Annotated in this window: 49 protein-coding genes and 4 pseudogenes (2 of these 53 cut by a window edge); 22 read left to right on the top strand and 31 right to left on the bottom strand. The window is 72.0% G+C overall.

Annotated features, from left to right (window positions below; translation table 11 throughout):
* Together OG598_RS31090 and OG598_RS31085 are read right to left on the bottom strand one after the other, a co-directional pair.
* Positions 1–532 carry the 5' portion of a response regulator gene (locus OG598_RS31090; RefSeq protein WP_030337843.1) on the bottom strand. Its footprint begins 155 nt before the window's first position, so the window shows 532 of its 687 coding nt (coding positions 1–532); the start codon lies at positions 530–532; its stop codon lies beyond the left edge, outside the window.
* Positions 533–534: 2 nt separating this feature from the next.
* Positions 535–1,800, bottom strand: a complete 1,266-nt coding sequence (locus OG598_RS31085; RefSeq protein WP_238687763.1) for an ATP-binding protein — start codon at positions 1,798–1,800, stop codon at positions 535–537.
* A 155-nt stretch (positions 1,801–1,955) separates the two neighbouring features.
* Between OG598_RS31085 and OG598_RS31080 the strand changes: the two genes are divergently transcribed.
* The 3 genes and pseudogenes from OG598_RS31080 to OG598_RS31070 all read left to right on the top strand — a co-directional run bounded on the left by OG598_RS31080 (position 1,956) and on the right by OG598_RS31070 (position 5,843).
* Entirely contained in the window at positions 1,956–3,749 is a 1,794-nt protein-coding gene (locus tag OG598_RS31080) for a PspC domain-containing protein (RefSeq protein WP_328652167.1), read from the top strand.
* Positions 3,746–3,994: pseudogene (locus OG598_RS31075) on the top strand (hypothetical protein); the annotation flags it as partial. The gene OG598_RS31080 and the pseudogene OG598_RS31075, both read left to right, overlap by 4 nt.
* A gap of 595 nt (positions 3,995–4,589) precedes the next feature.
* Positions 4,590–5,843: a phosphatidylserine decarboxylase gene (locus OG598_RS31070; RefSeq protein ID WP_328652166.1), complete on the top strand. Its 1,254-nt coding sequence runs from the start codon at positions 4,590–4,592 to the stop codon at positions 5,841–5,843.
* Positions 5,844–5,900: 57 nt separating this feature from the next.
* Here OG598_RS31070 and OG598_RS31065 read toward each other — a convergent pair whose 3' ends face one another.
* From OG598_RS31065 to OG598_RS31050, 4 genes and pseudogenes are all read right to left on the bottom strand, one after another.
* Positions 5,901–6,851: a CDP-alcohol phosphatidyltransferase family protein gene (locus OG598_RS31065; protein ID WP_328652165.1), complete on the bottom strand. Its 951-nt coding sequence runs from the start codon at positions 6,849–6,851 to the stop codon at positions 5,901–5,903.
* A gap of 345 nt (positions 6,852–7,196) precedes the next feature.
* Positions 7,197–7,823: pseudogene (locus OG598_RS31060) on the bottom strand (NUDIX hydrolase); the annotation flags it as partial.
* A 365-nt stretch (positions 7,824–8,188) separates the two neighbouring features.
* Positions 8,189–8,401: pseudogene (locus OG598_RS33600) on the bottom strand (NUDIX hydrolase); the annotation flags it as partial.
* Positions 8,402–9,222: 821 nt separating this feature from the next.
* Complete coding sequence (locus tag OG598_RS31050) at positions 9,223–10,173, bottom strand: NUDIX domain-containing protein (RefSeq protein WP_328652164.1); 951 nt, start codon at positions 10,171–10,173, stop codon at positions 9,223–9,225.
* Positions 10,174–10,316: 143 nt separating this feature from the next.
* Between OG598_RS31050 and OG598_RS31045 the strand changes: the two are divergent.
* Positions 10,317–10,625 (top strand): annotated as a pseudogene (locus OG598_RS31045) (PspC domain-containing protein); the annotation flags it as partial.
* 109 nt (positions 10,626–10,734) lie between these two features.
* Here OG598_RS31045 and guaA read toward each other — a convergent pair.
* Together guaA and OG598_RS31035 are read right to left on the bottom strand one after the other, a co-directional pair.
* Positions 10,735–12,291: a glutamine-hydrolyzing GMP synthase gene (gene guaA / locus OG598_RS31040; RefSeq protein WP_124856346.1), complete on the bottom strand. Its 1,557-nt coding sequence runs from the start codon at positions 12,289–12,291 to the stop codon at positions 10,735–10,737.
* A gap of 66 nt (positions 12,292–12,357) precedes the next feature.
* Positions 12,358–14,055, bottom strand: coding sequence for a GMC family oxidoreductase (locus OG598_RS31035; protein WP_328652162.1), 1,698 nt, complete (start codon positions 14,053–14,055; stop codon positions 12,358–12,360).
* Positions 14,056–14,200: 145 nt separating this feature from the next.
* Here OG598_RS31035 and OG598_RS31030 point away from each other — a divergent pair, with 145 nt between their 5' ends.
* A complete protein-coding gene (locus tag OG598_RS31030; RefSeq protein ID WP_328652161.1) occupies positions 14,201–15,319 on the top strand; it encodes an LCP family protein in 1,119 nt (372 codons plus the stop codon).
* 7 nt (positions 15,320–15,326) lie between these two features.
* On the opposite strand, the gene OG598_RS31025 is transcribed toward OG598_RS31030, so the two are convergent.
* On the bottom strand, positions 15,327–16,784 hold the full coding sequence (locus OG598_RS31025; protein ID WP_328652160.1) for a M1 family metallopeptidase: 1,458 nt from the start codon (positions 16,782–16,784) through the stop codon (positions 15,327–15,329).
* Between the two features lie 110 nt (positions 16,785–16,894).
* A complete protein-coding gene (locus OG598_RS31020; protein ID WP_328652159.1) occupies positions 16,895–18,298 on the bottom strand; it encodes a M1 family metallopeptidase in 1,404 nt (467 codons plus the stop codon).
* A gap of 238 nt (positions 18,299–18,536) precedes the next feature.
* Between OG598_RS31020 and OG598_RS31015 the strand changes: the two genes are divergently transcribed.
* The gene (locus tag OG598_RS31015; RefSeq protein WP_328652158.1) at positions 18,537–19,652 is read left to right on the top strand and encodes a sugar phosphate isomerase/epimerase family protein; all 1,116 of its coding nucleotides are present in this window, start codon (positions 18,537–18,539) and stop codon (positions 19,650–19,652) included.
* A gap of 71 nt (positions 19,653–19,723) precedes the next feature.
* On the opposite strand, the gene OG598_RS31010 is transcribed toward OG598_RS31015, so the two are convergent.
* Together OG598_RS31010 and guaB are read right to left on the bottom strand one after the other, a co-directional pair.
* Positions 19,724–20,842: a GuaB3 family IMP dehydrogenase-related protein gene (locus OG598_RS31010; protein WP_091406427.1), complete on the bottom strand. Its 1,119-nt coding sequence runs from the start codon at positions 20,840–20,842 to the stop codon at positions 19,724–19,726.
* Between the two features lie 30 nt (positions 20,843–20,872).
* Complete coding sequence (guaB, locus tag OG598_RS31005) at positions 20,873–22,435, bottom strand: IMP dehydrogenase (protein ID WP_328652157.1); 1,563 nt, start codon at positions 22,433–22,435, stop codon at positions 20,873–20,875.
* Positions 22,436–22,621: 186 nt separating this feature from the next.
* Here guaB and OG598_RS31000 point away from each other — a divergent pair, with 186 nt between their 5' ends.
* Positions 22,622–23,041, top strand: a complete 420-nt coding sequence (locus OG598_RS31000) for a DUF5319 domain-containing protein (protein ID WP_328652156.1) — start codon at positions 22,622–22,624, stop codon at positions 23,039–23,041.
* A gap of 251 nt (positions 23,042–23,292) precedes the next feature.
* Here the strand turns inward: OG598_RS31000 and OG598_RS30995 are convergent, their stop codons facing one another.
* Positions 23,293–24,108 (bottom strand): helix-turn-helix transcriptional regulator, encoded by an 816-nt coding sequence (locus OG598_RS30995; RefSeq protein WP_112638563.1) that lies wholly within the window; start codon positions 24,106–24,108, stop codon positions 23,293–23,295.
* A 253-nt stretch (positions 24,109–24,361) separates the two neighbouring features.
* Between OG598_RS30995 and OG598_RS30990 the strand changes: the two genes are divergently transcribed.
* Together OG598_RS30990 and OG598_RS30985 are read left to right on the top strand one after the other, a co-directional pair.
* Positions 24,362–24,745, top strand: coding sequence for a WhiB family transcriptional regulator (locus tag OG598_RS30990; protein ID WP_091406539.1), 384 nt, complete (start codon positions 24,362–24,364; stop codon positions 24,743–24,745).
* Positions 24,746–25,559: 814 nt separating this feature from the next.
* Entirely contained in the window at positions 25,560–26,120 is a 561-nt protein-coding gene (locus OG598_RS30985; RefSeq protein ID WP_328652155.1) for a hypothetical protein, read from the top strand.
* 511 nt (positions 26,121–26,631) lie between these two features.
* On the opposite strand, the gene OG598_RS30980 is transcribed toward OG598_RS30985, so the two are convergent.
* The 3 genes from OG598_RS30980 to groES form a co-directional block, all read right to left on the bottom strand.
* Positions 26,632–28,335 carry a molybdopterin-dependent oxidoreductase gene (locus tag OG598_RS30980; RefSeq protein WP_328652154.1) on the bottom strand — a complete coding sequence of 568 codons (1,704 nt, stop codon included), beginning with the start codon at positions 28,333–28,335 and terminating at the stop codon, positions 26,632–26,634.
* Between the two features lie 134 nt (positions 28,336–28,469).
* On the bottom strand, positions 28,470–30,110 hold the full coding sequence (gene groL, locus OG598_RS30975) for a chaperonin GroEL (protein WP_210783328.1): 1,641 nt from the start codon (positions 30,108–30,110) through the stop codon (positions 28,470–28,472).
* A gap of 70 nt (positions 30,111–30,180) precedes the next feature.
* On the bottom strand, positions 30,181–30,495 hold the full coding sequence (groES, locus tag OG598_RS30970; protein ID WP_030330046.1) for a co-chaperone GroES: 315 nt from the start codon (positions 30,493–30,495) through the stop codon (positions 30,181–30,183).
* 259 nt (positions 30,496–30,754) lie between these two features.
* Between groES and OG598_RS30965 the strand changes: the two genes are divergently transcribed.
* The 8 genes from OG598_RS30965 (at position 30,755) to OG598_RS30930 (ending at position 38,287) form a co-directional block, all read left to right on the top strand.
* Positions 30,755–31,951 carry a THUMP-like domain-containing protein gene (locus tag OG598_RS30965; protein ID WP_328652153.1) on the top strand — a complete coding sequence of 399 codons (1,197 nt, stop codon included), beginning with the start codon at positions 30,755–30,757 and terminating at the stop codon, positions 31,949–31,951.
* A 10-nt stretch (positions 31,952–31,961) separates the two neighbouring features.
* On the top strand, positions 31,962–32,441 hold the full coding sequence (gene ybaK, locus OG598_RS30960; protein ID WP_328652152.1) for a Cys-tRNA(Pro) deacylase: 480 nt from the start codon (positions 31,962–31,964) through the stop codon (positions 32,439–32,441).
* Between the two features lie 178 nt (positions 32,442–32,619).
* Positions 32,620–33,708, top strand: coding sequence for a sugar ABC transporter substrate-binding protein (locus tag OG598_RS30955; protein ID WP_091402277.1), 1,089 nt, complete (start codon positions 32,620–32,622; stop codon positions 33,706–33,708).
* Positions 33,709–33,823: 115 nt separating this feature from the next.
* Complete coding sequence (locus tag OG598_RS30950; RefSeq protein ID WP_088950175.1) at positions 33,824–34,642, top strand: ATP-binding cassette domain-containing protein; 819 nt, start codon at positions 33,824–33,826, stop codon at positions 34,640–34,642.
* Positions 34,639–35,901 (top strand): sugar ABC transporter permease, encoded by a 1,263-nt coding sequence (locus OG598_RS30945; RefSeq protein WP_112726143.1) that lies wholly within the window; start codon positions 34,639–34,641, stop codon positions 35,899–35,901. The genes OG598_RS30950 and OG598_RS30945 overlap by 4 nt, the downstream gene beginning before the upstream one ends.
* Positions 35,902–35,923: 22 nt before the next feature.
* The gene (locus OG598_RS30940) at positions 35,924–37,105 is read left to right on the top strand and encodes an ROK family protein (protein WP_328652151.1); all 1,182 of its coding nucleotides are present in this window, start codon (positions 35,924–35,926) and stop codon (positions 37,103–37,105) included.
* Between the two features lie 19 nt (positions 37,106–37,124).
* Positions 37,125–37,421, top strand: coding sequence for a DUF1707 SHOCT-like domain-containing protein (locus OG598_RS30935; RefSeq protein WP_328652150.1), 297 nt, complete (start codon positions 37,125–37,127; stop codon positions 37,419–37,421).
* A 125-nt stretch (positions 37,422–37,546) separates the two neighbouring features.
* Complete coding sequence (locus OG598_RS30930) at positions 37,547–38,287, top strand: DUF4142 domain-containing protein (RefSeq protein ID WP_328652149.1); 741 nt, start codon at positions 37,547–37,549, stop codon at positions 38,285–38,287.
* Between the two features lie 33 nt (positions 38,288–38,320).
* Here OG598_RS30930 and OG598_RS30925 read toward each other — a convergent pair whose 3' ends face one another.
* The 4 genes from OG598_RS30925 to tsaB are packed head-to-tail and all read right to left on the bottom strand — an operon-like array spanning position 38,321 to position 40,785.
* A complete protein-coding gene (locus OG598_RS30925) occupies positions 38,321–38,575 on the bottom strand; it encodes a hypothetical protein (RefSeq protein WP_124821702.1) in 255 nt (84 codons plus the stop codon).
* A gap of 14 nt (positions 38,576–38,589) precedes the next feature.
* Positions 38,590–39,636: a tRNA (adenosine(37)-N6)-threonylcarbamoyltransferase complex transferase subunit TsaD gene (gene tsaD, locus OG598_RS30920; RefSeq protein WP_196919765.1), complete on the bottom strand. Its 1,047-nt coding sequence runs from the start codon at positions 39,634–39,636 to the stop codon at positions 38,590–38,592.
* Positions 39,629–40,111, bottom strand: coding sequence for a ribosomal protein S18-alanine N-acetyltransferase (rimI, locus tag OG598_RS30915; protein ID WP_328652148.1), 483 nt, complete (start codon positions 40,109–40,111; stop codon positions 39,629–39,631). Before rimI ends, tsaD begins: the two co-directional genes overlap by 8 nt.
* Positions 40,108–40,785 carry a tRNA (adenosine(37)-N6)-threonylcarbamoyltransferase complex dimerization subunit type 1 TsaB gene (gene tsaB / locus OG598_RS30910; protein WP_238679451.1) on the bottom strand — a complete coding sequence of 226 codons (678 nt, stop codon included), beginning with the start codon at positions 40,783–40,785 and terminating at the stop codon, positions 40,108–40,110. The genes rimI and tsaB overlap by 4 nt, the downstream gene beginning before the upstream one ends.
* A gap of 395 nt (positions 40,786–41,180) precedes the next feature.
* Between tsaB and OG598_RS30905 the strand changes: the two genes are divergently transcribed.
* Complete coding sequence (locus OG598_RS30905; protein ID WP_328652147.1) at positions 41,181–41,885, top strand: helix-turn-helix domain-containing protein; 705 nt, start codon at positions 41,181–41,183, stop codon at positions 41,883–41,885.
* Positions 41,886–41,928: 43 nt separating this feature from the next.
* Here OG598_RS30905 and ung read toward each other — a convergent pair whose 3' ends face one another.
* The 6 genes from ung to OG598_RS30875 all read right to left on the bottom strand — a co-directional run bounded on the left by ung (position 41,929) and on the right by OG598_RS30875 (position 47,377).
* Positions 41,929–42,630, bottom strand: coding sequence for a uracil-DNA glycosylase (gene ung / locus OG598_RS30900; RefSeq protein ID WP_328652146.1), 702 nt, complete (start codon positions 42,628–42,630; stop codon positions 41,929–41,931).
* 65 nt (positions 42,631–42,695) lie between these two features.
* A complete protein-coding gene (tsaE, locus tag OG598_RS30895; RefSeq protein WP_328652145.1) occupies positions 42,696–43,178 on the bottom strand; it encodes a tRNA (adenosine(37)-N6)-threonylcarbamoyltransferase complex ATPase subunit type 1 TsaE in 483 nt (160 codons plus the stop codon).
* Positions 43,175–44,278, bottom strand: coding sequence for an alpha/beta fold hydrolase (locus OG598_RS30890; RefSeq protein WP_328652144.1), 1,104 nt, complete (start codon positions 44,276–44,278; stop codon positions 43,175–43,177). Before OG598_RS30890 ends, tsaE begins: the two co-directional genes overlap by 4 nt.
* A complete protein-coding gene (gene alr, locus OG598_RS30885) occupies positions 44,275–45,393 on the bottom strand; it encodes an alanine racemase (protein ID WP_328652143.1) in 1,119 nt (372 codons plus the stop codon). The genes OG598_RS30890 and alr overlap by 4 nt, the downstream gene beginning before the upstream one ends.
* A gap of 90 nt (positions 45,394–45,483) precedes the next feature.
* On the bottom strand, positions 45,484–46,953 hold the full coding sequence (locus OG598_RS30880; RefSeq protein ID WP_328652142.1) for an NAD(P)H-hydrate dehydratase: 1,470 nt from the start codon (positions 46,951–46,953) through the stop codon (positions 45,484–45,486).
* 55 nt (positions 46,954–47,008) lie between these two features.
* Positions 47,009–47,377 carry a holo-ACP synthase gene (locus OG598_RS30875; protein ID WP_328652141.1) on the bottom strand — a complete coding sequence of 123 codons (369 nt, stop codon included), beginning with the start codon at positions 47,375–47,377 and terminating at the stop codon, positions 47,009–47,011.
* 174 nt (positions 47,378–47,551) lie between these two features.
* Between OG598_RS30875 and OG598_RS30870 the strand changes: the two genes are divergently transcribed.
* Entirely contained in the window at positions 47,552–47,848 is a 297-nt protein-coding gene (locus OG598_RS30870; protein ID WP_091402304.1) for a hypothetical protein, read from the top strand.
* Positions 47,845–49,437, top strand: coding sequence for an alpha/beta hydrolase (locus OG598_RS30865; protein ID WP_328652140.1), 1,593 nt, complete (start codon positions 47,845–47,847; stop codon positions 49,435–49,437). Before OG598_RS30870 ends, OG598_RS30865 begins: the two co-directional genes overlap by 4 nt.
* A 3-nt stretch (positions 49,438–49,440) precedes the next feature.
* Here OG598_RS30865 and glmS read toward each other — a convergent pair whose 3' ends face one another.
* Positions 49,441–51,354, bottom strand: coding sequence for a glutamine--fructose-6-phosphate transaminase (isomerizing) (gene glmS / locus OG598_RS30860; protein WP_328652139.1), 1,914 nt, complete (start codon positions 51,352–51,354; stop codon positions 49,441–49,443).
* Between the two features lie 560 nt (positions 51,355–51,914).
* Between glmS and OG598_RS30855 the strand changes: the two genes are divergently transcribed.
* Together OG598_RS30855 and OG598_RS30850 are read left to right on the top strand one after the other, a co-directional pair.
* The gene (locus tag OG598_RS30855) at positions 51,915–52,559 is read left to right on the top strand and encodes an MmpS family transport accessory protein (protein WP_328652138.1); all 645 of its coding nucleotides are present in this window, start codon (positions 51,915–51,917) and stop codon (positions 52,557–52,559) included.
* A gap of 40 nt (positions 52,560–52,599) precedes the next feature.
* Positions 52,600–53,796, top strand: coding sequence for a pyridoxal phosphate-dependent aminotransferase (locus OG598_RS30850; protein WP_328652137.1), 1,197 nt, complete (start codon positions 52,600–52,602; stop codon positions 53,794–53,796).
* 72 nt (positions 53,797–53,868) lie between these two features.
* On the opposite strand, the gene glmM is transcribed toward OG598_RS30850, so the two are convergent.
* The 4 genes from glmM to OG598_RS30830 all read right to left on the bottom strand — a co-directional run.
* Positions 53,869–55,224 carry a phosphoglucosamine mutase gene (gene glmM, locus OG598_RS30845; protein WP_328652136.1) on the bottom strand — a complete coding sequence of 452 codons (1,356 nt, stop codon included), beginning with the start codon at positions 55,222–55,224 and terminating at the stop codon, positions 53,869–53,871.
* A gap of 116 nt (positions 55,225–55,340) precedes the next feature.
* On the bottom strand, positions 55,341–55,823 hold the full coding sequence (rpsI, locus tag OG598_RS30840; RefSeq protein WP_112584876.1) for a 30S ribosomal protein S9: 483 nt from the start codon (positions 55,821–55,823) through the stop codon (positions 55,341–55,343).
* A gap of 20 nt (positions 55,824–55,843) precedes the next feature.
* A complete protein-coding gene (gene rplM / locus OG598_RS30835) occupies positions 55,844–56,287 on the bottom strand; it encodes a 50S ribosomal protein L13 (protein ID WP_053653864.1) in 444 nt (147 codons plus the stop codon).
* A gap of 209 nt (positions 56,288–56,496) precedes the next feature.
* Positions 56,497–57,671 carry the 3' portion of a nitrate/nitrite transporter gene (locus tag OG598_RS30830; protein ID WP_328652135.1) on the bottom strand. Its footprint extends 208 nt past the window's final position, so the window shows 1,175 of its 1,383 coding nt (coding positions 209–1,383); the start codon falls outside the window, past its right edge; it ends in the stop codon at positions 56,497–56,499.

The following is a 57,671-nucleotide window of genomic DNA, read 5'->3' as shown; positions in this document are numbered from 1 at the left end:
GCCGCAGCACCTCCCGCTCACGGTTGGTGAGCTGGTCCAGCTCCGGGTCGGCAACCGGCGCGTCCGGCCGGGCCGCGAAGGCATCCAGCACGAACCCGGCCAGCCGAGGGCTGAACACCGCGTCCCCGTCGGCCACGCGACGGATCGCGGCAGCCAACTCGTCCGGGGAGATGGTCTTGGTGACGTACCCGCGGGCACCGGCACGGATCAGCCCGATCACGTCCTCCGCCGCGTCGGAGACGCTCAACGCGAGGAACTTGACCTGCGGGTGCGTACGCCGCATCGCCTCCAGCACCGCGCGACCGCCGCCGTCGGGCATGTGCACGTCGAGCAGCACCACGTCCGGGCCGACGGCGGCGATCCGGGTGACCGCCTCGGCCACAGTGCTCGCCTCGCCCACCACCTCGACGTGGGCACCCAACTCCGCGCGCACCCCGGCTCGGAACATGGCGTGGTCGTCCACCAGGAACACCCGCAGCCGCTCGGGGCGGGCATCCGCCGGGTCGAGGTGCTCGGTCGACTGCTCGGCCATGGTCATCTGTTCCTCTCCGCTGCGGACGAGTCCCGGGAGATCGGCAGGATCAACCGGACCTCGGTCCCCTCCCCCGGGCCGGACCGTATTTCGGCCCGTCCGCCGTGCCGCTTCATCCGCCCGATGATCGAGCCGCGTACGCCGTGCCGGTGGTCCTCCACGGTATCCGGATCGAAGCCCTTCCCCCGGTCCCGGACGAAGACACTGACCTGATCCGGTTCCACCTCGGCGTAGAGCGACACGGTCTGCACGCCGGCGTGCCGGGCCGCGTTCACCAACGCCTCCCGCGCGGCAGCGACCAGCGCCCCGACCTTCTCGTCGGTCTCCCGGTCCCCCACCACCACCGTCTCCACGCTGATGGCGAAGGTGTCCTCGACCTCGGCCGCGGCCTGCTCCAGAGCGGCGGCGAAGCGCTCGCTCGGCGAAGCGGTCGGCTTGTAGAGCCAGTTGCGCAGCGAACGCTCCTGCCCTCGGGCCAGCCGCTGCACCGTCTTGACGTCGCCGGCGTTGCGCTGGATCAGGGCCAACGTGTGCAGCACCTGGTCGTGCACCATCGCGGCCAACTCGGCCCGCTCCTGCTCGCGGATGCGCCCCTCGCGCTCCGAGCGGAGCTGGCTGTACGTCCGCCAGAGCACCGGCGCGGCAACCACGCCGACGCCCGCCAGCCCGACCAACGCGAAGATCACGCCATTGATGACCGCGTCGAAGTTCTGTGCCGGCGAGTAGACGGCAGCGACGCCGATGATGCCGACCGCGACCAGCACTCCCCCGCCGATGAACCGCAGCACGAAGGCCCGCCGGTCGCTCTCCTCGACGACCGCGCCGAGCCAGGGCACCGGCATCGCTTCGCCCCACTGTCGCCGCCGCTCGGGCGCGGACTGGTGCCAGATGACCCCGGCGCCGACCGCGATGATGGCCACCAACCAACCGGCTGTGCCTGCCGCGCCGACCGAGTCGAAGACCATCACCTGGATCAACAGGACGCCGAGCCCGATCCCCACGAACGGCAGGAGTTGGGCGACGTCCCGCCGGGGCGGCACCGCGGTGTCACCGGGACGCAGCGGCACCACCGCCCAGAAGGCCGCGTAGAGCAGCAGGCCGAGCCCGCTCAGCCCGAGCAGGACCATGAACGCGACGCGCACCCGCAGCACCGAGATGCCGAGATGGTCGGCGATACCGGCGGCGACGCCGGCGGCCATCCGGTGCTCCGGGGCGCGGTAGAGGCGCGGGGGCGAGGTCACGGTGCTGATCGGAGGCTCCCTGGTCACTGTGGCGGACAGGTCGAGGTCGGTGACTCGATCGTCACACGCTGCGGCGTCCGCGACCACGGGGACGCCCCCGACATTCCGGCCGCCGGATCTCAGGGTGGGGTCAGGGTCGGGTCCTGAGGTCGTTCGGGTGGACCGGGCAGCAGGATCGAAGCATGACCGAGGAAGCTGCCCCGCCGCCCCGACCGGGGTCGGCACAGCCGGGCGGTTCAGCACCGCCCCCGCCCACCACCACGCCCGCCGAATGGACCGAGCCCAGCACGTTCGATCCGCACGCCGGCACCGACGCGACCGCCGGCACCGCGCCCAACGAGCCGGCCGACGGCTACGCGCCGCCCACGGCGGGCTACGGCCCAGGCCCGGGGTTCGCGGCGGGCACCGGCTACGGCCCGGGCGGCACGCCACCCGGGCCGGGTGGTCCCGGTCCGTCCGCGCCGCCACCGCCGCTGGGCGGCACCGGCTTCACCTCGCGGTACGGGCTGGTCCGGCCGCGCGAGGGGCGGTATCTGGCCGGTGTCTGCGCGGCGATCGGGCGGGCCACCAACACCGATCCGGTGCTTTGGCGGGTGCTGCTCGCGGTCCTCGGGTTCTTCGGGGGCATCGGCATCCTGGTGTACGTCGCCGCCTGGCTGATCATCCCGAACGAGGGCGACACCGCGTCCCCCGTCGAGTCCATGCTCGGTCGTGGTCGCTCCAGCATGTCCCCGGTGACGGTGATCGTCCTGGGCATCCTGGTCGCGGCCAGCTTCGCGTACATCGTCACCGACGCCTTCCGCGCGGTGCTGCTCGGCGCGGCCATCCTGGTCGCCGGCGCGCTCCTGCTCAACCGGGACGGCCGCAATCCACGGCCCGGCACGCCGGGTGGTCCGCCGCCCGCCGCACCGCCCGGGAATCCGGCCGGGCCGGTCGTCCCACCGGTGACCTGGCCCGCACCGTCCTACGGCGCGGCGCCGTCGACCGGCCCAGCGGCGACACCGCCGATGTTCGGCACCGCTCCGGGGTACGCCACCGCGACGACGGGGGCGACGCCCAGCGTCACCATCCCGGCGTACGACGCGCCTCCGACCAGGGCGACGCAGCCGGTGTCCGGGGCCGGCCCGGTGTCCGGGCAACCGGCCGGCACGACGGCTGCCCAGCCCGGCTGGCCGAGCACCGCGATGCCCAGCGCCGGCTGGCCGTCGCCACCGGTGAGCAGCGCACCCGCCGCCCCGGCCGGCTATCCGACCGCCCCGCCACCCTCCGGTTACCGCCCTCCGTTCGCGCCGCACGGCCCGTACGCTTCGCCGACACCGGCCCCGCCTCCTCCGCCCAAGCCCCCGAAGCCGCCGAAGCGCCCCAAGGAACGGTCGCCGCTCGGCGCGGTGACCTTCTCGCTGATCTTCCTGGTGCTCGGTCTGGTCGCCCTGCTCGACCTGCTGGACGTCTTCGCCATCAGCGCCTCGGCGTACTTCGCGGCCGCGCTGGCCACGATCGCGCTGGGCCTGCTGGTCGGCACGTGGTTCGGGCGGGCACGCTGGCTCATCGCGCTCGGTCTGGTGACCGCGGCGGCGCTGGGCACGGCGACCGTCGCCGAGTCCTACGACCGGATCCGGGGGGTCGACGGCGCGGTGACCTGGGCGCCCACCGACTACCGCGACCTGGCGGACCGGTACGAGAACAGCTTCGGTGACGCCGTGCTCGACCTGCGCGGGATCGACTTCGCGAAACGGGACAGCCAGGTGACGGTGGCCGTCAACTTCGGCAAGGCGACAGTGGTCGTGCCGCCGAACGTGGACGTCACCACGGTGGCCGACGTCAACGCCGGTGACGCCACCGTCTTCGGCAACCGCTCCGGCGGGCTGGACGGCCGCCTGCGGGAATCCACCGACGTCGGCGCGGACGGGCCCGGCGGCGGGACCCTGCGCCTCTACATCCATGTCAATGCCGGCAACCTGGAGGTGACCCGGTGAAGGCTCACCGCACGGATCTGGTGTCGTTCGCCTTCGGGCTCGTGTTCCTGGCGCTGTCCGCCTGGTGGCTGCTCGCCCAACTGCTCGGGCTCGCGCTGCCGCCGGTCGGCTGGTTCCTGGCCGGCGCCCTCATCCTGATCGGGGTCTTCGGGCTGGTCGGCGCGCTGCGCTCGGGCCGACCGAACCAGCCGGAGCCGCTTGCCGAGGCCGGGGCCGCCGAGTCGGTCGCCCCCGTCTCCGGCACGTCCGTCTCCGGCGCACCCGTCTCCAGCGCACTCGTCTCCAGCGCACCCGTCTCCGGCGCCGCCACGTCGACGTCCGGCACGGCCCTGCCGGTCTGGGAAGCCGAACGGTCCACCTGGGACACGCCTTCCTCGGACCCGACGCTCGTCTCGGACCGAACGTTGGAGACGCCGACCACTGAGGTGCGGGCGCAGGACGTGCCGGCCACCGACGTGATCCACCCGGCCTGGCTGGCACATGCGCCGTCGGAGTCGCCGACCGAGCCCATCTCCGGCAAACCCGGCAACGGAGACGACGAGCCGACCGTCGGAAACCTCGACCGCCCGGTCTCGTCGGACGGGCACGAGCCGACCCGATCCGACCAACCGGTCGAGGCCCTCGGCGACCAGCCGGGTGACGAGCGGGAGGGTCCGCGCAGGGAAGCCTGACCTCGGGCAGCTGTCCGCGTCGGTCCACCGCATCCCCACGGCGGTGCGGCCGGCGCGGACGGACGCATATGCTGGCTGGTGGAGATCTCGCCTCCGCCGGCCGGCCCGTCCCGCCCATGGCGGTCCCGCCGCGATTCCCGTCTCTACCCCCGTCAGGAGCCCGCCCGACATGACCCAGTCCCCCGCCGTGCGTACCACCGGCCGGTCCGGTCCGGTCCGCATCGGCGAGCGAGCCGCCCGTACCCTCGTCGCCGAGCTGGCCCGGATCAACGACCCCAAGGCCGCCCTGCTGGTCGGGGTGACCCCGGACTCCGCGGTGCTGGCCGCGGCGGTCGATGCGCTGCTCCCCGGTGACCGGCTCACCGTGGTGCCCGCCGAGCCGTTCGGCGCTGCGGCGCTGCTCGAGCACGTCACAGCCCAGGGCCGCTGGGTCGCCGACCGGGTGAGCGTCGTCGACTCGCTGGCCGAAGCCGAGGCCGCCGCTGTCGTCATCGCCGGTGAGGCGTTCACCGGCACCGCCGAGGCCACCCGCAGCGGCGTCGAGGGGTTGGCCAAGTACCTCACCGACGGGGCGGTGCTGAGCGTGGCGACCGTCGCCACGCCCGGCCGCACCGAGGGTGCCGCCGCCGAGCTGGCTCGACAGGACGCCCTCTACGGCGTCGGCGCCGATCTGGTGCTGCGTAACTCGCCACCGGTGCGGGTCTACCGACTGCGGTTCACCCCGGCCAGCCCGGCCACTGCCGACAGCCTGGCCCCCGCGTACCGGCCGTCGAGCGTGCCGGTGACCCGGGGCATGCACATCGACTCCAACGGCGTGGCCGCGGCGGGCATCGCGCTGGGCCTCGCGGCACTGGCCCGGGTGACGCGTCCGTCGTCCAAGTTGTGGCTGCTGCCGGCCCTGGCCGCCGGGCCGGTCGCCGCGTTCTTCCGGGATCCCGAACGGGACGTGCCGGAGGACCCGAGTGCCGTGGTCGCCAGCGCGGACGGAAAGGTCCTGTCGGTGCAGCGGCTGCACGACGAGCGCTTCGGCGACGGCGAGTGGCTGCGTATCGCCGTGTTCCTGTCGGTGCTGGACGTGCACGTCAACCGCACCCCGGTCGCCGGCAAGGTGGTGGACTACTTCGTCGCCGATGGCGGCTTCGTCAACGCGATGAAGCCGGACGCCGAGCACAACGTCGCCGCGTACACGGTGCTGGACACCGCTCGCGGCACGGTGGTGGTCGCGCAGCGGACCGGGCTGATCGCCCGCCGGATCGTGCAGCGCGCGCCGATCGGCGCGCTGCTGGCCAAGGGCGAGCGCTTCGGGCTGATCCGGTTCGGTTCCCGGACCGACGTCTACCTGCCCGCCGAGGCCGCGGACCCGCTGGTCGGGCCGGGCGACAAGGTGGTCGGCGGGTCCACTGTCATCGCCCGCTGGCGCTGACCCGCAAACGAGGAACGGGGCGCCGCTGTCCGCGGCGCCCCGTTCTTTCTGCTCACATCATGCGGTACGACGTTGCCGCAGCCAGAGAACCGGCCCGCTGACCAGGTAGCCCACCACGATCAGGGCGAACGTGAGCCGGATGTCGACCAGCGCGCCGATCACCGGGGCCAGCCAGAGCCACGGCGGCAACTTCACCAGGCGGGCGAGCTTGGCGTACGGGAAGCTCGAAACCATCGCGAAGGCCAGCAGCGCCACCCCGGCGACCAGCACGGCACCGGGCACCGGCAGACCGATCGCCACCGTCACGGCGAGCACCGCGGCCGCCATGGTGGTGGGCACCCCGCAGAAGAACCTGCCGTCCTTCGGCGAGACGTTGAAGCGGGCCAGTCGAATCGCGGCACACGCCGCGACCAGGGCGCACGCCACCGCCGCTGCCGCCGTGGAGACGGAGCCGGCGAGCGAGGCGTAGACCACTACCGGCGCGGCGAGACCGAACGAGCACATGTCGGCCAGGGAGTCCATCTGTGCGCCGAACGGGCTGGCCACCCCGAGCCGTCGGGCCAGCGCGCCGTCCAGACCGTCGAAGCCGACGCACGCGATCAGGCAGAGCGCCGCCATGCGCACCTCGCCCTGCATGGCCAGGAAGATGGCCAGCATGCCGAGCATCAGGCTGGCCAGCGTGCAGGCGTTGACCAGGGCGAACTTCATCCGGCGCGCCATGGTGCGCTCGCCGGGAAGCAGTGGGATCGAGTGGGCCTCGTCGGTCTGCGTCATTGGCGGCATCGCCGGACTGACCGGCATGACCGCGTCGACGTGGGCTCGGTCCAGGCCCAGTGTCGGGTCCACGCCCAATGTCGGCCGGCTGAGCCGGTCCAGGCCGTAGCGACGGCGCTGCCGATCGGCGTACCGGTGCTCGGTCGGGGCCAGGTCGGTCGGGTGCAGGTCGCCGTCGCGGCGACCGACCCGGACCAACAGCACCTGGCGGGCGAACGTGCTGCTGCGGCGCAACCGGCCCGCCCAGCGACGCCCTGCGGGGCGCGGACTGTCAGTAGTACGACGCCGGCGCCATGGGGCTCTCGGCACGTTTCCTCCATCACCGGATCTGCTGACCGCCAAGTGGCGGGTGTCCGGCTGTCTCGTGCCGGACCTTGCATGGCCCGGCAGCCGTTTTGCGGAGTACACCATCGCATAGGGGAACATGGCTTGGCGATAGCTGCCGGCGGTACTTATATCTGGCTTAAACCGCTCGAACCGCTCGCTTGTTCCCATCCCGGGCTTCATCGCCCGTTTCCTCCATCATTCCCGCCATTGACTGTACCGGAGGGTCACCAAGTCGGCTCATCGAGCGGGGTGCTATCGGCCACTCTGTCCGATTGCCACGGCAGCGATGTCGCTCAACGGCAGGTCAGTCGCCTCTTCGCGGGTGAACCACCCCGCCCTCGCCGTCGACCCTCCGGTGGACTCGGTGACCACCGCGTCGGTGGGTACGTCCACCAGCACCCGATAGATCACCCGTACGCCATGCCAGTCCAAAGGTCGGCCCTCCGGGCCCAGCGCGGCGGGATTGTGCAGATTGTTGACGCCGAGAAGCTCCACGACCCGGCCCACCTGCCCGCCCTCCTCGACCAGCTCCCGCAGCAACCCGGTGGCTGGCTGCTCGCCGTGATCAGTGCCACCACCGGGCAGATGCCACAGGCCGGCCCCCGGGTAGCCCTCCGCGATCTGGGTCAGCAAGATCCGCCCGGCAGGGTCGGTGACCAGCCCGTACGCCCCGAAGCGCAGCCGACGGTCGGGGTGCTGCGGCGGGAACAGGTCCCGCGAACGGTGCGCTGCCGGCGGCAGTGGGGTGACCGGCAGGCCGAGCGCCTCGGCGGTGAACGGGGGCAGCGGCAACTGCGCCACCTCCGCCAGCGACAGCCAGCAAGCTTGATCGACCAGTCCAGCCCCGACGCCCCGCGACCCGCCCCCGAGCCGCGCGCTCTCAGACCCCGCGGCCTCGGGCCCCGCGGCCTCGGGCCCCGCGGCCTCGGGCCCCGCGGCCTCGGGCCCCGCGCTCTCGGGCCCCGCGGCCTCGGGCCCCGCGGCCTCGGGCCCCGCGGCCTCGGGCCCCGCGGCCTCAGGCCCCGCGGTCTCAGGCCCCGCGCCGCTGGGAAGCGCGCCCTTGTGCGACGCCCCATCGGCCGGTGCGCCGTTGGAGAGATCGTCCTCGCGTGACCGCCGCGTGGACAGTGCGCTCTCAGACCCCGCACCGTCGGACAGCGCGTCGCGGGGAGCGCTGAGCTCGAACAGAAGCCGGTCGGTGTGCAGCGCGGCCCTGCCCTCCGGAGGTTGGCCACATCGGCGACCACCGCGAGTAGTCGCGTGACCGCGACCGTCAGCCCGGCCTGCTCGGCGACCTCGCGGACCACGGCGCGCTCCGGGTCTTCGGCATGCCCGACGGCGCCGCCGGGCAACCGCCAGGCCCCGGGAAACTCACCCTCCGCCCCGTCTCGAACCACCAAGACCCGGCCCGAGTCCCACAGAAGCCCGTAGGCCCCGACTCGCCGCGTGAATTGCACCTTTGCTCGCCCCCCGCTTCGCACCCACAACTATTGATCATGAAGTTATCGCCATCCATCTCGCGTTCCGACAATAACTTCATGATCAACGCGAGGCGGTTCACGGGGAACCCGCCGAGCTTGGCGAGCCGGCGCGTTCGAGCCGAGGTAGCCGGCCCTTGACGACGACCGATTAGCCCCTCAAGACCCCTTCAGCCTGCTTTGCGGCCAGCCCGCTTCATCCCATTAACCCTCATTGTGGAGTCCATTCGCGTCGCGGGAGTCGAGACCAACGCTTGATCAACTCGGGTTCAAGGAAGGCGCGGTATCCCGGGCGCCGGAATACCGCGCCTTCAAGGAACCCGAGTTGATCACGGGCTGAAGGCACCAACCTCACAGAAGCCCGATGACCCCTTGGGTGGCGCTCAGAACCCCCGCCCCGGGGGCCCGGGCGGAACCCTCAGCGGGGGGTGCTCCCGAGCTCAAGATCGCGCAACATCCAGGATGTAGCGGCATCGGCGCATCGGTGAGGCCACTACATCCTGGATGTTGCGCGATCTTGGCGCGAGGCGCGAGGCGCGAGGCGCGAGGCGCGAGGCGCGACGCGCGAGGCCCGGCGCCCGGCGCGCGGGGCGCGGGGCGCGGGGCGCGGGGCGCGGGGCGCGGGGCGCGGGGCCCGAGGCCCGAGGCCCGACGCCCGACGCCCGAGGCCCGAGGCCCGAGGCCCGACGCCCGAGGCGCGACGCCCAAGGCCCGAGGCCCGACGCGCGACGCCCGAGGCACGACGCCCGAGGCACGGCCGGCGGCGCGGTGCCCCGCTGGCCCTCGCGGACCGGTCGGGGTCAGGTGAGTTGGGCGGCTTGGACTGCTTCGGCGGTCACCTCGGTGAGGCGGTCGGTGGGGAGGGCGCCCAACTCCTCGCGGCCGAACCAGCGGGCTTCGCAGGTGGAGCCGCCCACGTCGGCCACGGTCAGTGGGTTGGGCTGGTCGACGACGACGCGGTAGAAGGCGCGTACGCCGTGCCAGTCGATCGGGTAGCCCTCGGGGCCGAGTGAGGCGGCGTCGCGGTGGCTGGCGACGCCGAGCAGCTCGACGAGGCGGCCGGCCTGGCCGGTTTCCTCGATCAGCTCTCGGATGAGTGCCGCGCCGGGCTGTTCGCCGTAGTCGGTGCCGCCGCCGGGCAGGTGCCAGCAGCCGGCGCCGGGGTAGCCGTCGGAGATGCGGGTGAGCAGGACTCGGCCGGCGGGGTCGGTGCAGACCGCGTACGCGGCGAAGCGCTGGGCCCGGTGCAGCCCGTCGGGGCCGGGCACGGCGTAGAAGGAGGGGAACTCGGGTGCCTCGTCGGGCACCACGTCGGCCGAGGAGGCGGGCAGCCCGAGGGCGCGTGCGGTGAACGAGCGCAGCGGCAGCTCGCGCGCCTCGTCGAGGGTGTACCACCGGGCCAGGTCGGTGGGGCGCTCGCCGACCCGGTCGGCGAGGGTGCCACCGCGCACGACCACCCGGTAGATCAGCCGGTCGGTGTGGATGGTGATGCCGCGGTCCGGTAGGGCCCGCATGTCGGCGAGCACGTCGGCCAGGCCGGAGACGGCGACGGAGAGGCCGGTTTCGGCGGCGGTCTCGCGAACGACTGTGTGGTTCGGGTCCTCGCCGTGGTCGACCGCCCCGCCGGGCAGCGACCACGCGCCGGGGGTGCCGGAGCGCTCCGATGCGCGGACCAGCAAGACTCGGCCGCTCGTATCAGCACAAACTGCGTATGCCGCGATCCTGCGGAGCGGCTTGAGCAAGGTGGTCACGGAAGCAAATTCTCCCCGGGCCGGGTTACCGGAACGGAAAAGAGTCGGATTCCTGACTATCTGGTCCCGGTCAGGGATTGGTCAGGGTAAGGATCCGGGCGGTCACCGAGGGCAGGCCGGGCACCAGCGCGGACCGTGGGGGTATGACATCGACCACCGCTCCCCGTGCCCCGTACAAGCAGCTTCGGCGACCCACCACCGACCGCATGGTCGCCGGGGTCGCCAGCGGCGTCGGCCGCTACTTCGCCGTCGATCCCACACTGGTCCGCGTGATCTTCGCGGTCACCGGCCTGCTCACCGGTGGGCTCGCGCTGTTCGCGTACCCGATCATGTGGTTCCTGATGCCGGAGGAGCCCAGCGGCGCGCCGGCCTGGCCGCACACCGCGGGCGTCGCGCCGCAGACCGGCCCGCCGCCCACCGCCGGGCCCGCGCCCGGCGGGCCACCGCAGGGGTACGCCTCGACGCCGCCCTACCCGCCGACGAGCCCGTCCAGCACGCCGACTACCCCGTCCAGCACGCCGACGATCCCGTTCAGCCCGCCGCCGGCGGCCTGAGCGGCGCTCACTCCCACTCGATGGTGCCCGGCGGCTTGCTGGTGACGTCCAGGACGACCCGGTTGACCTCGGCGACCTCGTTGGTGATCCGGGTGGAGATCCGGGCCACCACGTCGTAGGGCAGCCGGGACCAGTCGGCGGTCATCGCGTCCTCGCTGGAGACCGGGCGCAGCACCACGGGGTGCCCGTAGCTGCGCCCGTCTCCCTGCACGCCGACGCTGCGCACGTCGGCGAGCAGCACCACCGGGAACTGCCAGACACCCCGGTCGAGGCCGGCGGCGGTCAGCTCCTCGCGGGCGATCAGGTCGGCCTGGCGGAGCAGGTCGAGGCGCTCCTGGTCGACCGCGCCGATGATCCGGATGGCCAGGCCGGGGCCGGGGAACGGGTGCCGCCAGACCATCGCCTCGGGCAGGCCCAGTTGGAGGCCGAGCGTCCGGACCTCGTCCTTGAACAGGGTGCGCAGCGGCTCGACCAGCGCGAACTTCAGGTCTTCCGGGAGGCCGCCGACGTTGTGGTGGCTCTTGATGTTGGCGGTGCCGGTGCCGCCGCCGGACTCCACCACGTCGGGGTAGAGGGTGCCCTGGACGAGGAACTCGACGTCGCCGTGTGCGGCGATCTCGCGGGCTGCGGCCTCGAAGACCCGGATGAACTCCCGACCAATGATCTTGCGCTTCTGCTCCGGGTCGGTCACTCCGGCGAGCGCGCCGAGGAACCGGTCGGTGGCGTCGACCACCTTCAGCTTGATGCCGGTGGCGCTGACGTAGTCCTTCTCCACCTGCTCGGCCTCGCCGGCGCGCAGCAGGCCGTGATCGACGAAGACGCAGGTGAGCTGGTCACCGACGGCCTTGTGCACGAGCGCCGCGGCGACCGCCGAGTCCACCCCGCCGGAGAGGCCGCAGATGACCTCCTTGTCGCCGATCTGGGCGCGGATCCGGGCGACCTGCTCGTCGATGATGTTCTCGGGAGTCCAGGTCGGCTCGATGCCGGCGATGTCGTAGAGGAAGCGGGTCAGCATCTCCTGGCCGTGCGCGGTGTGCCCGACCTCCGGGTGGAACTGCACGCCGGCCCGGCGACCGGCCAGGTCCTCGAATGCGGCGACCGGCGCGCCCGCCGACTCGGCGGTCACCGTGAAGCCCTCGGGGGCCTCGGTGACGCAGTCGCCGTGGCTCATCCAGACCGGCAGGTCCGCCGGCAGGTCACGCAGCAGCACACCGGGGTCGAGGAGGCGGGGGCGCAGCGGAGTGCCACCGTACTCACGGTTGCCGGTCCTGGTGACTGTGCCGCCGAGCGCCTGGGCCATCGCCTGGAAGCCGTAGCAGATGCCGAAGACCGGCACGTCGGCGCTGAACACGCCCGCGTCGATCTGCGGCGCGTCCGGGGCGTAGACGCTGGCCGGGCCACCGGAGAGGATGATCGCGGCGGGGTTCTTCGCCAGCATCTCGGCGATCGGCATCGAGTGCGGCACGATCTCGGAGTAGACCTTCGCCTCACGGACCCGGCGGGCGATGAGCTGGGCGTACTGGGCTCCGAAGTCCACCACGAGGACGGGGCGAGGCAGGCTCATGTGCACGAAGCCTACCGACAGTCACGGGCGCTGCCGGCACCGGCTCGCCGTGGCGGCCGGCGGGGTTCAGGAACGCAGCGCACCCGGGGCGTCCGCCGGGACGGCCGGGTGGTGCGGGGGTACGGGTGTGAGGCGGCGGTACGGGGCACCGAGGGCCGGGCGGGGGTCCCTGTCGCCCTTGTTGGGCCAGAACGACATCGCCCGCTCCGCCTGCGCGGTGATCGTCAGGGACGGGTTCACGCCCAGGTTGGCCGAGACCGCCGCGCCGTCGACCACGTGCAGCCCGACGTGCCCGTACACCCGGTGCCAGGGGTCGATCACCCCGTCGGCCGGGGTGGCGCCGATGACCGCCCCGCCCAGGATGTGCGCGGTCATCGGGATGTCGAAGGGTTCGGTGAGCGAGCCGCCGGGGGTGCCGCCGATCTCGTCGGCGAGCATTCGGGCGGCGGTGTTGCCGGCGGGGATCCAGGTGGGGCTGGGCGTGCCGTGGCCCGGGCCGGTGACCAACCTGCGGCCGAGCGGGCCACGCCGCCACCGGGTGGTCAGCGAGTTGTCCACCGACTGCATGACCAGGGCGATCACCGTCCGTTCCGACCAGCCGCGTACCGACAGCATCCGCGCCGCCAACCGGGGCTGCCGCACGATGCTGCCCAGCCAGCGGCGTACCCGGTGCGGGCCGCCGTCGACCAGCAGCGACTGGAGCAACCCCATCGCGTTGGAGCCACGCCCGTAGCGGACCGGCTCGATGTGTGTCTGCGGGTCGGGGTGGAACGAGCTGGTGATGGCCACCCCCTCGGTGTAGTCCAACCGCTCGGACCGGGCCCGCTGCAGTGGCACCGAAGCGCCGAGGATGGCCTCCGAGTTGGTCCGGGTCAGCTCGCCGAGGCGGGGCGAGAGCCCGGGTAGCGCACCGTCGGCCCGCATCCCGTGCAGCAGTCGCTGGGTGCCGAGCGCCCCGGCGGCGAAGACCACCTGGTCGGCGTGGATGACCTGCCGGCCTTTGCGCAGCCAGGCGCCGGTGCGTTCGGTGTGTACCTCGTACCCACCGCCGTCGGCGGGCCGGACGGCGGTCACAGTGGTCAACTGACGGACCGTGACCCCGAGCCGTTCGGCGAGCCAGAGGTAGTTCTTCACCAGTGTGTTCTTCGCACCGTGTCGGCAGCCGGTCATGCACGAGCCGCAGTGCAGGCAGCCGGTGCGTTCCGGGCCGGCACCGCCGAAGTACGGGTCGGCGATCCGCTCACCGGGCCGGCCGATGTGCACGCCCACCGGGGTGGCGTGGAAGGTGTGCCCCACCCCCATCCGCTCGGCCACCGCGCGCATGGCGCGGTCCGCGCCGGTGTGCACCGGGTACGTGGTGACGCCGAGCATTCGTTTCGCCTGGTCGTAGTGGTGGGCCAACTCGTCGCGCCAGTCGGTGATGTCCCGCCACTGCGGGTCGCTGTAGAAGGCCGGCAGCGGCTCGTAGAGGGTGTTCGCGTAGACCAGCGAACCGCCGCCCACACCGGCGCCGGAGAGCACCAGCACCCCGCCGCCGGATCGCCTGTCGGCCGGGCGGAGCAGGGTGAGCCGTTGGATGCCGTAGCAGCCCAGCTTCGGTGCCCAGAGGAACCGGCGAACCCGCCAGGACGTCTGCGGGAACTCGTCGTCGGCGAAGCGGCGGCCGGCTTCCAGCACCGCCACCGAGTAGCCCTTCTCGGCCAGTCGGAGCGCGGTGACGCTGCCACCGAAGCCGGACCCGATGACGACCACGTCGTACCGCATGGACGCATCATTACTCGCGAGTAGCGCTCGCGCCAGCGGCACTTTTCGCGCGATCATGCTCCGGCCGACCGACCCGGCGTCTCCCGGCCGCAACCCGGAGCACCCGTCGGAGCGTTGTTCACCAGACGGGTGGAAGGAATCCAACATGGTTCTCGGGTCGATGGCGCCGCGCCGACGGTGGCTGCTGCTGGGGCTGGCGGCCCTCGCCGTCGTCGCGCTGATCGCGGCCGGCACCGTGGTGATCACCCGGCTGACCGGCGACAACAAGCCGGGCGGCGCTCCGGTGGCCGGCTCACCGACCCCGTCGCCGATCGGCACGCCGACGCCGAGCCCCAGCGGCCCACCGCCGGGCGCGGACATCACCGGCCCGCTCAACCTGCTGCTGGTCGGTGTGGACACCCGGGTCAGCGTGCCCGGGTGGGAGCCGCACTCGGACGCCGTGCTGGTGCTGCACGTCCCCAAGGGGTTGGATCGGGCGTACCTCTTCTCGCTCCCCCGCGACCTGCTGGTGGACATCCCGGCCTTCCCGAAGGCCGGCTACAAGGGCGGCAAGACCAAACTCACGCACGCGATGAGCTTCGGCAGCCGGGTGCCGGGCAAACCCAAACAACCAAGCACCGCCCAGGGGTACGAGCTGCTGCGCAGCACTGTCAGCGGTTACACCGGTCTGCGCATCGACGCGGGCGCGGTGCTCACCTTCAACGGGTTCGACCGGCTGGTCGACACCCTGGGCGGGGTCGACATCTACGTCGACCAGCGGGTCGAGTCGCTGCACCGCCGACCGGACGGCAAGTACCGGGAGAGCGCGCCGGGCGGCTACAAGGGGCCGCAGCAGGTCTACGAGAAGGGCGACCGGCACCTCAACGGCTGGCAGGCGCTGGACTACGCGCGGCAGCGCTACATCACCGGCGGTGACTACGCCCGGCAGCGTCACCAGCAGCAGCTGATCCGAGCGATGACCCGCAAGATCCTGGACGAGGGCCTCGCCCGGCAACCCGAGCGCGTCGACCAGGTGGTCTCCGCGCTCGGCGACACGCTGGTCTACGTGGGCGGACGCCGGATCGTGGACATCGCGTACGCCCTCGGTGGCCTGCCGGAGAACCGTTTCACGCTGGTCGGACTGCCCGGTTCCGGCGTCGGCAAGGGCAGCGCGTACCGGGGGGAACAGCTGACCAGCGAGGGCCGGAAGTTCCTCACCGAACTCCGCGCCGGCCGCGCCGACGCCTACCTGGCCGCCCACCCCAAACTGGTCGTCAAGAACTGACGGGCACTCAAAGCCGCTTGGGCAGGTCGGGCTTCTTGGTGCCGTAGAGCCAGGCGTCGAAGATCGCATCGAGCTGCTTGCCGGAGATCCGCTCGGCCACTGCCACGAACTCGGCAGTGGTGGCGATGCCGTCGCGCTTCTCCGCCGCCCACGTCTTGACGATCTCGAAGAACGCCTTGTCGCCGACGGCCACCCGCAGGGCGTGCAGGGTCATCCCGCCGCGCTGGTAGACCGACTCGCTGAACAGCTTCTCCACCCCCGGCTTGCCCGGCGGCGTCCTCCACACCTGCGCGGACATCTCGGCGTACCGTCTGTCGAACGCCTCCTTGGCGGTGTACGCCTCGGTGTGCTCGGCCCAGAGCCACTCCGCGTACGTCGCGAAGCCCTCGTTGAGCCAGATGTCCTCCCACTTGGCCAACGCGACGCTGTCGCCGAACCACTGGTGGGCCAGCTCGTGGGCGACGACCTCGGTGTTCTCGCCCCGCCGGAAGAAGCTCGCCGCGTAGACCGGTCGGCTCTGCGTCTCCAGGGCGTAGGAGATCCGGCTGTCGGAGATCACCACCCCGCCGTACGCGTCGAACGGGTACGGCCCGAACACACTCTCCAGGTAGTCGGCCACCGCGACGGTCTGCGCGATCGACGCGTCCGCGTTGCCCTTGGCCTCGGTGGTGGTGACCGCGTTGTAGACCGGGCGGCCCTTGTGCTCGCCGGTGGTGATCCGGAACTTGCCGATCACCAGCGTGCTCAGATAGCTGGCCATCGGCGACTTCTCCGACCACTTCCAGGTGGTCCAACCGCCAGTGCTGGTCTTCCCGCCGGGAACGCCGTTGCTGATCGCGGTCAGGCCGTCCGGAACTGTGACCTCGAAGTCGTAGGCCGCCTTGTCCGACGGGTGGTCGTTGACCGGGAACCAGGTGCTGGCCGACTCGGGCTGACCCAGCGCGATGGCGCCGTCGGCGGTGTGCAGGAAGCCCCCGTCACCGAGCGTCTCGTTCTTCAGCGGCTTCGGCTTGCCGGCGTAGGTGACCTCGGCGACGAACCCGTTGCCGTTGATCAGGCCGGAAGCCGGCTTGATCACCAGCTCGTTCCGCTTGCGGCTGTGGGTCGCCGGTGCGCCGTCCACGGTGACCGCGCTGACGGTCAGGCCGGCCAGGTCGAGGTTGAACGTCGACAGGTCCGCTGTCGCGGTGGCCCGCACCGTGGTCGTACCCGTCAGTTGGTCCTTGGCCGGGTCGTAGCGCACCTTCACCGTGTACCGACCGACGTCGTAGCCGCCGTTGCCGTAGGTCGGGAAGTAGGCGTCGCCCACCCCGTCGGCGCCTGCGGCGAACGTCCGCGCCGGCGTGGGCGACGCGCTCGGTGGTAGGGCCGTCTCCGGGCCCGCCGAGTCGCATCCGGACAGTGCGAGCGCACCGGTCACCAGCAGGCTGGCAGCCACTCGCAGTCTGTGCCGCGTCGCCCGCATCCCACACCCTTTCCGCACGGTGGCCGGTCACGGCCTCCGCCGTCCCGCGCGAACGGGCGCCTACCCGCCGTTCGCAGGCGGCAGCATATCGACCGGGCAGCGGGGCGGGGTCACGGCAGTGTGGGGGCCGACCCACCCACCAACCAGGCGTCGAAGAGCGGGCGCAGTTGCCGCCCGGCGACCCGCTCGGCCAGCGCGACGAGGTCCGCGGTGGTCGCGTTGCCCGCCGCCCGCTCGCTGGTCCAGGTGCGCAGGATGCGGAAGAAGAGGTCGTCACCGACGGTCCGGCGCAACGCGTGCACGGCGAGCGCCCCGCGCTTGTAGACGGCAGTGCCGAACATCTGCTCCCGGCCCGGCTCGACCGACGGCTGCGTCCAGTCGGTCGCCGCGTACTGGGTCTCGAAGTTGCGCTGGGCGGTCCGGCCGCCGTCGTGTTCCTCCCACAACCACTCGGCGTAGCTGGCGAAGCCCTCGTTGAGCCACATGTCGCTCCACCTGGTCAGCGACACACTGTCGCCGAACCACTGGTGCGCCAGTTCGTGCGCGACGACGCTCGGGTTCGGCCGGTCGTCAGCGAAGAAGCCAGGCCCGTAGACCGGCCGGGACTGGGTCTCCAGCGCGTACCCGACCCGGTCGTCGGCGATCACTATCCCCCCGTACGAGTCGAACGGGTACGGGCCGAAGCGGCTGGCCAGGAAGTCGACGATCGCTCCGGTGCGGGCCAGCGAGGTGGCCGCGCCCCCGGTCGCCGGCAGGCTCGCGGCCACCGCCGTGACCATCGGCCGGCCGGCGTGCGTGCCGGTCACCACCCGGTAGTCACCGATCACGAGCGTGCTCAGGTAGCTGGCCATCGGGGCGCGCTCCGACCAGCGCCAGGTGGTCCAGCCGTCGGCGCTGCTCTTCGGCCCGGGTACGCCGTTGCTCAGCGCGGCCAGACCGTCCGGGACGGTCACCGCCAGGTCGTAGGTGGCCTTGTCCGACGGGTGGTCGTTGACCGGGAACCAGGTGGCGGCCGAGTCGGGTTGGCCGAGCGCCACCGCGCCGTCGGCGGTGTGCAGGAAACCGCCGCTGCCCAACGCCCCGTCGTCGACGGCAGTGGGGACGCCCGCGTACTCGACGGTCACTGTGAACTGCCGGCCGCGCGGCAGTCCGTCGCGGGGGGTCACCACCAACTCGCCGTCGCCGCGCCGATGCTCGGCCTCCGCGTCACCCACGCTGACCGCGCGGACGTCCAGGCCGACCAGGTCCAGGTTGAACCGGGACAGGTCCTGCGTGGCGGTGGCAGTGATGACGGCTCGACCGGTCAGCCGGTCGGTCGACGGGTCGTAGCGGATGTCGAGGCCGTAGTGCCCGACGTCGTAACCGCCGTTGCCGTGCCCCGGCACGTACGGGTCGCCGACGTCGGCGGCACCGGGCCGGAAGCCGTCGCGGCCGTCGCCGGTACAGCCGGTGGCGGCCAGCCCGATCGCGCAGGTCAGCGCGGCGACGCGCAGTCTCCGTCCGGTCAGGACCATGCCCACCCCTCCTGCGGCACCCGGCCTTCTGCGGCGTTGCGGTCTTCTGCGGCGTTGCGGTCTTCTGCGGCGTTGCGGTCAGGACGAGCGTAGTCAGCATCGCGGGCCGCGCGGCCGGCATCGACGATCATCAGTGACTTTCGTCGGATCGAACAAAAGCTGCCGTCGATCGAACCTTTCTTTCGACTTAGACCGACGTTAGTGTCTGTCTCCGACCACCGTCGCGAAAGGTGGAACCATGCCAGACCACACCGCCCCCGACGCCACCCCCACGGGCCGGCTCAGCCGCCGATCCCTGCTCGCCGCCTCCGCCGGCGCCGCCGCCGCGATCGGCGCGGCGGGCCTACCCGTCCTCGCCACCGGCACCCCCGCGCTCGCCAACCCCGGCAACGCGAGCAAGCTGCGGGTGGAGCCGCTGATCCCGGCCAGGAACCGCGGCATCATCCTCTACAGCGTCCGCGACCGGATCACCGCCGCGCCCGACGACAGCGGGGTGCCGTACGGCTTCGAGCGCGTCCTCGCCCGACTCGCCGAGATCGGCTACAAGGAGATCGAGTTCGCCGGCTACACCCAGAGCACCGAGATCCTGGGCCGGCAGATCACCCCCGCCGAGATCCGCAAGATCCTCGATGACAACGGCCTGGTGGCCAACGGCACCCACGCCTCGATCCAGCCGGCCACCTTCCAGCAACAACTGGACATCGCCGAGGAACTCGGCATGAAGAACATCGGCACCGGCAGCGACCCGACCAGCAGCGCCTACAAGGCCGAGTGGGACGCCGCCGCCGACATCTGGAACGAGCTGGGCCGGCAGGCCAAGGCCCGGGGCATGCGTCTCTACACGCACAACCACGACGCCGCGTACAGCTTCCTCATCGACCGGGGCCCGCGCGACGCGCAGGGCCGGCAGACCCGGTCCTCCGGCATCCGCCGGCTGGAGTACTTCTTCGAGATCACCGACCCGCGGTACGTCTTCTTCGAGCTGGACATCTACTGGGCCTACGTGGCCCGTTACAAGCACCAGAAGTACGTCAACCCGGCCGGCCAGGAGGTGACCGACCTGTTCGACCCGATCCTCACCGTGGCCGACCGGACCACCCGGTTCCCGCTCTTCCACGCCAAGGACGGCGACCGGGACACCAGCGTGCCCAACGGGTACCAGATGACCCCGCTGGGCGACGGCGACCTCAACTTCCAGCAGTTCTTCCAGACCATCGGCGAGCGCAACTTCCACCACGCCAACTGGGAGATGGACACCGCCCCCGGCGGCGCTGACAACAAGGGCCAGTCGCTCGACTTCGCGGCGACCAGCTACCAGAACATGTCCGACCTGACCATCTACGTGGAGAAGTGACTCCGCGCTGAACGCGACGAAGGCCGGCCCCGCGCCAGGCGGGGCCGGCCTTCCGGCGTCTGACGGATCGGTCAGCGGTCGAGGACCAGACCGACCTTTTGGAACTCCTTCAGGTCGCGGTAACCGCACTTGGCCATGGCCCGACGCAGCCCACCGAACAGGTTGAGCTGGCCGTCGGCCTCGTCGGCCGGCCCGAAGAGCAACTGCTCCATCGACCCGAGCGGCTCACCGGAAACCTCGAAGGCACCCCGGGGCAGCGACGGGTGGCTCGCCGCCGAGTGCCACCAGGCACCACCGGCGGGGGCCTCGTCGCAGAGCGACAGCGGCTCACCGAGCATCACCGCGTCGGCGCCGCAACCGAGCGCCTTGGCGATGTCGCCCGAGGTCTGGATGTCACCGTCGGCGATCAGGTGCACGTACCGGCCGCCGGTCTCGTCCAGGTAGTCACGGCGGGCCGCCGCGGCGTCGGCGATCGCGGTGGCCATCGGCACCCGGATGCCCAGCACCGACTCGGTGGTCGACCACTCGTCGCCACCGATGCCCACGATCACGCCGGCCGCGCCGGTACGCATCAGGTGCAGCGCCGTCTTGTAGTCGGTGCAGCCACCGACGATCACCGGCAGGTCGAGGTCGGCGATGAACTCCTTGAGGTTCAGCGGCTCGTCGGTGGTCGACACGTGCTCGGCCGAGACGATGGTGCCCTGGATGACCAGGATGTCCACCCCGGCGTCCAGGATCACCGGCGCCAGCGCGAGGGTGTGCTGCGGGGAGACCCGCACCGCCACCGTGCCGCCACCGGCGCGCAGCTCGCGGACCCGCTCCGCGATCAGGTCCGGGCGGATCGGCTCGGCGTACACCTCCTGGAGCCGCTTGGTGGCGCGGGCCTCCTCGTCGAGGCCGGCCAGCTCGTCCAGCACCTTGGTCGGGTTCTCGTAGCGGGTCCAGAGCCCCTCGACGTTGAGCACGCCGAGGCCGCCGAGCTGACCGAGCCGCACTGCCGAGGCCGGGCTCATGGTGGCGTCGGAGGGGTGGCCGACGCACGGAATGCCGAACGGGTACGCGTCGAGCTGCCACGACGTCGAGACGTCGTCGACGTCGCGGGTACGGCGGCTCGGCACGATGGCGATGTCGTCCAGGTGGTAGCCGCGCTGCGCGGTCTTGCCCAGCCCGATCTCGACCACGTCACGCATGGGGGACTCCAGGTGGTTGGGGGTGTTGGGTCAGCGGGTGTGGTAGTTGGGCGCCTCGACGGTCATCTGGATGTCGTGCGGGTGGCTCTCCTTCAGACCAGCCGCGGTGATCCGGATGAGCTGGCCCCGGCGGTGCAGATCGGGGATGTTCTCCGCACCGGCGTACCCCATTGCCAGCCGCAGCCCGCCGACCAGCTGGTGGGCGACCCGGGACAGCGGCCCCCGGTAGGGCACCTGACCCTCCACGCCCTCGGGGACCAGCTTGTCGTCGCTGAGCACGTCCTGCTGGAAGTAACGGTCCTTGCTGTACGACTTGGCCTGACCCCGGGACTGCATCGCGCCGAGCGACCCCATCCCGCGGTACGTCTTGAACTGCTTGCCGTTGACGAAGATCAGCTCACCGGGGCTCTCCTCGCAGCCGGCCAGCAGGCTGCCGAGCATCACCGTGTCGGCGCCGGCCACCAGGGCCTTGGCGATGTCACCGGAATACTGGATGCCACCGTCGCCGATCACCGGCACGCCGGCCGGGCGGGCGGCCCGGGCCGCCTCCATGATCGCGGTCACCTGCGGCACGCCGACCCCGGCGACGATCCGGGTGGTGCAGATCGCGCCCGGACCCACGCCCACCTTGACGCCGTCGGCGCCGGCGTCGACAAGCGCCTTGGCGCCGGCGTACGTGGCCACGTTGCCGCCCATGACGTCGACAGCCACGTCGGCCTTGAGCCGCCGGACCATGTCCAGCACGGCCCGCTGGTGACCGTGCGCGGTGTCCACGATCAGCACGTCGACGCCCGCGTCGACCAGGGCGCGGGCCCGCTTGTACGCGTCCTCGCCCACACCGATGGCGGCGGCTACCCGCAGCCGGCCGGCGTCGTCCTTGCTGGCATCCGGGTACTGCTCGCTCTTGGTGAAGTCCTTGACGGTGATCAGGCCACGCAGCCGGCCCGAGTCGTCGACGATCGGCAGCTTCTCGACCTTGTGCTGACGCAGCAGCGCCAGGGCGTCGTCCTTGCTCACCCCGACCCGCGCGGTGACCAGCGGGGTGTGGGTCATGATCTCCCGAACCGGAGTGTTCGGCTCGGAGACGAAACGCATGTCCCGGTTGGTGACGATGCCGACCAGCTGGCCGTCGCCGTCCACCACCGGAACGCCGGAGATGCGGTAACGCCCGCACAGCTCGTCGACCTCGCGCAGCGTGTCGTCCGGGCTGGCGGTCACCGGATTGGTGATCATGCCGGACTCGGAGCGCTTCACCAGGTCGACCTGGAGGGCCTGGTCCTCCAGGGAGAGGTTGCGGTGCAACACACCGATGCCGCCCTGGCGGGCCATGGCGATCGCCATTCGGGCCTCGGTCACCGTGTCCATCGCGCTGGACAGCAGCGGAATGGACAACTCGATGTTGCGGGTGAGCCTCGTCCGGGTGTTGACCCGGCTGGGCACCACGTCCGACTCGCCCGGCTGAAGCAGCACGTCGTCGAAGGTGAGGCCGAGCGGAACCACCCGGGCGGAGCCGGCCGGCAGCTCGGGCAGGTGGCCGCCCAGGTCGGCGTGCTCGACGCCGGCCGGAAGATCGGTGCTGGGCGAATTTTCCACGATTGCTCCCCTGAGCTGCTCGGATGGGCTTCAGCGAGGTGGCGCGGGCGGGCACCGGAGCGCGCCACGATGCCGGCACGTCGCCTCATCGTACCCAGTGAGCTGGGCGACCCGTCCGTGGCAGGCCGGCCCGGCGCGGAGGCCGGGGGGCGGACGTTCGCGCCGCGTTGGGTCTACGGTGAGGGGGTGCACGACGAGCCCATCGACCCGTTCAATGGCGACCCGGCCGATCCGACAGCGGGTCTGGATGACCCGGGCGATGACGCGACGCCGGATCCGCTGACCGACGTCGAGCGGCAGGATGTGCTGGAAGACCTCGCTGACCTGGAGATCTACCAGGCTCTGCTGGCCCCGATCGGGGTCCGCGGGCTGGTGATCGAATGCGAGGACTGTCGCGAGCCGCACTACTTCGACTGGGACCTGCTCCGCGGCAACCTGCGGCACCTGCTCAACTCGGGCCGACCCCGGGTGCACGAGCCCGCCTACGACCCGGACCCGGACCACTACGTGACCTGGGACTACGCCCGGGGGTACGCGGACGGGGTGCACGACACCCTGTCCGAGGGCACCGAGGACGAGCCGGGCGCCCCGACCGCCACCACGTAACACCGCCGGGCGGCGGGTACACCCGCATGCCGCGCGTCACGGGTGCTCCGCTGCCGCGCGACGTACCCACTGCCGCGCCCCAGATGCCCCGCGGCCCGGTGCCTCGTTGCCCCACGGCGTGCCCTGCTGCCGCGCGCTCCGGGTGCCCTGCTGCCGCGCGGCGTGCCCGGCTGCCGCGCGGCGTGCCCGGCTGCCGCGCGGCGTGCCCGGCTGCCGCGCGGCGTGCCCTGTGGCCGCCCGACGTGCGTATGTCAGGCGACCAGACCGGCGCGGAAGCCCGCCGCCACGGCGTGGGCCCGGTCCCGGGCACCAAGCTTGCGGAACAACCGGCGGGCGTGCGTCTTGACGGTGTCCTCCGAGACGAACAGCTCCCGGCCGATCTCCGCGTTGCTCTTGCCCTCGGCCATGCCGAGCAGCACCTGAAGCTCACGCTCGGTAAGGCCGATCGACGCCCGACTGGGTCGGGCGTTCGGAGCGGGACGGCCCGGGTCGGTCTGCGCCGGCGACTCGCCGGTCCCCGCCTCCGCCTCGTCGTCGCCCCGCTGCACCGGCACCGACGCCACCCCGGCCGGCCCGTCGGCGGCTGTGGCCGCCCAGCCGGGCTCACCGGAACCGCGCGGCGACGGCCCGGAGCGGCCGGAACCACCCACCGCCGCCGCGTCGCGGGCGGGATCGGTGATCCGCTGCCGGGAGGCTCGACCAGGCGCGGTGAGCAGCAGTAGCGCCTTCGCCACAGCGCTGGTCAGGTCATGGTCGACATTCTGGATGAGCCCCCGGGCGCCGGCGCTGATGGTGGCCGCCGCGGCCTCGGACTCCTCGGTGCCGAGCAGCAGCACCGCCGCCTGCGGCGCACGCGCCAACACCCGGCGGACGAAGCCGGCGCTGTCCGGCCGGGTGAGGGCCGTGTCGGCCAGGACCACGTCGGCCGGCCGCTCGGCCAGCCGCAGCATCACCTCGGGATCAGAGACGGCGGTACGAACGATCGCGGACAACCCCAGCCGCGCGGCAGCAGAAGTAAGGTGCTGGGCCGCGAGTGGTGTCCGAACGCACACAAGAACGGTACGCACTGTGGTCTCCTCTCCGCCAACGAGCAGACCATGACGCGGTCGGCTGGGGAGGGGGTTCCCGGCAATCCTTCGAACTTTTCCGACAGATGGGGCAAAAGCCGCAATTTCCCGGACGTTTTCGATCACAGACGTGTGAGTTGACGACAGCCCGGGTACCGGGAGATCCAGGCCGGGAACGGTGCGCCTGCGCGGCCCGCCGCCCGGATGCCGGCCATAAGGATTCTCGCGGAGCCGCGCGGGAGGAGGGGTGCTGATGTCGAACGTACGTAGACTGCCCGGACCCATCGTCGATCTCTGGGACTGGCAGCGACTCGGTGCCTGCCGAGGGCGCGACAGCGCCCAGTTCTTCCACCCCGACGGTGAGCGTGGTTCTTCCCGGCTGCGTCGCGAGTCCGCCGCCAAGTCGGTCTGCCGCGCCTGCCCGGTTCGCGCCGAGTGCGCCGCTCACGCCCTGTCGGTACGGGAGCCTTACGGCGTGTGGGGCGGCTTCAGCGAGTCGGAGCGCCTGCGACTGCTCGCCGTCGGCTGGGAGGACCTGGCAGACCGTCGGCACGCCCGGGTCGACGTCGCGCGGCTGGAGGCCCGACTGGGCCGCCCGCACAAGTCGACGGTCCCGGCGCAACGCAACGTCGCCTGACCCGACGCGTCCCCAACATCCGCGAAACCGCGCCCTCACCCGGAGGGCGCGGTTTCGTGTCGTTCGTGCGGTTCCACCAAGGCCAGCCCCCGCGCCGCCGCCGACAAGGCCGTGATCAACACGGGTTCCTTGATGTCGGGGCATCCCGCCGGCCCGGACACCCCGATTTCAATGACCTCGAGTGGATCAAGCCAAGTGTCCGGTCCGAGGGGCAGGCAGAAGAGGCGCCCTGAGGAGTTTTGTCCGGTCTGGGGCATTCAGGCCGGGTGCGCGGCTTAAGCTCCTGCGAGGTACGCGGCCTTTGTCCGGTGACTGGATGCACTCGTGGGGCGGAATCATGGCCGGGCCGGGGTCGTTACATACCCCTGACGATCGCAGTACCACCGACCCGCCGCCGAATGCTTGAGGGGCTGGTCGCGCAGGCTGGAATGCCAGCCTCCACCCGGTCGTTGCAGTCCCCACGAACGACCACCTGGCACCGCCACGACAAGGGTGCCGACGGGGTGGGCCACCCCGGAATGACCCCGGCCCCCGATGGTTACAGTCAGTCCCCACGAACGACCGCAGGCACTGCCACGATGAGGGTGCCGGTGGATGGGCCGACCCCGGAATGACCCTGGCCCCCCGGTCGTTACACAGGGTCCCGGCGCCACGAGCCCCCCCGCTCGGCAGGTCGCCGACCCCGACGCCCGATGGGCGTCACCCCCTCAGACTTTCCCCCCTTTGTTTGTGCAGCGCCGGACGAGGTGCTCACACCCATCACCGCCGCCCCCCTTGGCGGTGCGGGTGTTCTACCCCCGAAGGAGCTACCCCCATGAACACGATCATGCGTAAGAGCATGCTGTCCGTTGCTGGTCTCGCGTTCGCCGGTGGTGTGTTCGCCGGCCCGATCGCCGCCCACGCCAACCCGGTGGATGCCAAGCCGGTTGCGGTGGCCGTGCAGACCAACGCGCCGAAGCCGCAGGGCGACCAGTCGCACATCAACCTCAACGACGAGCAGACCGCGAACGTGAAGGCGATCATCGCCGCCACGAAGAAGGCCGGTCTGCCCGAGCGGGCCGCGGTCATCTCGATCGCGACGAGCCTGCAGGAGTCGAAGTTGGAGAACCTGGGTCACCTGGGCGACATGAACGACCACGACTCGCTGGGCCTGTTCCAGCAGCGCCCGTCCAGTGGTTGGGGTACGCCGGAGCAGATCACCGACCCCGCCTACTCCACGACCGCGTTCCTCAAGGGTCTGAAGCAGGTCGACGGGTGGCAGGACATGGCGCTGACCGACGCCGCGCAGACGGTGCAGGTCTCGGCCTACCCGGACGCCTACGCCCAGTGGGAGCAGCAGGCCACCGACCTCGTCGCCCAGCACTGGAACAGCTGACCCGCACCACAGCACCATCGCAAACAAGCACGCAGCACCACCGCACGGCAACACCACCGCACGGCAACACCACCGCACGGCAACACCACCGCACGACACCGACCGCTGGCCGGCACCCGCAAACCGGGGTGCCGGCCAGCGGCACTTCCGTTTCCGTGTCCGGCAGGCGCATGTCGCTGGTCGCGGATGGCGGCGACGTCGGGTGCCCGCCGGAGGCGGATGGCGCGGCCCGGGTCGGTGGCTGTCAGCAGATCTTGGACACTTTCCGTCCAGCCCTGACGGAAAGTGTCCAAGATCTGCGGACAGGGTTCTGGGGTACCACCGGTCAACCCGCCGACCCGCCGACCCGAAGGAGAGTCGCGGGTAACCCGCAGTCAGGTCGCGACCCGGCCCGCCGACCCGCGCAGCAGGTCGCGAACCGGCCCGCCGACCCACAACGCAGTCGCGAACCAGCCCGCTCACCCGGAGAGCAGGCCCCGGACCCAGCCCGGCAGCGATGCCATGGCGGGGATCAGCGGACGGTGACGGTGATCGTGTGCCAGCCGGTGGCGCCGTCCGGGACGACGTCCTGCGTACGTTCGGTTTGGGTTTCACCGGTCGCGTCCGTCGCGCGGACCTGGAGCCGGTGCTCCCCCGGTGTGGCGTCCCAGCGCCAGGACCACTGCACCCAGGTGTCCACCGACACGGTCGGGGCCAGCGCGGCTTCCTGCCACGGGCCGCCGTCGACGCGTACCTCGACTCGGCGGATCCCCCGGTGCTGCGCCCAGGCCACCCCGGCGACGGTCACCGGGCCGGCGGTCAGCCGGTTACGTCCCCTGGGCGTGTCGATCCGGGACTGGGTCTTGATCGGCCCCTGGGGGGACCAGCCGCGCGGCACCCAGTACGCGTCGAAGTCGGCGAACCGGGTCAGCTCCAGTTCGGTCACCCATTTGCAGGCCGACACGTAGCCGTAGAGGCCCGGCACCACCACTCGGACCGGGAAGCCGTGCTCGACCGGCAGCGGCTCGCCGTTCATCCCGACGGCCAGCAGCGCGTCCCGTCCGTCGCGCAGCGCGGCGGTGGGGGTGCCGCAGGTCCAGCCGTCGACCGACCGGCCGACGACCTGGTCGGCGTCGTCGTCCGGTTCGACCTCGTCGAGCAGTTCCCGCAGGGGTACGCCGAGCCAGAGGGCGTTGCCGATCAGGTCCCCGCCCACCTCGTTGGAGACGCAGGCCAGCGTGACGTACCGCTCGACCAGCGGTCGGGCCAGCAGATCCGCGTAGCTGTAGGTGCGTTCCCTGCCGACCCGTCCGTGGATCCGCAGCCGCCAGGTGTCCGGGTCGACCTGGGGCACCACCAGCGCCGTGTCGATCCGGTAGAAACCGAAGTTCGGGGTGACGTACGGCGCGAGCTGCGCCAGTGAGAGGTCCGCGCCCGCCGGTACGGCCGGTGCGGGGGCGACCGCCGCGGGCAGGCGGATCGCGTCGCGGGCTGCGGACACGCCGCGCCGCCCCGCCAGCCAGCGCCCACCGAGGCCGGCCACCACGGCCGTGCCGAGCAGCACCCCGCTGCCGGTGAGGAACCGCCGCCGCGACTCCGGGTCCACTTCGGCAGGCCCGACCGGTTCGGCCGCCGCCGTCGGCCCGGCGGGAGTCACCGGCACCGGCCCTGCCGGGGACACCGGCACCGATTCGCCCGGCGACACCGGCCCAGCCTGCGACACCGGGCCAGCCGGTAACGCCGGGCCAGCCGGCGGCACCGGGCCAGCGGGTGGCGTGGGTGGTGACCACGACCAGGGGTCCAGTTCGAACGGTCCGCCGATGAACAGCCAGAGCACCAGGGCGCCGAGACCGGCGCCGACCAGGGACGGCAGCGCGTCGGCGAGGTCAGCACCGGAGCGGGTCAGCGCGGCGGCCACGCCGATGGCGCCGAACGCGGCGATGCCGGCCAGGCCGAGTGCCAGTCGGCGGACCGCCAGTACGCCGAAGAGCGCGGCGAAGCCTCCCAGCAACACGGCCGTGCCGACCAGCAGCGCGATCTTGTCGGCGGTGCCGAAGAGGTCGATGGCGAGTTGCTTCAGCGACTCGGGGACGGCGTCGACGATGACCCCGCCGACCGCGACCAGGGGCGCCGACCGGGGACCGGTCAACACCGCGACCGGTTCGGCGATCCCGATCGCGACGGCGGCGGCGGTGATTCCGGCCAACGCGGCGTACCGCCGTGACGTGGTGCTCATCGGCCCAGTGTGCGCGATCATCTTGCCCGGTCGCCAACAACGTCAGCGTTCGGTAATGACCTACCAGCCCGCAAGAACGAGCCGGGGCGCACCGCCGTACGGCGGTGCGCCCCGGAACCTGTGTTGCTACCGGATCAGAAGCCCGGGCCGTGCTGGTGACCGTGACCGTGGCCGTGCCCGCCGCCGGCGGCCGGCTCGGCCTGCTCCGGCTTCTCCACCACGAGGCTCTCCGTGGTGAGCAGCAGACCGGCGATCGAGGCGGCGTTGGTGACCGCGTTGCGGGTCACCTTCACCGGGTCGATGATGCCGGCCTTGACCAGGTCGACGTACTCGCCCTTGGCGGCGTCGAGGCCGTTGCCCCACTTGAGGTCGGCGACCTTCTGCGTCACGACGTAGCCGTCGTGACCCGCGTTCTGGGCGATCCAGCGCAGCGGCTCGACGAGCGCCTTGCGCACGACCGAGACGCCGACCTTCTCGTCACCGGTGAAGCCCAGGTCGTCGTCGAGCACCGAGAGGATCTGCACCAGGGCGGCGCCGCCGCCGGGCACGGTGCCCTCCTCGACCGCAGCCTTGGTCGCCGCGATGGCGTCCTCGATGCGGTGCTTGCGCTCCTTCATCTCGACCTCGGTGGCCGCGCCAGCCTTGATGACGGCGATGCCACCGGAGAGCTTCGCCAGCCGCTCGGCCAGCTTCTCCCGGTCCCAGTCGGAGTCGGAGGCCTCGATCTCCTTGCGGATCTGAGACACCCGGTCGGCGACGTCGGCCTTCTGGCCACCGCCGTCGACGATCGTGGTGTTCTCCTTGTCGACCACGACGCGCCGGGCGGTGCCGAGCACCTCCAGGCCGACCTGGTCGAGCTTGTAGCCCAGCTCCGGGGCGACCAGCTCGGCGCCCGTGGAGATCGCGATGTCCTGGAGCATTGCCTTGCGCCGGTCACCGAAGCCCGGGGCCTTGACCGCGCAGACCTTGAGGGTCTTGCGCAGCGAGTTGACCACCAGGGTGGAGAGCGCCTGGCCGTCCACGTCCTCGGCGATGATCAGCAGGGGCTTGCTGTTCTGCAGGACCTTCTCCAGCAGCGGCAGCAGCTCCTCGATCGCCGAGATCTTCTGGGTGGTGACCAGGATGTACGCGTCCTCAAGGACGGACTCCTGACCCTCCAGGTCGGTGACGAAGTTCGGCGAGATGAAGCCCTTGTCGAACTGGAGACCCTCGGTCACGTCCAGTTCGGTGGTGAGCATCGAGCCTTCCTCGACGGTGATGACACCGTCGCGGCCGACGCGCTCCATCGCCTCGGCGATCAGATCGCCGATCGTGGAGTCCTGCGCGGAGATCGTCGCCACGTTCGCGATCGACTCCTTGCTGGTGACCTCGGCGGCACGGCCGAGCAGCGCCTCGGAGACCTTCATGGCCGCCGCGTCGATGCCCCGCTTGAGGCCGGCCGGGTTGGTCCCGGCGGTCACGTTGCGCAGACCCTCGCGAACCATCGCCTGGGCCAGCACCGTCGCGGTGGTGGTCCCGTCGCCGGCGACGTCGTTGGTCTTGGTCGCCACCTCCTTGACCAGCTGCGCGCCAAGGTTCTCGTACGGGTTGGTGAGCTCGATCTCCTTGGCGATGGTCACACCATCGTTGGTGATCGTCGGCGCACCGAATTTCTTGTCCAGGACGACGTTGCGCCCGCGCGGGCCGAGGGTGACCTTGACCGCGTCCGCGAGGGCGTTGACACCGTGCTCCAGCAGGTGCCGGGCGTCGTCCGAGAAGCTCAGGATCTTCGCCATTAATGTCCCTTCGAAGCGCCATTGCCCCGGCCCGGCGAGCCGGACCGGGGCAGTGGCACTGATCGGTTGCTTACTTCTCGATGACCGCGAGGACGTCGCGGGCGGAGAGCACCAGGTACTCCTCGCCGGCGTACTTGACCTCGGTGCCGCCGTACTTCGAGTAGAGGACGGTGTCGCCGACCTGCACGTCAACCGGAACCCGGTTGCCGTTGTCGTCGACGCGCCCCGGGCCCACAGCGAGGACGGTGCCCTCCTGCGGCTTCTCCTTGGCGGTGTCGGGGATCACGATGCCCGACGCCGTGGTGGTCTCAGCCTCGTTCGCCTGGACCACGATGCGGTCCTCGAGCGGCTTGATCGCAACCTTGGTCGCGGTAGTCACGGGCATACCCTCCTGGGGTACTGGTTTCGTTGCTGGCCAGCGGGGCTGACCAGCGTCAATCTGCCTCATGCCACCGGGCGGTGCCGTCGTCGCGGGTGCCGGTCCGCCTGGCGTGCGCACCCGGGTCGCGAGACCCGGAAGCTGGCACCCTCAGGGTGAGAGTGCTAATCGCAGGTTATTCCGTGGCTAGCACTCCGTCAAGGAGAGTGCCAGCGCGTCGCGCCCCGCCAGCCAGGATTTCCGGGTCGGCCGGGACAATGGCCGGGTGGATCTCGATCAGCTGGCGGCGCTGCGTACCCCTGAGGGGTCGGCCGCGCTCACGGCGGCGGCCGACCTGGCCGGCGGTGATCCACTGGTCGCGGCGTCGGCGCTGCGCGCGACCGGGGTGCCGCCGACGTTGGCCGCGGCGGCCCTCACCCAGGCCGAGCTGCGCCACCGGGCGGTGGGCAAGTTCGGCCCGGCCGCCGCTGGGATGTTCCTCACCCGTCCCGGCCTGGAGCAGGCCACCCGCCGGGTGGTCGCGGACCGCCGGGCCGCCCGGTTGTCCGCGGCCGGCGTGCGCACCCTGGCCGACCTCGGGTGCGGGCTCGGGGCGGACGCGCTGGCCGCCGCCAGCGCCGGCATCCGGGTGTACGGGGTGGAAGCCGACCCGGTGACCGCGGCGATGGCCGCCGCCAACGCCGAGGCGGCCGGGCTGGCCGAGCTGTTCACTGTCGAGTGCGGCGACGCGACCGGGTTCGACGTGTCACGGGTCGACGGGGTCTTCTGCGACCCGGCCCGCCGCACCACCGGCACCGGGCGGCGGATCTTCGACCCGCGCGCCTACTCGCCGCCGTGGGACTTCGTCACCGGGCTGGCCGAGCGGGTGCCGCGCACAGTGGTGAAGGTGGCGCCGGGCCTGGACCACGCGCTCATTCCGGCCGGCGCCGAGGCCGAGTGGGTCGGCGTGGACGGCGACCTGGTCGAGGCAGCGCTCTGGTGCGGCGAGCTGGCGGAGGTGCCCCGCCGCGCCACTCTCTACCGCCAGCGCGGCGCCGAGGCTCACCGCCACCAGCTCACCGGCTCGGGTGCCGACGAGGCGCCGGTCGGGCCGCCGCGTCGCTACCTGTACGACCCGGACCCGGCGGTGGTGCGCGCGCACCTCGTGGCCGAGCTGGCCACCGAACTGGACGCCACCCTGGGCGATCCGAGCATCGCCTACCTGTACGCCGACCAGCCGATCCGCACCCCGTACGCGCGCTGCCTGGAGATCACCGACGTGCTGCCGTTCTCGCTCAAGCGCCTGCGGGCGCTGCTGCGCGACCGCGGGGTGGGCCGGGTGGAGATCCTCAAGCGGGGTTCGGCGCTCACACCGGAGCAGCTCCGGCGGGACCTGCGGCTGGCCGGGAACGCGGCGGCGAGTCTGGTGCTCACCCGGGTCGACGGCGCACCGACGGTGCTGATCGGTAGGCCTGTCGACTAGCGTCGCCGGTGTGGCGGGACAGGGAACGCCGGCAACGGCACTGTTGGTCAAGCGCGGCATGGCGCATCGCACTCATCCGTACCGGGTGTCGCCGGACGCCCCGAACTACGGCGGGTTGGTGGCGGTGGCGCTCGGCGTGGCACCGGAGCGGGTGTTCAAGTCGCTGGTGACCGAGGTCGACGGTGCGCTCACAGTGGCGGTCGTTCCGGTCACCGGCGAGCTGGATCTCAAGGCGCTCGCGGCTGCGGTCGGCGGCAAGCGGGCGGCGTTGGCCGACCGGGCGGTCGCCGAGCGGGCCACCGGTTACGTACGCGGTGGGATCAGCCCGCTCGGGCAGCGTCGACGGTTGCCCACGGTGCTGGACGAATCCGCGCTGGATCTCCCGACGATCTACGTCTCGGCTGGTCGGCGTGGTCTGCAACTTGAACTGGCCGCTGCGGATCTGGTGGCGCTGACCGACGCCCGCACCGCGCCGTTGCAGACCCACTGACGACAGTCGTTACGTCGAGTTCCCCGTGGGATACCCAGGGAGTAACAGTCGCGTTGCTGAATTGTTATCGCTCCCAACAAACTATGCACCTGCGCGGTCTTGTGGAGCCGGTGTGACGCGAAATACGTTGCCGGACACAACAAAACAACACCTCCCCCACCCCGAAAGGACCCTGCACATGCGTAAGGGGATCCTCACCATCGCCGCCGTGGGCCTGCTGACGACCGGCGGGTTGACCGCCTGTAGCGACGACTCCGGCAACGGCTCGGCCGACTCCAAAAAGACTCCCAAGATCGGCGTGATCCTTCCGGATAGCAAGTCCTCCCCCCGCTGGGAGACGGCGGACCGTCGCTTCCTGGAGGAGGCGTTCAAGGCTGCCGGCGTCCAGTACGACATCCAGAACGCCCAGAACGACAAGAGCGCCTTCCAGACCATCGCCGACCAGATGATCACCAGCGGCGTCACCGCCCTGATGATCGTCAACCTGGACTCCGGCACCGGCAAGGCCGTGCTCGACAAGGCCAAGTCGCAGGGCGTCGCCACCATCGACTACGACCGGCTCACCCTCGGCGGCTCCGCCCAGTACTACGTCAGCTTCGACAACGAGACCGTCGGCAAGCTCCAGGGCGAGGGTCTGGCCAAGTGCCTGACCGAGAAGGGCGCCAAGAACCCCGTCGTGGCGTACCTGAACGGCTCCCCCACCGACAACAACGCCACCCTGTTCAAGGCCGGCTACGACTCGGTGCTCAAGCCGAAGTTCGACTCCAAGGAATACACCAAGGGCCCGGACGACGCCGTGCCGGGCTGGGACGGCCCCACCGCCGCGACCATCTTCGAGCAGCAGCTCACCGCGACCAAGGGCAAGATCGACGGCGTGCTGGCCGCCAACGACACTCTCGGCAACGCCGCCATCTCGATCCTGAAGAAGAACAAGCTCAACGGCAAGGTGCCGGTGACCGGCCAGGACGCCAGCGTGGAGGGCCTGCAGAACATCCTCGCCGGTGACCAGTGCGTGACCGTCTACAAGGCGGTCCGGGAAGAGGCCAAGGCCGCGGCGGACCTGGCCATCGCGCTGGCCAAGGGCGAGAAGAAGGACACCGGCCAGACGGTGAAGGACGGCGACCGCGACGTCCCCTCGGTGCTGCTCACCCCGAAGGCCATCTACAAGGACAACGTCAAGGACGTCATCGCCGACGGCTACGCGACCAAGGAGCAGGTCTGCACCGGGGCCTACGCCAAGTTCTGCGCCGAAGCCGGCATCAGCTGACCGACGCCGCAGTACCCGCCGGAACGACCATCGCCGCCCGGCACGGGAGCACCCTCCCCGTGCCGGGCGGCGCCCGCCGGACGGGCCCCGACCCTCCCTTGAGAAGGAGACCCCCGTGTCCGCGACCCCCTTGCTGGAACTCCGCGGGATCGACAAGAGCTTCGGTCCTGTCCAGGTGCTCCGCGACGTCGCCCTGACCGTCCACCCGGGCGAAGTGACCGCACTGGTCGGCGACAACGGCGCCGGCAAGTCGACCCTGGTGAAGTGCATCAGCGGCATCCACCCCACCGACGCTGGCGAGTTCCTGTTCAACGGTGAACCGGTGCACATCGGCAGCCCCCGCGACGCCGCCACGCTCGGCATCGAGGTCGTCTACCAGGACCTCGCGCTCTGCGACAACCTGGACATCGTGCAGAACATGTTCCTCGGCCGGGAGAGGCGCAGCGGCATCGTCCTCGACGAGCCGACAATGGAACAGCTCGCCGCCGAAACCCTGGCGGGGCTCTCCATCCGCACCGTCACCTCGCTGCGTCAGCACGTGTCCAGCCTCTCCGGTGGCCAGCGCCAGACCGTGGCCATCGCCAAGGCGGTGCTGTGGAACAGCAAGCTGGTCATCCTGGACGAGCCGACTGCGGCACTCGGCGTGGCACAGACCGCCCAAGTGCTCGAACTGGTTCGCCGCCTCGCCGACAACGGCCTGGCCGTGGTGCTCATCTCGCACAACATGAACGACGTCTTCGCCGTCTCCGACCGGATCGCCGCGCTGTACCTCGGACAGATGGTCGCCCAGGTGAAGACCACCGACATCACCCACGCCCAGGTGGTCGAGCTGATCACCGCCGGGCGCTCGGGCGGGCTTGGCCTCGCCACCGACCCGGGCAGCAACGGCGACGGCCCGCAGGCGGCCGACTCGATCTCAGGAGGCGTCCGATGACCACCACCGCCGTGCGGAAGGACGGCCCCGCCGCCGTCACACCGACGCCGACCGTCGGAGGCCACTTCCGCAACTACCTCAGTCGGGTACGCGGTGGCGATGTCGGCGCACTACCGGCCGTACTCGGCCTGATCGTGCTCTGCACCGTCTTCGCGATCATGCGGCCGTCGTCGTTCCTGTCGGCCGGCAACTTCGCCAACCTCTTCACCCAGGGTGCGGCGGTCACGCTGATCGCGATGGGCCTGGTCTTCGTGCTGCTGCTCGGCGAGATCGACCTGTCCGCCGGCTTCGCCAGCGGCGTCTGCGCGGCGGTGCTGGCCAATGTCGTCACAGTGCTCGGCTACCCCTGGTGGGTCGCCGTGCTCGCCGCTGTCGCCACCGGCGTGGTCATCGGCACCACGCTCGGCATGCTCGTCGCGAAGATCGGCATTCCGTCCTTCGTGGTCACCCTCGCCGGCTTCCTCGCCTTCCAGGGCGTCGTGCTGCTGCTCGTCAAGGATGGCACCAACATCTCCGTCCGCGACGACGTGCTGGTCGCCATCGCCAACCGCAACCTCGGCCCCACGTTGGGCTGGGCGCTGACCGCCCTCGCCGTCGTCGGCTACGCGGCGGTGCAACTGCTGCGCCACCGCAACCGGGCGGCCCGCGGTCTGATCACCGACCCGCTCGCGGTGGTGGCGCTACGGATCGGCGGGCTCGCCGTCATCCTCGGCACCGCTGTGTACGTGCTCAACCTGGAGCGCAGCCGCAACGTCCTCATCGTCTCGCTCAAGGGTGTGCCGATCGTGGTGCCGATCATCGCGGTGCTGCTTGTCGTCTGGACGTTCGTACTACAGCGCACCAGCTACGGCCGGCACATCTACGCCGTGGGCGGCAACCGGGAAGCGGCCCGCCGGGCCGGCATCGGAGTCGACCGGATCCGGATCTCCGTCTTCGTGATCTGCTCGTCGATGGCCGCCATCGGTGGCATCGTGGCCGCCAGCCGGGCCAACTCGGTCGACCCGAACACCGGGGGCAGTAACGTACTGCTCTACGCGGTCGGCGCAGCGGTGATCGGCGGCACCAGCCTCTTCGGTGGCAAGGGCCGCGTCCTCGACGCCGTCCTCGGCGGCGCGGTGGTCGCGGTCATCGAGAACGGAATGGGCCTGATGGGGTACACCGCGGGAGTCAAGTACGTGGTCACGGGCGTCGTACTGCTGCTCGCCGCGAGCGTCGACGCGCTCTCCCGCCGCCGCGCGGCAGCCACCGGCACCCGCTGACCGCGCGGGAGGTAGCACCAGCATGCGGCCAGGACCGAGCCAGGATGACGTCCGACGGCAGAACCTCGGGGCCCTGCTGCGACACGTGCACGTCCACGGGGCGACCACGCGTGCCGAACTGACCACCACGCTGGGCCTCAACCGCAGCACCATCGGCGCGCTCACCGCCGACCTGTCCGCGGTGGGGCTGGTCAGCGAAGGGGCACCGAAGGAAACCGGCCGAGCCGGACGACCGTCACTGGTCGTCCGGCCCGAGTCGGCCCGGGTCTACGCGTACGCGTACTCAGTGGAGGTGGACCGGCTGCGCGCCGCCCGGATCGGGCTGGGTGGCGCGGTCCTGGACCGCCGGGATCTGGACCGGCCGCGCGGGCTGCTGGCCGCGGAGGCCGCGCCACTACTGGCCGGCGCGGTCAAGGAGATGCAGCAACTGGCGCCGGCGGACGCGATCTGCGTCGGTGCCGGCGTCGCCGTCTGCGGCATGGTCCGCCGGGACGACGGCCTGGTCCGACTCGGCCCCACCACCGGCTGGGTGGACGAGCCGATCGGCGCGGCCCTCGCCGACGAGTTGGGCATCGACGTACCGGTCACAGTGGGCAACGTGGCCGACGTCGCCGCGTTCGCCGAGCACGCGAGAGGTGTGGCGGCGGGCTGCGACAACGTCCTCTACCTGTACGGCGACGTGGGCGTGGGTGCCGGCATCATCGCCGGTGGGCGCCGACTGACCGGGCACGGTGGGTACGGCGGCGAGGTCGGCCACATGAAGGTGGTCCGCGACGGCAGGCCCTGTGAGTGCGGCTCCCGGGGCTGTTGGGAGACCGAGATCGGCGAGCACGGTCTGCTGCGCGCCGCCGGACGCTCCGACGCCCGGGGCCGCGACGCGCTGCTGGCCGTCTTCGACGCCGCCGACCGGGGTGACGCCCGCGCCCAGACGGCGGTCCGCCAGGCCGGCGACTGGCTCGGCTTCGGGGTGGCCAACCTGGTGAACATCTTCAACCCCGAGATGGTCATCTTCGGCGGCACGATGCGCGACCTCTACCTCGCTGCGGCGGCCCAGATCCGCAGCCGACTCAACTCCAACGCGCTCGGCGCCTGCCTGGAGCACGTCCGGCTGCGTACGCCGAAACTGGGTGCGGACGCGCCCCTGATCGGTGCCGCCGAGTTGGCCTTCGAACGGCTCCTCGCCGACCCCCTCGACGTGGGCTGATCCGCGTACGCTGTCCGGCGTGGATGTCGAGCTGCGCGCCTCCGACGACGACCGCAACCGGGTGGTCGCCGCGCTGCACCAGCACACCGCGGCGGGCCGGCTGACGCTTGACGAGTTCTCCGATCGCGCCGGTGCGGTGTGGACGGCGCGCACCCTCGGTGACCTGGCCGCGCTGACCCGCGATCTACCGGCCCTGCCCACCTCGGTCGTCGACGCCGGCCCGGTCGGGCGCGGGCGTCAGGAGTTGCTGATGGTCTTCGCCGCCGCGGCGATCACCCTGCTGCTGCTCGGCGGCCTGCTCGCCGTCACCCGCTGATCCCTGTCGCTCCGCGATGAACTGATCGCGCGATCAGTCCGTACCAGTGGGCGGACGGGCAACCGGCAGGGTACGGCTGCCCGGTCCAGACGCGTTCCGGTCCGGACCGAGGAGGCACCACAGACATGGCATCGCTCAGATCCGCCCATCGCCGACTGGGCAACCGGACCCACCGAGCGGCGATGCTGCTCATCGCGGTCATCGCGGGGGTCGGTGTCCTGCCCGGCGTGGCCGTCGCCGCGCCCGCCGGTGGTCAGCAGCTCAACGCCGCCGACATGACACTGCTCAACGGGGTGCGGCTGGCCGGGCTGTGGGAGATGCCAGCCGGTCAGATGGCCGCCGAGAAGGGACAGTCGGCGAAGGTCCGGGAGATCGGCGCCGGCATCGCCGGTGAGCACCAGAAGCTCGACCAGCTCGTGGTCGACGCGGCCAACAAGCTGGGCGCGACGATCCCCAGCGAGCCGACCGCCGAGCAGAAGGGCTGGCTGGCCGAGATGCAGAAGGCGTCCGGCGCCCGGTTCGACCAGATCTTCGTCACCCGGCTCCGGGTCGCCCACGGCAAGATCTTCCCGGTGATCGGCGCGGTCCGGGCCAGCACCCGGGACGCCACCGTCCGCAAGCTCTGCGAGGACGCCAACACGTTCGTCCAGCACCACATGCAGATGCTGGAGAGCACCGGCCTGGTCCGTTGGCCGGAGCTGCCGCCGGCCGCGCTGCCCGCCCCGGGTGAGGACGGGCTCCTGGCCGCCGCCTCCGCCAACTCCGGCCCCCAGGTCGGAGTCAGCAGCACCGTTGTCTGGCTGGTCTTCCTCGCCGCGCTGGGCACAGGCGGAATCGCCACCTACCGAATGTTGCGCCGCAGCTGACCAGTCAGCCAGCGGCCTGGATGGTGGCTCGCGTCAGCGGTCTACCTGGGTGAAGTCCCAGGAGTGCGGGGCGCGGGCCACCAGCATGGCTGGCGGGTCCGGCAGCGGTCGGGGGTTGCTGCGCCACTTGGAGATCACCACCACGCGGTGGTCGGTGGAGGAGAAGACCTCGCTGGAGACGTGGAGCGGGTCGTGCTCCAACTCGGGCAGGGCGGTGTCGCACACCCAGGTGATCAGGTCGGCGACTCCGTACGCCTCGGCGCGCGCCTCCCACATCCGCACGATCATGTCCGCCGCTCCCGTCACACGCTGACCGTTGTCAACGGCAGTGCCGAATCGGCTGGCAGGTCCAGTCGGCTGGGAGCGACCCCGGCGGCGACGAGGTGCGAACCGAGCGCGGCCACCATCGCGCCGTTGTCGGTGCACAGCTTCGGCCGGGGTACCCGGACCTGGATGCCGTACTTCTCGGCTCGCTGCTCGGCCATCGCCCGCAGCCGCGAGTTCGCCGCCACTCCCCCGCCGATGACCAGGGTCTCGATGCCCTGCGCCCGGCAGGCGGCGAGCGCCTTGCTGGTCAGGACGTCACAGACCGCCTCCTGGAAGGACGCGGCCACGTCGGCCACCGGAACCGGCTCACCGGCACGCTGACGGGCCTCGACCCACCGGGCCACCGCCGTCTTCAGGCCCGAGAACGAGAAGTCGTACCGGTGGGCGGCGAGGTCCTTCGCGGCGGTCAGACCGCGGGGGAAGGCGATCGAGGCGGCATCGCCGGCCCGGGCCTCCCGGTCGATGGGCGGACCGCCCGGGAACGGCAGACCGAGCAGCCGGGCGACCTTGTCGAACGCTTCCCCGGCCGCGTCGTCGATGGTGGCGCCCAGCGGGGTGACACCCCGGGCCAGGTCGTCCACGAGCAGGAGGGACGAGTGGCCGCCGGACACCAGGAGCGCGATGGCGGGTTCGGGCAGTGGGCCGTGCTCAAGGGTGTCCACAGCGACGTGGGCGGCGAGGTGGTTGACGCCGTAGATGGGTTTCTCGGCGGCGACCGCGTACCCCTTGGCGGCAGCGACGCCGACCAGCAACGCACCGGCGAGCCCTGGCCCGGAGGTGACAGCGATCGCGTCGATGTCGGCCAGCGTGACGCCGGCCTCGGTCAAAGCCCGGTCCATGGTCGGCACGATGGCCTCCAGGTGTGCCCGGCTGGCCACCTCCGGCACCACACCCCCGAACCGGGCGTGTTCCTCGACGCTGGAGGCGAGCGCGTCGGCCAGCAGGGTGTGCCCCCGCACGATGCCGACACCGGTCTCGTCGCAGGAGGTCTCGATACCCAGGATCAGTGGTTCGTCAGCCATGGTCGTGTGGTCCGTCCCCGGTCGGCTCGGCGTCGCGCCGCATGACCAGCGCGTCGGTGTTGCTCGGTTGGTAGTAGCCGCGCCGCACCCCGATCGGCTCGAAACCGTACGTCGCGTAGAGCCGCTGAGCTGCGGCGTTGTCCACGGCGACCTCCAGCAGGGTGCTGCGGGCGTCGCGCCGGGCCGCCTCGGCGAGCAACTCCTCCAGCAGGGCGCGGCCCACGCCGCGCCGCTGGGCGTCCCGGCGGACGGCGATGTTCTGTACCCACACCTCGTCCGGCGGAACGCCGGCGAGCCCGGCGTAGCCGAGCATCGACCCGTCCGCGTCGACGGCGACCCGGTAGTGGTGCCCGTTGGCGAGCTCGCTCCAGAACATGGCGGGCGACCACTTCTCAGCGCCGAAGAGGTCCGCCTCGATCGGCAGCACGTCGTCGATGTGCCACCAGCGGAACGGTTCGAGCCGTACCGCCGTCATGGCAGGACCGGTTTGCGGCCGGTCGCCGCCACCGCGTCGGGGCGGCGCAGGTAGAGCGGGGTGAGCCGCTCACTGGGCGCCCCCGCCCGGATCCGTTCGGCGGCGAGCAACGCCAGCACTGTCGCGTCCGGGTAACGCGGCTCGACCCGAACGGGCAGGTCCAGGACCTCGGCGTACCGGTGTGCCCCGTCACCGACCGCGATCGTCGCGCCCAGTTCGCGGGCGCGCGCGGCGGCGACCGCCGGCGCGGACACCTCGGGCCCGACGATCCGCTGGCCGGCACCGTCGTAGACGGCCCAGTAGAGCTCCTTGCGCCGGGCGTCGCTGGCGGCCAGGACCGGCGCGCCGGACGCCGCCGGGTAACCGATGGCGTCCAGCGAACAGACGCCGTACGTGGGGATGCCGAGCACCTGACCCATCGTCGCGGCGGTGACCAGGCCGACCCGTAGCCCGGTGAACGGACCCGGGCCGAGCCCGGCGACGATGGCGGCCAGGTCACGCGGGCGCGCGTCAGCGTCGGCGAGGACCGCGTCCACCTGGGGCGCGAGCAGCTCACCGTGCGCGCGGGCGTCGACCGTGCACCGGTGCGCACGCGACGCCACGCCGTCTGCCGAGACCTCCACCAGCGCCGCGGTGACCGCGGGGGTCGAGCTGTCCACCACGAGTACGAGCACGGTAAGCCAGCCTAGCCGCCTCGCCGCAGCCCTCAGTCACGCCCCGCCCCGCCACCGCCCTCGGTCACGCCCCGCCACCGCCCTCGGTCACGCCCCGCCACCGCCCCCGGTCACGCCCCGCCACCGCCCCCGGGAACGCCTCACCCACCCCCTCACTCCACCGCCTGACCCCGCCCTGGCCGGGCCGGGCCGGGCGGCGAACCGGCGGAGAGCGGTGGCGCCACGTCCTCCAATGAGCGTGATGTCTGTGAGTCATCGTGATGACTCACAGACATCACGCTCATTGAAATAAGGCCCGCCATGCGCCGGGCGATTCTCGGGGGCGGATCGACGGCAAGTCGCCGATCTGCCGCAACGGGATCGCGCACGTCTCGCCCTTGGTCCACCATGCCCGGATGTCCTCCAGTCGCCTTGTCACCCTTCTCGGCGCTGCCGTACGGCAGCAACGACATCTGCGCGACCTGAGTCAGCGTCAGTTGGCCGCGCTGGCCGAGGTCGACCAGGCAGCGGTGGCCCGCTTCGAACGCGGTGAGCGAGCGCCTACGATCGCCGTGCTGGAGCGGTTGCTTGCAGCGATGGATGTGCAGTTGGTCATCGGGGTCGAGCCGTTGGACGCGCACCTCGACGCCCGGATCGACGGCTTGGCCGCCCAGCCGATCGCCGAGCGGATCGACGGGCTGGGGTTGGATCGACTGCTGGATCGGCTCACCGACTTCCCACAGGTGATCACCGGGTGCGCCGCGGCGCTGCTACAGGGTGCACCGGTGCCGGCCGACACGCTGGAGATCGCCCTGCGCTGGCAGGACTCCAAGCTGTTCACCCGCTGGCTGGAGACGAACTACGGCCAGCGGTGGAACGCCCGCTGGGGTGAGTTCGGCGGGGTGTGGTTGGAGCCCGAAGAGCCGGGCGAACACCTGTGGTCGACCCGGTACGGGGAGATCAGGGCCACCATGTGCGACGAGCTGCCCGAGACCATCGAGGTGCGCCACGGCGGGCGGAGTTACCAGGTGGTGCCGCTTGTCGAGCTGGAACTGAGCGAGCCACGCGCCGCCGAGTTGCTGCGCCGCTACCGGGACCGGCAGCTGGCCAGCGCCGGCTGAGCCAGCGCCGGTCCACACCAGCAGCAGGACGTCGACGAGCGGCTCAGCCGGCGGTGCGCTCCCAATCGATCGTGGGCAGGCCGGCGTCGGCGAGTGCCTTGTTGGCGGCGCTGAACGGGCGGCTGCCGAGGAAGCCGCGCGGGTTCATCGGGCTGGGGTGACCCGCCTCCAACACCACGTGCTGCGGATTGGTGACCAGCGCGGCCTTCTTACGGGCGTAGCCACCCCAGAGCAGGAAGACCACCCGGTCCGGTGCCGCGTCCAGTGCCCGGATGGTCGCATCGGTGAACTCTTCCCAGCCGGCGTTGGCGTGCGAGCCCGGGGTGGCCTGCCGGACGGTCAGCACCGCGTTGACCAGCAGCACCCCCTGTGCGGCCCACCCGTCGAGATTGCCGCTGCGCGGCTTGGGGACGCCCACGTCCTCGCCCAGCTCCTTGAAGACGTTGCGCAACGACGGCGGCACCGTCACACCGTCGCGGACGCTGAAGCTCAACCCGTGTGCCTGCCCGGCCCGGTGGTAGGGATCCTGCCCGAGGATGAGCACCCGAGTGCCCTGCGGTGGGCAGAGCCGGTATGCCGAGAACAGATCCTCCAGCGGCGGGAAGACCGTCTGCGTCGCGTACTCCCGGGCGACGAACTCGCCCAGCGCGGCGGTGCGTGCCGGGTCGAGGTGCGGGGTGAGCACTGTGCGCCACTGCTCCGGCAGCAGGGCCAGCAGATCCAGGGCGGGAGCGTCGTCGGGCATCGGGAACCTCTCACAGCGCGGGTCGGACCCCCGCACTCTAGGCATCGGGTACGACAGCCGCCGACCTAGCCCAGGTCGGCGAGCCGGCGGGCCCAGTCACCGCCGATCGGGTCCAGCTCGACGACGCGGGTGTCGTCGTCGCGGCGGTCGATGCGAACCCGCAGGTGCGCGTCCACCAACTGCTCCACCAGGCCGTCACCCCACTCCACCACCGTCACCGAGTCGTCCACCGACGCGTCGAGGTCCAGATCGTCGATCTCGGCGCGCGGGTCGGTGGCGTCACCCAACCGGTACGCGTCGGCGTGCACCAGCGCCACCCGGCCGCCCCGGGCCGGGTCGGGTCGGTGCACCCGGGCGATCACGAAGGTCGGCGAGGTGATGTCCCCGAGGACACCGAGCCCGGCGCCGACGCCCTGGGTGAGTGCTGTCTTGCCGGCGCCCAACGGGCCGGTCAACAGCACCAGGTCGCCGGCGCGCAGCAGCCCGGCGAGCCGTCGGCCGAAGTCCCGGGTGTCCTCGACGGTCGGCAGCTTGACGACGTGACTCACCGTTCCTCCACGCTCTGCAATGACTCCAGGAACCGCGCCAGGGCGGCGTTGACCTCGTCCGCGTGCTCCAACATCACCACGTGACCGCTGTCCTTGATCTTCACGAACTCGGCGTGCGGCAACCGGCGGACGATCTCCTCGGAGTGGGTCACCGGCGTGATCATGTCCTTGTCGCCGACCACCACCAGCACCGGAGTCGCCGCCAGCGCCGCCAGCGCCGGGAAGCGCGAGTGGGTGGCCAGGGTCCGCAGGTAGCGGGTCACCGTGTCGGCCGATGTCCGGGAGTTCATCATCTCCACGTAGGACACCAGCGACGGGCTGGGCTTGCGGGTACCGAAGCCGTACTTGCGGGTCAGTAGCCAGGCCACGTTCGACGTCGACTTGCGGGCCTTGTCGATCACCGGCCCGCCGTACCGGGTGGCGTTGCTGACCATGTAGAGCACCGGGCCACCGACCCGGCCGAGCAGCGCGGGAGCGACCAGCTTGGTCTCCGCGACGAGCCCGCCCGACGTGGCCATCAGAACGGTGCCCACCACCCGGTCACCGAACAGCTCCGGGAAAAGCTCGGCGAACGCCATGATCGTCATGCCGCCCATCGAGTGGCCGACCAGCACCAGGGGCCCGTCCGGGGCGGTTCGGTCGATCACCTGGCGCAGCGTCCGGCCGAGCACGGCGAGGTCGTACTCCCCGGTCTCCAGCCGGCCGGACCGGCCGTGACCGGGCTGGTCGTACGCCACGATCCGATAGTCGCCGCGGGCGGCGAGCATCTGGCGCTGGAAGTGGAACGTCCCCATGTCCAGGCAGAAGCCGTGCACCAGCACCACAGTCGGTCGCCCCGGCACCGGTCGGGTCGGCTCGACCACCTCGACGTGGATGTCCGTGCCGTCCGGCAGCTCCAAACGGAACGCCTCGTCGTACCGCTGCTTGTCGAACGTCTCGTGCGCGTAGCGGTCGGCCGGGTCGGCCTTGAGCCGGCGGACCAGGGTTCGCTCGGTCGCGACGCCCGCCGCCAGACCTGCCGCGGCCACCCCCACCGCCGCGCCGACGATCCCGGCCACCCGGCCCGCGGCCGTCCGCGGACGCGGAATGCGATAACTCATGGTTTCTCGCCGTCGTAGACCCGGGGCACCCGCGTGCCGCCGAACCGGGTGACGATCTCGTAGTTGATCGTGCCGACCGCCTCGGCCCAGTCGTCAGCTGTCGGTTCGCCGTCGACGCCGCTGCCGAAGAGCGTCGCCACGTCGCCGTCGGCCACCGGGTCGTCGCCGCAGTCGAGCACGAACTGGTCCATGCAGACCCGCCCCGAGATCGTCCGGCGTACGCCGCCGAGCTGCACCGGGCCGGTGTTGGACGCGTGTCGGGGAACCCCGTCGGCGTACCCGAGCGGCACCACGGCCAGGTTCGCGTCGGCTTCCGTGGTGTAGGCGTGCCCGTAGGAGATGCCGGTGCCGGCGGGCACCCGCTTGGTGAGCATCACCCGGGCGCGGGCGGTCATCGCCGGCCGCAACCCGTACGTCTCGCCGGCCACCGGGGACAGCCCGTAGATGGCCAGGCCGGGGCGGACCAGGTCAAAGTGGGTGTCCGGGCGGGTGAGGGTGGCGGCCGAGTTGGCGAGGTGGCGCCAACGCGGTCGCAGCCCGGCCCGCTCGACCATGGCCAGCCCTTCGTGGAAGACGGCCAGTTGGCGGTCGGTGGTGGGGTGGCCGGGCGAGTCCGCGTACACGAAGTGGCTCCACACGCCGACCACCTCGACCAGGCCATCGGCCTGCGCCTTCGCGGCGGCGTCCAGCAGCGCGGGCCAGTCGGCGACTGTCGCGCCGCCACGGGACAGCCCCGTATCGATCTTGAGGTGCAGGCGGGCGGGACGCCCGGCGAGACGACTCGCCTCGATCATCTCGTCCAGTTGCGCCAGGCTGGCCGCGCCCAGGTCCACCCCGGCGGCGACCCCCTCGTGCAGCGGCAACCCGGGGGCGAGCAGCCAGGCCAGCACCGGCACCGTCACCCCGGCCCGCCGCAGGGTGAGCGCCTCGTCGAGGGTGCAGACACCGAGCCAGTCAGCGCCGGCGTCGAGCGCCGCGCGGGCGGCCGGAAGCATGCCGTGGCCGTACCCGTCGGCCTTCACCACTGCCATCAACTCGGCGGTGGTGCCGGAGCGGAGCCTGCTCACGTTCTCGCGGATGGCGTCAAGATCGACGCGTACCTCGGCCTGCCACATGTGCCCAGCCTACTTTCCGCCGTGATCACCGCGGGCGGCGACGCACGTCCCGACTCGGCGACCCGGTCATCGCACCCGGAACCACCCCGTTCAGCCCAGCCGGGCCAACACCGGACGCAGCGCGGTCGCCACGTCGGGCGCGGTCACCGGCCCACCCCGGGCCGCCTCCCGCCCGGCGAGCCCATGCAGGTACGCGGCCGAGGCGGCGGCCCGATCGGCGGGCACCCCGGCCGCCAGCAGCGAGCCGAGCAGCCCGGCCAACACGTCGCCGGTGCCGCCGGTGGCCAGCGCCGGGGTGCCGGTCGGGTTGACGTACGCCCGACCGTCCGGCGTGCCGATCACAGTGCGATCGCCCTTGAGCAGCACCACAGCGTTCATCCAGGCGGACAGCCGCAGCGCGGCGCCGACCCGGTCGGCGCCCGGCTCCTCCCCGCAGAGACGGGTGAACTCCCGGTCGTGCGGGGTGACCACGATGGGCGCGTCCCGACCCCGCAGCCGATCGGCGAGCGAGCCGTCCACCAGCAGGGTCAGGGCGTCGGCGTCGAGCACCACAGGCACCGGGGCAGCCAGTACGGCGCGCAGCTCTGCCGCCGCGTCGGCACCGGTGCCCAGCCCGGAGCCGCAGACCCAGGCCTGCACCCGGCCCGCGTCGGCGACCCGCCCGCTGGCGATCACCGAGGGGTGCTGGTGCAGCACCTCGGCGCGGGCGCTGCCGGCGTAGCGGACCAGGCCGGTCGGCCCGGCCAGGGCACCGCCCACGGAGAGCACCGCCGCACCGGGGTAGGTCGCCGAGCCGGTCGCCACCCCCACCACGCCCCGGGTGTACTTCTCCGACGCCGGGCCCAGTTGGGGCCACCAGTCGACCAGATCTGACCACTCGGTGACCCGCAGCGCCGGGGTGCCGCGCAGCCACGGCCGCAGCCCGATGTCGACCAGCTCGACCTGCCCGGCCAGCGCGGCGGCCGGCCCGACCACCAGGGCGGGCTTCAGCGCGCCGAAGGCCACCGTCACGTCGGCGCGGACGGCTGTGGGCCGGCCGGACGCGGAGAGCGGCACGTGGCCGGTGTCGACCGCGACCCCGCTGGGCACGTCGACCGCCAGCACCGTCGCCCGTTCCCCGTCGCGTCCGCGCAGCTCGCCGAGGCGCTGCACCACCTCGTCCGCGTTCGCCCGCAGCCCGCCGGTGCCACCGATGCCGACGATGCCGTCGAGGACCAGGTCGACCGGGCCGGCCGGATCCGGCACGACCCGGCCGCCGGCGGCTCGCAGCGCGGCCAGGCCGGCGGCGTGCGCCCGCCCGGGGGTGAGCAGCAGGGCGGACACCTGGACACCTCGCCGGGCCAGCCGCTCCCCCGCGTACAGCGCGTCGCCGCCGTTGTCACCGGAGCCGACCAGCAGCAGCACCCGGCCTCCGTAGACCCCGCCCCGCTCGGCGAGCAGGAGCGCGGCTCGGCGGGCCAGGCCGGCGGCGGCCCGCTGCATCAGCGTCCCCTCCGGCAGCGTGCCCATCAACCCCGCTTCGGCCGCCCGTACGTCGGCCACCCGCCACACCGCTCTCATGCCACCGTGTCCCATTCCGTTCGCGGGCGGACCTGACCGGCCCTCCCGGCCGACGTCATCGTTCCGCGACCACCATCGCCGACGCGATCCCGCCGTCGTGCGACAACGAGAGATGCCAGTGGTTGACCCCGCGTGCGTCGGCCACCGCCGCGACAGTGCCGGAGACGGCCAACCAGGGCCTGCCGTCCGGGTCGGGCACGATCTCGCAGTCGTGCCAGTTGAGCCCGGCCGGGGCGCCGAGCGCCTTGGCCACCGCCTCCTTGGCGGCGAAGCGGGCGGCGAGCGACTCGGGCGAGCGCGGGCTGCCGGAGCGGGTGTGCCGCTCGGCCTCGGTGAAGAGCCGGTCGGCGAGCAGCGGCGTCCGTGTCAGGGCCCGGGCGAACCGGTCGACCAGGACGACGTCGATGCCGACAGCGACGATCACCACACCACCCTACCGGCGGTCGAGGCCGCAGATTAGCCGTCGGGCTCGCGCTGGGCAACGCCTGTGGACACCCCGGGGTACGCCTCGACGTCGGCTGTCCACAGGGCACCGCGCGGCCTCCGGAACGTGCCTAGCGTCAGCGCGTCGATGCCGATCGTCCACGGGGGTGTGGTCATGACCGACGAGCCGTTCGCCGTCCAGCCGGAGGAGTTACGGGCGGTCGCCGTCCTGCTCGACGACGAGGCGCGCCGGTTGGCGTTGGGCCTCGCGGGGTTGCCCGGGCTGGTGGTGGCGGCGCCCGAGTGGCGAGCCGGCGCGGCGCTGGCCGGGTTGGAGGCGGCCGGGCACGCCTGGTTCTGCCGGCTGGGTGCCCGGGTCGCGGCGACCTCCGGCGGGGTCCGGGTGGCGGCCGAGGCGTACGAGACGGTGGACGACCGGGCCGCCGGCCGGTTCGCCTCCCTACCCCGGTGAGCAGCGTCGGTTACCGACAGCTGTGGGCTGTCGATCCCGGCGGGTGGCGGGCCGCCGGGGCGGCGTGGGCGGGGTTGGTCGGGCCACTCGATCGGCGCCTCGGCGAGCTGAGCACTGCCACCGGGCGGTTGCGGGGCGGTTGGTCGGGTGCGGCAGCCACCGCGGCGGACACTCGGCTCGGCGGGCTGCGGGACGAGCTGGCCTCGATCGCTCCCGCGCTGATCGAGGTCGACCAGGTGCTGGCCGAGTTGGCCGGTGCGCTGGCCGTGGCGAAGGCGCGGCTGTCCCAGGCGGTCGCCCAAGCCGATGCGGCCGGCCTGCTCGTGGACCGCTCGGGTGGGGTGCGGGTCGATCCCGCCCGGTTCCGGCCTACCGAGCGGGCCGGGGTCGCCGCGGCTGGGGTGGCCGCGGCCCTGCGGGCCGCGCTCGACGGGGCAGCCGCCGCGGACCGGGTCGCCGCCGACCGGTTGGACGACCTGGCGAGGGCCGCCGGCACCGGTTGGGCGTCCCCGCCCGCACCGGGCCGACCGGCCCTCGGTGCCGCGCCCACGCTGGTCAGCGCCTGGTGGTCCGGGTTGACCCCGGCACAGCGACGGTGGCTGGTCGGGCGCGAGCCGACCCTCGTCGGCCGGTTGGACGGGCTGCCGGTGGCCGCCCGCGACCAGGCCAACCGGTTACGGCTCGACGCCTGGCGTGCGGAGCTGCTGGCCGAGCGGCGACGGCTGCTGTCCCAAGTGCCGCCCGGGCCGCTCGCGTTGATTCGGTTACGCGGGGTGGCCGGACGGCTGGCCGGTCTGGACGCGCTGGTCGGGCGGCTGACGGCCGGCGAGGCGCCGCGGGCGTACCTGATCGGGTTGGAGCCGGCGGGTGAGGGCCGGACGGTGGTGGCGCTCGGCGACCCGGACCACGCCGACCGGGTGCTGACCTACGTGCCGGGGATGACCGCCGGCCTGGACGACGCCTCCGGCGAGCTGGGCAGGGCGGCCCGGGTGTTGGAGCGGTGCGCCGCGCTCGCCCCGGATGAGCGCAGCGCGGCGGTGCTCTGGTTGGACTACGACGCTCCGGATCTGCTGACCGAGGCCGCCTCGGCGGGTCAGGCCCGCGACGCCGGCCCGGCGTTGCACCGCTTCCAGGAGGGGCTGCGGGTCAGCCACGACGGGCCGCCGGCTCGGCAGACGGTGCTCGGGCACAGCTACGGGTCGCTGGTGGTGGGGGTGGCCGCCCGGGAGCACGGTCTGGCCGCCGACGCGCTGGTCTTCGTCGGCTCCCCCGGTGTCGGCGCGTCGCACGCCACCGAGCTGGGCGTGCCGTCCGGGGAGGTCTGGGCGAGCAGCGCCCCCGACGACGTGATCCGGGCGGCCCGGTCACCGGAGGAGCTGGGCCGACGAGCCCTGTTCGGCGCGGCTCCGCTGGCCGCCGTGCTGGGCTGGCCGGGTCAGACCGGGCACGAACTGTGGTTCGGGCACGACCCGTCGGACCCGGGGTTCGGCGGTCGGGTCTTCGGCAGTGGGCGAGGCGGGCACACCGGTTACTGGGACCCGGGCAATCCCGCGCTGGACGGGATGGCCCGGGTCGTGCTGGGCCGCTGAGGCTTACTCGACGGTGACCGACTTGGCCAGGTTGCGGGGCTGGTCCACGTCGTGCCCCCGGGCGGCGGCGATCTCGGCGGCGAGCACCTGCAACGGCACAGTGGTGACGAGCGGGGCCAGCAGGGTGGGCGTACGCGGCACGTAGATCAGGTGGTCGGCGTACCGGACGACCGCCTCGTCGCCCTCCTCCGCGATCACGATGGTCCGCGCGCCACGAGCCCGGACCTCCTGGATGTTGGAGACGACCTTGTCGTGCAGCATGCCCCGGCCCACCGGCGAGGGCACCACGCAGATGACCGGGGTGCCCTTGTCGATCAGTGCGATCGGGCCGTGCTTCAGCTCACCGGCGGCGAAGCCCTCGGCGTGCATGTACGCCAACTCCTTGAGCTTCAGCGCGCCCTCGAGGGCCACCGGGTAGCCGACGTGCCGGCCGATGAACAGCACCGTCGGCTCGGACTTCAGCTCCCGGGCCAGCTCGCGGACGGGCTCGATCCGGTCGAGCAGCTCACGCAGTTTGCCGGGAATCTCCTGCAACTGCGCGACCACGGCGCCCACCTCGTCGGCGAACTTGATGCCGCGCACCTGGGCCAGGTGCAGGCCGATCAGGTAGCAGGCGACGACCTGGGTGAGGAACGCCTTGGTGGAGGCGACGGCGATCTCCGGCCCGCCGTGGGTGTAGAGCACGGCGTCGGACTCGCGGGGGATGGTCGAGCCGTTGGTGTTGCAGATCGCCAGCACCCGGGCCTTCTGCTCCTTGGCGTGGCGCAGCGCCATCAGGGTGTCCATCGTCTCGCCGGACTGCGAGATGACCACGATCAGCGTGGACCGGTCGAGCACCGGGTCGCGGTAGCGGAACTCGCTGGCCAGTTCCACCTCGCACGGGATCCGGGTCCAGTGCTCGATGGCGTACTTGGCGACCATGCCGGCGTGGTACGCCGTGCCGCAGGCCACGATGAAGATCTTGTCGACGTCGCGCAGGTCCTGGTCGCTGAGGCGGACCTCGTCGAGGGCGATCTCGCCGCTCTCGGTGAGCCGGCCCAGCAGGGTGTCGGCGATGGCCTGCGGCTGCTCCTCGATCTCCTTGAGCATGAACCAGTCGTAGCCGCCCTTCTCCGCGGCCGAGGAGTCCCAGTCGATGTGGAAGTCCTTGCCGGCGGCGGGCTGGCCGTCGAAGTCGGTGATCTCGATGCTGTCGCCGGTGATCAGCACGATCTGGTCCTGGCCCAGCTCGACCGCTTCCCGGGTGTGCTCGATGAAGGCGGCCACGTCGCTGGCCAGGTAGTTTTCCCCGTCGCCGCGGCCGACCACAAGTGGCGAGTTGCGCCGGGCGCCGACGACCGCGCCGGGCACCGCGGCGTCCACCGCGAGCAGGGTGAACGCGCCCTCCAGCCGTTGGCAGACAACGCGCATGCCGGCGGCGAGCAGTTGCGGGCTGTCCGGCTGGCCGGCGGCGCGCAGGTCGGCCAGCGCGGCGGCGAGCAGGTGTGCGGCGCACTCGGTGTCGGTGTCGCTGGTGAACTGGACGCCGTCGGCCTCCAGCTCGGTGCGGAGCTTGGCGAAGTTTTCGATGATGCCGTTGTGGATCACCGCGACCCGCCCGTCGGGGGCGACGTGTGGGTGGGCGTTGCGGTCGGTCGGGCCGCCGTGGGTGGCCCACCGGGTGTGCCCGATGCCGGTGGTGCCGTCACCGATGCCGATCGGGCTGGCCGCGCAGGAGGCCGGGTCGTCGGCGGCCCGCTCGGACAGCACCTTTTCCAGGTTGGCCAGCTTGCCGGCCTTCTTCTCGGTCAGCAGTTGGTCGTCACAGACGATCGCGACGCCTGCCGAGTCGTAGCCACGGTATTCCAGCCGCCGCAGCCCGTCGAGGACGATGCCGAGTGCGGGGCGCGCGCCCGCGTATCCCACGATTCCACACATGGCCCGCAGCCTAACCCAGTTTCACTCATGTTGGTTGCTCGAAAGTCGGGTTATCAATCACCGGATCTGAGCGATCAGTACCTACGCGGTCGCAACGGGACGAGCGTCACAGGCCGCTCGCGCCCGCTCCGCTGGGCGGGGTTGCGACACGCCTTCGGGTGCGACAGTCTCTCGGCGGGTTTGGCGCTCCCGTCCACGGCCCGTTCGTCCCATACCCACTCCCGCCCGGAGCAGCCATGTCCGATGCGCCGTCGCCCGACCCGACCCCCTCATCCGCTCCGGATCCGGCCTCCCCCGCACCCGGGCCGGATCCGACGGCGCCGCCGTCCTCGGCTCCGTTTCCGGCCACCGACCCGTTGGCTCCGGGCCAGCCGTGGGCACCGCAGGCCCCCTGGGCACCCGCCCCGCCGGCCGCGCCGTGGACGCCGTCTCCGCCCGCCACCCAGTGGACGCCACAAACGTCCGCGACGCCGTGGACGCCCGACCCACAGACGCCCCCGTGGTCGCCGGACGCCTCAGGCCCGGCGTCGGCCGGATCGCCACCGCCAGCGGGGTGGCACATGCCTGGCGGGCAACTCCCGGCCGCTGGCTGGCCGCCGCCCGGCTATCCGCCGCCGTACGCCTACCCCGGGTATCCACAGGTCCCCGGCAAGCCGACCACGAGCAGCGGGCGGATCGTCGGGATCGTCGTCGCGGCCGTCGTGGCACTCGTCCTACTCGTGTGTGGCTGCCTCTGCGTGGGTGGCCTGTGGCTCGACCAGGCCAACCCGGACCCGATCGCCGAGGAGCCGTGGGTCGTCCCCGACGACGACGGCTGGACGGAGCCCAGCGCTGGGCCGGTCATCCCCGAGCGACCCACGGCGCCGCAGCCGCCGACCGCGTATCCCAGCCCCAGCAAGAAGCCGATCACCCGACCGACCTCAGGACCGGCACCAGTGACTGTGGTCTACGAGCTCAGCGGTTCGGGTGTCGTCGACCTCGCGTACTTCGATGCCGAGAGTGACCTCATCCACGTCGACGGCCAGAAGCTGCCCTGGCGGACCACCATCCGAACCAACGGCAAGAGCCGGGTCATGGTGGAGGCCAGATGGGCCGACGACGAGAGTGAGAAACCGCTCGACTGCACAGTCACTGTCACCGGCGTCGGCAAGCCGGTCGTCGACAAGACCCGGGGGTACTGGTCGACCAGGTGCGCGCCCGAGTGAGGCTGGGGTCCGAGCCGGGTATGGCCGTAGGCTGGCGCAGGTGACGACGAGCACCGATGTCGACCCGCTGGTGGCCCGGATGCGGCCGTTCGGCACGACGATCTTCGCCGAGATGTCCGCCCTCGCCGTGCGCACCGGCGCGGTCAACCTCGGGCAGGGCTTTCCCGACACCGACGGCCCGCCGGAGATGCTGGCCGCCGCCGCCGAGGCGCTGCGCAACGGGCAGAACCAGTACCCGCCCGGCCCGGGGATCCCCGCCCTGCGCGCGGCCGTCGCGGCGCATCAGCGGCGGTTCTACGACCTGGGGTACGAGCCGGACAGCGAAATCGTGATCACGGCGGGCGCGACCGAGGCGGTCGCGGCGAGCATCCTCGCGCTCTGCGAACCGGGCGACGAGGTTGTCTGCTTCGAGCCGTACTACGACTCGTACGCCGCCTCGATCGCACTGGCCGGCGCGGTCCGCCGGCCGGTGACGCTGCGCCCCTCGGCCGACGGCCGGTACGCCTTCGACCCGGCGGCGCTGCGTGCGGCGTTCGGCCCGCGCACCCGGCTGGTGCTGCTGAACTCGCCGCACAATCCGACCGGCAAGGTCTTCACCCCGGCGGAGTTGGCGCAGGTCGCCGAGTTGTGCCAGGAGTTCGGCGCGTACGCGGTCACCGACGAGGTGTACGAGCACCTGGTCTTCACCGACGCGGCGAGCCCGCACGTGCCGCTGGCCAGCCTGCCCGGGATGCGGGAGCGGACGCTGCGCATCTCGTCGGCCGGCAAGACGTTCTCCTGCACGGGGTGGAAGGTCGGCTGGGCGAGCGGCCCCGCGGCGCTGGTCTCGGCGGTGCTCCGGGTGAAGCAGTTCCTCACCTATGTCAACGCCGCGCCGCTGCAACCGGCGGTGGCCGTGGCGCTCGCCCTGCCGGACGGCTACTACACCGGCTTCCGGGACGGTCTCCAGCAGCGGCGTGACCAGCTCGTCGGTGGTCTGACCGACGCCGGGTTCGAGGTGCTCGACTCGGAGGGGACGTACTTCGTCACCGCCGACATCACCGCCCTCGGCGGCCGGGACGGGGTGGAGTTCTGCCGCTCGTTGCCGGAGCGCTGCGGTGTGGTGGCGGTGCCGACCCAGGTCTTCTACGACGACGTCGACGCGGGCCGGCGGCTGGTCCGGTTCGCCTTCTGCAAGCGCCCGGAGGTGCTGACCGAGGCGGTCAGCCGGCTGCACGCTCTGGGCTCGAGCCGCTGACGTCGATCCGGCACTCCGGGCGGCTGTGGAGCTGATGCCGTAAACGGTTCAGCTCCACAGCGTCCGACAGAGCTAGCCGACCGGGCTCGCGGTGCGAACCAGCTCGGCGATCCGCTCGGCTACCTCACGGGCCGTCGCCTCGGTGGCCGCTTCGACCATCACCCGGACCAGCGGCTCGGTGCCCGACGGGCGCAGCAGCACCCGGCCGGTCTCCCCCAGCTCCGCCTCGGCCCGCTCGACCTCGGCGCGTACGGCGGGTGCGGCGGCGCCGATGGTCCGGTCGCCGACCGGCACGTTGATCAGCACCTGGGGCAGCTTGGTGACCACCGAGGCCAACTCGGCGAGGGACTGGCCGGTGGCCGCCATCCGAGCCATCAGGTGCAGCCCGGTGAGCACCCCGTCGCCGGTGGTGGCGTGCGCGGGCATCACGATGTGGCCGCTCTGCTCACCGCCGAGCGCCAGCCCGGAAGCGCGCAGCTCCTCCAGCACGTACCGGTCGCCGACCTTGGTCTCGATCAGGCGGATGCCCTGCGCGGACATCGCGAGCCGCAGCCCGAGGTTGCTCATCACGGTGGCCACCAGGGTGTCCTGGGTGAGCGTGCCGGCGTCCCGCATGGCCAGCGCGAGGATCGCCATGACCTGGTCGCCGTCCACCTCGTCGCCGTCGGCGGTGACCGCCAGGCAGCGGTCGGCGTCGCCGTCGTGGGCGATGCCCAGGTGGGCGCCGTGCTCGACCACTGCGGCGCGCAGCGCCTCGATGTGGTTGGAGCCACAGTCGTCGTTGATGTTCAGCCCGTCGGGCTCCGCGTGGATGGCGATGACCTCCGCGCCGGCCTCCCGGTAGGCGACGGGGGCGACCTCGGCGGCGGCGCCGTTGGCGCAGTCGACCACTACCTTGATCCCGTCGAGCCGGTGCGGAACGGTGCCCACCAGGTGCTGGACGTAGTGGTCGGCGCCGTCGAGCAGGTCGTGCACCCGGCCGACGCCGGCACCGATCGGCCGGTCCCAGGCAGTGGTGGCGTTCGTCTCGACGGCCGCCTCGATCTGCATCTCGATCTCGTCGGGCAACTTGTGCCCACCGGCGGCGAAGAGCTTGATGCCGTTGTCCGGCATCGGGTTGTGCGACGCGGAGAGCATCACCCCCAGGTCGGCCTTGGCCTCCGCGGTGAGGAACGCCACCGCCGGAGTGGGCAGCACGCCGACCCGCACCACGTTCGCACCGGCGCTGGTCAGCCCGGCGACCACTGCCGCCTCCAGCATCTCGCCGCTGGCGCGGGTGTCGCGACCGACGACGGCGAGCGGCGGATGACTGCGGTCCGTCTCGGCGAGTGTGTGCGCGGCGGCCACCGCGAGTGCCAGCGCCAATTCCGGGGTGAGATCCGCGTTTGCCCGCCCGCGTACGCCGTCCGTGCCGAACAACCGACCCATACCCGCCAACCTCCGAAAGAGCACTGCCAGTGAGGAGAAAGCGGAACGGCCGACCCGCCTCCCCCGAGGGGGAGGCGGACCGGCCGTCCGTCAGAAGTACAACGCGCTGGAAAAGATCAGCGCTTCGAGTACTGGGGAGCCTTACGGGCCTTCTTGAGGCCGTACTTCTTGCTCTCCTTGACGCGGGCGTCACGGGTGAGGAAGCCGGCCTTCTTCAGGGCCGGGCGGTCGTCCGGCTCGTTGATGATCAGCGCGCGGGCGATGCCCAGCCGGAGCGCACCGGCCTGGCCGGTGGTGCCGCCGCCACGCAGGTTGGCGATGACGTCGAACTGCTCGGGCTTCTCGGCGGTGACCAGCGGGTCCTTGATGAGCTGCTGGTGCACCTTGCTCGGGAAGTACGCCTCGAGGTCCTGGCCGTTGCAGGTGATCTTGCCGGTGCCCGGGACGAGGCGGACCCGGACGATGGCCTCCTTGCGGCGGCCCACGGTCTGGATCGGCCGGTCACCACGAGGGGCGCGGGCAACGGGCGCCGGCGCCTCGGTGGCCTCGGGGGCCTCCGGGGCTTCCGGGGCGACCTCGGTCTCGATGATGTCGGTCATGCTGCTTCCTTCGCCCGCGCTCACTGCGCGATCTGCTTGATCTCGAACGGCACCGGCTGCTGCGCGAGGTGCGGGTGCTCGGCACCGGCGTAGACCTTCAGCTTCTTGATCAGCTGACGGCCGAGCTTGTTGTGCGGGAGCATCCCCTTCACGGCCAGCTCGATGGCCCGCTCGGGACGCTTGGTCAGCAGCTCGTCGTAGCCGATCTGCTTCAGACCACCCGGGTAACCGGAGTGGCGGTAAGCGACCTTGGTCTGGCGCTTGTTGCCGGTCAACGCAACCTTGCCCGCGTTCACGATGACGACAAAGTCGCCCGTGTCGACGTGCGGCGCGAAAGTCGGCTTGTGCTTACCACGCAGCAACGTGGCGGCGTGGGTGGCCAGGCGGCCCAGCACGACATCAGAGGCGTCGATGACGTGCCACTGACGCTCGATCTCACCCGGCTTCGGGCTGTACGTACGCACAGGTCTACCTTGTCTCGTCGTCGGTCTGGGGTCGCGCGCCGAGGTGACCAGATCTAGCAGGCCGGACCAGCGCGCACGAACGACCAAGCGTACCTGAAGGGGCACGCCTCTGGATGTCGTACAACAGCAGGCAACGATACCCGGCGCCCCGTCCGCAGGTCAAAACGGGGGTGCGGCCCCGCGCGGCGACGCGCCGAGGGTGTCTCAGCTCACACGTTGGCGAGTCGACCGGCCCTCGGACGGCGGTAGACCGCCCAGGTGACCGCGAAGCACAACGCGTACCAGCCGATGAAGGCCAGGTAGGCGGCGTCGGCGTTGCCCGAGCTGAGGAACGACTGCCGGAACGCGATGTTGACCAGCACCCCGCCGAAGGCGCCGATCGCACCCGCGATGCCGATCAACGCGCCGGTCATCCGCCGCGCCCACCGCGCGGCGGCCTCCGGATCACGCTGACCCGTGGCCACCGCGTCCGCCGACCGGGCCCGGAAGATCGCCGGGATCATCTTGTACGTGGAGCCGTTGCCGACGCCGGAGAAGACGAAGAGGGCGAGGAACCCGGCGAGGTAGAGCCCGAACGAGCGCTCCCGGGCCGCGTACAGCACTGTGCTCGCGCCGGCCGCCATCGCCACGAAGTTCCAGAAGGTCACCCGTGCCCCGCCCAACCGGTCGGCGAGGTGCCCGCCCAGCGGCCGGATCAGCGAGCCGACCAGCGGGCCCAGGAACGTCAGCCAGGCGGCGTCGACAGGGGTGGGGAACCGTTCGGCGAACTGAAGCTGGAGCACCTGACCGAAGGCGAAACCGAAGCCGATGAACGAGCCGAAGGTGCCGATGTAGAGCAGCGACATCGCCCAGGTGTGCGGGTCGCGGGCCGCCTCCCGCAACGCCCCCGGCTCGTTGCGCGCCCCGGGCACGGTGTCCAACCAGCGGGCCGCGGCCAGCGCGGCCAGCACGATCAGCGGCAGGTAGACCGCCGGCACCAACCGGGGGTACGCGGCGCCCGCGGTGGCGAGGACCGCCAGGCCGACCAGTTGCACGGCGGGTACGCCCAGGTTGCCGCCACCGGCGTTGAGCCCGAGCGCCCGCCCCTTGAGCCGCTGCGGGTAGAACAGGTTGATGTTCGCCATCGAGGAGGCGAAGTTGCCGCCACCGACCCCGGTGAGGCAGGCGAGCACCATCAGGGTGGTGTAGGACACCCCGGGTTCCAGCAGCACCGTCATCGGGACCGCGGGCACCAGCAACAGCAGTGCGCTGATGATCGTCCAGCGTCGTCCGCCGAAGCGGGCCACCGCCAGCGTGTACGGCAGCCGCAGCACCGCGCCCAGGGCAGCCGGCACGGCGGTGAGCAGGAACTTCCCGGCCGGATCGATGCCGTACGCGGGGCCGA

Source organism: Micromonospora sp. NBC_00330 (assembly GCF_036136635.1).
Classification (GTDB): domain Bacteria; phylum Actinomycetota; class Actinomycetes; order Mycobacteriales; family Micromonosporaceae; genus Micromonospora; species Micromonospora salmantinae.
This window is presented reverse-complemented; position numbering and strand designations above follow the sequence as displayed.

Coding starts and splice junctions, on each gene's coding strand:
- OG598_RS30940 (WP_328652151.1), top strand. CDS start 35,924: ATGCGGCCAGGACCGAGCCAGGATGACGTCCGACGGCAGAACCTCGGG.
- OG598_RS31010 (WP_091406427.1), bottom strand. CDS start 20,842: ATGCGTGACGTGGTCGAGATCGGGCTGGGCAAGACCGCGCAGCGCGGC.
- OG598_RS30990 (WP_091406539.1), top strand. CDS start 24,362: ATGTCGAACGTACGTAGACTGCCCGGACCCATCGTCGATCTCTGGGAC.
- OG598_RS30945 (WP_112726143.1), top strand. CDS start 34,639: ATGACCACCACCGCCGTGCGGAAGGACGGCCCCGCCGCCGTCACACCG.
- OG598_RS31030 (WP_328652161.1), top strand. CDS start 14,201: ATGGTTCTCGGGTCGATGGCGCCGCGCCGACGGTGGCTGCTGCTGGGG.
- OG598_RS30985 (WP_328652155.1), top strand. CDS start 25,560: ATGAACACGATCATGCGTAAGAGCATGCTGTCCGTTGCTGGTCTCGCG.
- guaA (WP_124856346.1), bottom strand. CDS start 12,291: ATGAGCCTGCCTCGCCCCGTCCTCGTGGTGGACTTCGGAGCCCAGTAC.
- ung (WP_328652146.1), bottom strand. CDS start 42,630: ATGCCCGACGACGCTCCCGCCCTGGATCTGCTGGCCCTGCTGCCGGAG.
- OG598_RS31015 (WP_328652158.1), top strand. CDS start 18,537: ATGCCAGACCACACCGCCCCCGACGCCACCCCCACGGGCCGGCTCAGC.
- tsaD (WP_196919765.1), bottom strand. CDS start 39,636: ATGGCTGACGAACCACTGATCCTGGGTATCGAGACCTCCTGCGACGAG.
- rpsI (WP_112584876.1), bottom strand. CDS start 55,823: ATGACCGACATCATCGAGACCGAGGTCGCCCCGGAAGCCCCGGAGGCC.
- OG598_RS30905 (WP_328652147.1), top strand. CDS start 41,181: ATGTCCTCCAGTCGCCTTGTCACCCTTCTCGGCGCTGCCGTACGGCAG.
- glmM (WP_328652136.1), bottom strand. CDS start 55,224: ATGGGTCGGTTGTTCGGCACGGACGGCGTACGCGGGCGGGCAAACGCG.
- OG598_RS30955 (WP_091402277.1), top strand. CDS start 32,620: ATGCGTAAGGGGATCCTCACCATCGCCGCCGTGGGCCTGCTGACGACC.
- OG598_RS30890 (WP_328652144.1), bottom strand. CDS start 44,278: ATGAGTTATCGCATTCCGCGTCCGCGGACGGCCGCGGGCCGGGTGGCC.
- alr (WP_328652143.1), bottom strand. CDS start 45,393: ATGTGGCAGGCCGAGGTACGCGTCGATCTTGACGCCATCCGCGAGAAC.
- OG598_RS30870 (WP_091402304.1), top strand. CDS start 47,552: ATGACCGACGAGCCGTTCGCCGTCCAGCCGGAGGAGTTACGGGCGGTC.
- OG598_RS30980 (WP_328652154.1), bottom strand. CDS start 28,335: ATGAGCACCACGTCACGGCGGTACGCCGCGTTGGCCGGAATCACCGCC.
- OG598_RS30925 (WP_124821702.1), bottom strand. CDS start 38,575: ATGATCGTGCGGATGTGGGAGGCGCGCGCCGAGGCGTACGGAGTCGCC.
- OG598_RS30855 (WP_328652138.1), top strand. CDS start 51,915: ATGCCTGGCGGGCAACTCCCGGCCGCTGGCTGGCCGCCGCCCGGCTAT.
- OG598_RS31020 (WP_328652159.1), bottom strand. CDS start 18,298: ATGGTCCTGACCGGACGGAGACTGCGCGTCGCCGCGCTGACCTGCGCG.
- rimI (WP_328652148.1), bottom strand. CDS start 40,111: ATGACGGCGGTACGGCTCGAACCGTTCCGCTGGTGGCACATCGACGAC.
- OG598_RS30880 (WP_328652142.1), bottom strand. CDS start 46,953: ATGAGAGCGGTGTGGCGGGTGGCCGACGTACGGGCGGCCGAAGCGGGG.
- OG598_RS31025 (WP_328652160.1), bottom strand. CDS start 16,784: ATGCGGGCGACGCGGCACAGACTGCGAGTGGCTGCCAGCCTGCTGGTG.
- groL (WP_210783328.1), bottom strand. CDS start 30,110: ATGGCGAAGATCCTGAGCTTCTCGGACGACGCCCGGCACCTGCTGGAG.
- groES (WP_030330046.1), bottom strand. CDS start 30,495: ATGCCCGTGACTACCGCGACCAAGGTTGCGATCAAGCCGCTCGAGGAC.
- glmS (WP_328652139.1), bottom strand. CDS start 51,354: ATGTGTGGAATCGTGGGATACGCGGGCGCGCGCCCCGCACTCGGCATC.
- OG598_RS31035 (WP_328652162.1), bottom strand. CDS start 14,055: ATGCGGTACGACGTGGTCGTCATCGGGTCCGGCTTCGGTGGCAGCGTC.
- OG598_RS31080 (WP_328652167.1), top strand. CDS start 1,956: ATGACCGAGGAAGCTGCCCCGCCGCCCCGACCGGGGTCGGCACAGCCG.
- OG598_RS31070 (WP_328652166.1), top strand. CDS start 4,590: ATGACCCAGTCCCCCGCCGTGCGTACCACCGGCCGGTCCGGTCCGGTC.
- OG598_RS30930 (WP_328652149.1), top strand. CDS start 37,547: ATGGCATCGCTCAGATCCGCCCATCGCCGACTGGGCAACCGGACCCAC.